Origin of the sequence: Comamonas sp. MYb21, assembly GCF_037479395.1 — a bacterium.
Taxonomy (GTDB): Bacteria; Pseudomonadota; Gammaproteobacteria; order Burkholderiales; family Burkholderiaceae_C; genus Comamonas.
Window position 1 is genome coordinate 1 of sequence record NZ_JBBGZC010000021.1, and the last position, 57038, is coordinate 57038.

The window sequence follows — 57038 nt, forward strand, 5'->3', positions numbered from 1 at the left end:
TTGGTGTATTTGCAGCCCTGTTTGGGCTCAGCCCATTTGTATTGCATGGCGCTGATCCAGCAGCGTTTGAAGCTGCTATTTCTGAGGCCTGGGGGCCGATCTACACTCAGTGGAAGAAAGATCAGTCAGCAACAGAGGGCGGCAAGGCAGCCTCTTTGTTTACAGATGAGTGGATGAACCAGCGTGCACAACTACTGGAACGTAAAAACTATTTTGGAACAACCAATGCCTCATATGACAGCTCATCTGCCGATGCGTATGGAGCTGATAAAGCGACGCTTTACGACGGAGAAGACATTGTCTGGGAAGACCGCAGTTCCGCACTGAAGATCCGGCGAGGAGGAACAACAGAGTCCACCAAATATGTCACTTTTAACAATGATAACGGTGGGCAGCTCAACGGCGGGCGACGCGAAGATTATCTCTTTGGAGGTGCGGGAGTCGACACCTTGGTAGGCTTGGGTGGCAATGATTATCTCCAAGGCAACGCAGGTGATGATGTACTCGACGGTGGCACGGGCAACGACATGCTGCAGGGTGGTCTTGGAGATGATGCCTATATTTTTAATGGCGATTGGGGAGTAGATGAAGTCATTGACAGCGATGGTGTTGGTAGCATCGTTGTGGATGGCCATACACTGGTTGGCGGTCGGTTTGTCTCGGCTGGAGCATGGATTAGCGAAGATGGAAAATGGCGCTATGCCCTCAACGAGAGAGGTGATCTGATCATCTCCAATGCTGAAAAGTCAGGTCGCATAGTCATTAGAAACTACGCAGATAGTCAGAGCAAAAGTACCTCTCTGATGAAAAATGCACCCGCAGATGTGCTGGGATTGACTCTGCCCGATAGTGGGCAGCCCTGGGTAAATACTGCTGGCATGTATGCATTACAAGGCGATCAGTTTGGAGGAACTGATTCCTCCTGGCGTATACAGCCCGATGGCAGTATCCCAGGTGCCCAAGCTGATCCTGACGCCAACAACTTGTTTGATGGCTCCAGCATTTATCCTGATGTTGTGGTGCGCCCCGTAGGTGGAAATTTAGGGGCAGACGGGGTCTGGCAGCCTGTATACGCCAATACTCAGGCCGTTGGCTATTGGGGCAGGGGGGGTAATGATTTCATATCGGGTGAACAATATGAGGATTATCTTGATGGCGGAGACGGTGACGATGCCATCTGGGGGGGCGCTGGCAGTGACATTATCTATGGTGGAAAAGGCAATGACATCATCGTCACGAATATGGCGGCGACCATGCCAGGAGGCTTTGGCGAGCTTCCTCGCGGTGCAGATGAAATAAAAGGTCCTGACAACGTAGTCACACAGACGAGTGGTTCCAACATTACCCGCTGGTTTGTGGTGAGAAGTACTGATGGTAGCCGTGTACGCGTGGAGCGTGCACACGTCAAAAATCCTGATGGAGGAGAGTTCTACGCTCCAGAGAGCGCTAGCGATCAAGATTTTGTGGACGCCGGAGAAGGCGATGACTACGTGTGGGGAGGGCGCGGAGCGGATTACCTGATTGGAGGCGCAGGTGATGATCACCTAGCTGGCCTTGCCGGTAGTGATGTGATCCTGGGCGGAGATGGCAAAGATGTGATCTACGGCGACGAGTGGGTGCGTATGCGGCTTCAGGCCGTCTCAAGCAGCACTAACGGTGATTTATATGCAAGCTTGCCATACGACGATACGCTCAAGAGCCCGGCATTGCATGGAGATGATGTCATCGATGGCGGTGCCGGAGACGACGAAGTCTGGGGAGATGGTGGCAATGACTCCATTTGGGGTGGTGGTGGCAATGATCTCCTTCTGGGTGATGCCCTCATTGCCCAACTGCCTTACGAAAATCACGGAAATGATCAGTTAGATGGTGGTGATGGCAACGATGTACTGATGGGCATGGGGAAGGACGACGCACTCCGGGGCGGCTCAGGCAATGACGAGTTGTGGGGGGACCATTCAAGTTTGGATGCGCAGTACCACGGCAGCGACCTGTTGGATGGTGGCGAAGGTGACGACAAATTGTTTGGGCAGGGTGGCAGCGATACGCTGCACGCAGGTTCAGGAAATGATTGGCTAGCTGGAGAGGATGAACTGGCAGTTGATGCAACCAGTGCGTTGACCGGTGACGACATTCTTTATGGTGGCGACGGCAACGACACCGTGATAGGTGGCAATGGCAATGATCAACTCTTTGGTGATGAAGGTGATGATTGGCTTTATGGTGGTGCGGGCAATGACGCCCTTGATGGTGGTAGCGGTCTGAACTCCCTGGAGGGAGGTGCAGGCAACGACACCTACACGTCTGCAAGCGCAACGGGCACTGATGTGATCGTGGACAGCGAGGGAGATGAAACCTACCAGATCGATTTCCGAGCATTGAGCGCAGGGGCGTCAGTGGACATTGACGACCAAGATGGCATTGGACGCATAGTGATTGATGGAGTCGTTATACAGGGAGACAACATCAAGGCAGTGGCCGAAACGGCTTGGGAGGCTGCTGGTTGCCTTCTGACGCGCAGCGGGGGTGATCTTTTAATTCGCGCCAAAGGTGGTAGTGGTAGAGCTCTGGTTTATGACTACTTCAATAAGTCGTCAATGCTTGGGTTGACATTGCCGGCATATGTTCCGCCGGTAGATCCGGGTGGGCCGACTAATCCGGGTGGGAATAGTCCTCCAGTAGTGGAAATTCTACTGGGATCTCAAAATCTGATAGAGGGCCTTGAGTTTTCGTTATTATTGCCAGCGAATACGTTTAGTGATCCAGATGGCGACTCACTGGTTTTGAATGCGAGTTTGCCAGATGGCTCGGCACTGCCGGCTTGGCTGACCTTTGATCCTGCTACTGGAAAATTCACAGGCACGCCACCTTTGGGTAGCTCGGCGAGCCTGAATGTCGTATTAAAAGCAACTGATAGCGCTGGAGCTAGCGTCTCTCAAGATTTTTCAATAATTATTGAAAAACCTGCAGGGCAAAACATCACTGGGACAAATAATGACGATGTACTTGACGGCTCATCTGGAGACGATGCTTTTCATGGGTTGGCTGGAAATGATGTTTTGAACGGTGGTGGTGGTAATGATATTTTTGATGGTGGGGATGGGAATGATATCCTGAATGGGGGCGATGGTGATAATATTTTCAATGGTGGTTCTGGAAATGATATTATCAATCCACACGCGAGCATAGGTAATTCGAAATTTGTATTTGGTATAGGGGATGGCAATGATGTTGTTAATGCTAACCTTTACAATTTCAAAACAAATAATATTATAGAATTTAAAGACGGAATCAGCCCGGCTGACGTGGATGTGTCAATGTCTGGGGTTTATGGAGAGTCCTATAATAGTTTGATTTTCTCAGTCAAGGGTAATGACTCAATAGCTTTTAAGGGCGCGTTTTATTCTTACGAAAAGGATATAGGGAATCCTCGAAATCAATTTAAATTCTCAGATGGAACTATTTGGGATTTGCACACCGTTTTATTGATGGCGGCAAGAAAAAAATCGACCGACGGATATGATGAAATTCTTGGGACATTAGGTGATGATGTGCTAAGTGGAGGAGGTGGGTATGATGTTATAAGAGGATATGATGGCAATGATTTTTTATATGGCGATGAGGATTCTGATGATTTATGGGGTGGGTATGGGAATGATGTTTTACATGGTGGTGCCGATAATGACTATCTCTATGGACAAGATGGAGATGATAAGATGTATGGAGGCGATGGCGACGACAGACTAAGAGATATTCAAGGTAGTAATATCTTTGATGGCGGTGCAGGCAATGATCGACTTGAAGGTGGGGGTAGATCGAAAGATGTATTTTTATTTGGAAGAGGGGATGGAGTAGATACTGTTATTGATGGTGCTGTCAGGCTTAGTGAAGTTAAATTCAAAGCGGGAATAAATCCCGATGATATAGAGGTGACGCGGGGTAGAACTGATCTTAAACTGTCGATTCGAGGTTCGGATGATCAAATAAATTTGTTGCATTTTTTCAATGATATCGATCCAAGTGATATTGCCAGTCCTGTAAAGCAAATAGTTTTTGAAAATGGAACAATCTGGGGTTTGAGCGAAATAGAGGTGTTGGCCGGCGTCTACACAAATCAAGCCCCGGTTATTGAAAAAATAAAATCTATGAATTTGCTGAATGGAGATTCTCTCTACTGGAGCCCAAGTCAGGAGAATGTCTATGATGATGGAGGAGTGACTTCTTTCACTGTGGAAATGGAAGATGGCAGTCCACTACCATCTTGGATGAGTTTGGATGTTGATGGAACATTAAGCGGAAATGTGGTTGCAAACACGAATCAAACGATGCGCTTAAAAATAACAGCGACAGACAAAGAAGGTTTGTCGACATCTGAGATTTTAGTGATCAATTTGAGTAAAGCGGGAATTACCAAGCGTGGGACTGCGGCAGCAGATACCATAACTGGGCAAGGATTTGCAGATAAGCTTTATGGTCGAGCTGGAAATGATCAACTTTTCGGTATGGCAGGTCCTGATCAGCTTTATGGTGAAGACGGGAATGACACTCTGACAGGCGGAGTCGGTAATGATCAGCTGTATGGAGGGAATGGCAGTGATAAATATATCTTTTTCAGCGGAGACGGAGAAGATCTGATCGTTGAAGAAAGTTCGGGCTCCAGTACAACCGATATCGTTCAACTCAAAGATATTGCTTCGACCGACGCGTACCTCTTGGGCCGTGTCGGAGACGATCTTCACATCACAATAGGTTCAGATGTAATTATGATTCGTGATCAATTTGCACTAGAAGCTTCGGTCATTGAGGAATTTCACTTCAAAGATAATGTAGTGCTTCTTGCTACAGATATCCAATCTCAATTGGATTCAGGCATCAAAAATGGAGTTGTACAAAACTTGATGAGCGAAAGTGAGAAGTTTGTCGACACAGCTGCACCTATTCCTATGCCGAAACCAAATCCTTTAATAACCTCGTTTGAAGTTGATGGCGCTATTCCAATGCCAAAGCTGAATCCAACAATAATTTCTCAGGATGAACTTGTGATGCCAGCCCCAGGCCCATTGATGACCTATGTTGACAAAAATGGCGAGCACACACGTGTCAAGCCTTTGCTGATAGGTGCGACAGAAGAGCTGATAAATCTAATGTCACAATCGACCGATGACAGAATCAGCTTGTTAGATAGCATATCACTGGCATCATTGCTGTCTCAGCGGTTGCCTAATGCCAGTAGTGAAAATAGTTCTATCGATGGCCTAGTGCAAGCAATTTCTGCATTTAATGCAGATGCGGGGGCGATTTCTTCGGCGCCTAGCTCATTCGCACAAACCATCGATTCACTTAACAGACAATCGCTCTCTCTTGCAATGAACGCAGCGTAGTAGAAGTACTAAGCACATGGATTAATCGTACTAATCACACCCCTAAATTTGGATATCCATCCATTTTTAGGGGTGTTTTTTTAATGACCTGAATTTTTTCTTTTAAGGGTTCGGTGGTTCCATGTTAACTTTTCCCCGTCAGTCGGTAGTAGATCAAGTGCTCGCAACCTACGGCAAAAAATCCCACGGAGGATGCTATCCTTACATCATGCCGAGTTGTGACGGGCATTACTGTTTCAAAGCCAGGTGAAAGCATTTAAATCGCGTCTCTTATGTAGCGGCCCAATGACTCAACAGAGCGGTGCCTCGTGACCTGACGAATCGCAAAGATCGACATGCCCCGCTGCGCCGCATCGGTGCAAAACCCTGCTCTCAGAGAGTGTCCGCTGAACTCAGTAGCAGCCTTTTCACCCCATGCCTGCACCGCCAAGCGCTTCACTATCAATGCGACTGATTGCGAACTCAGCCCTGCGGTGCCCACATTGCCGTAGCGGCCCACAGCCCTAAATATAGGGCCGCTGCTTAAACCAACATGATCAATCCATGCCTGCACTGCGTGGATGGGGCACAAAGCCACTCTCTTGCCCCAAGGGATTTGGATGCTTTGACCACGGCCGTAGGGATCGGTTTTGGAGCGCCGGATGTGCACAGTCATTCCTTGCTGATCCACCTTCAAGTCGCTTATCTGCAATGCAACGAGTTCAGAGCGGCGCAGGGCTGCCGAGAATCCAAGGAGCAACAATGCAGCATCACGCAGCGTCCTGGTTGCCGAGCCGGCCTGGTTGTCATTTTTTCCAAAAGTGGATGGCTGCCTTGCAGCCTTCACCAGTTGCGATAGATCCTTGGCGGTAATCGCTCGCACTTGGCGTTGGGGCCCGCCGTAGATTCTTCGCATGCCGCGCATCGCCTGTTGCACAATCATGCTCTTGACCGGGCTGGCAACGCCTCGGCTCCTGTGCCAGCGGTCAAGTGCTGCCATGCGCCTGGTCAACGTTGCAAAGGCATGCACTGGACTCCATTGGGCGATGTACAGCGCTACCTGTGTTGGCGTTGCGGGCAGCCTGCCTTGGTGCATACAGTAGTGCCGTATGTCTGAAGCGTAGGCACGTTGTGTGGCTTCTGCCAGGCTGGCACTGCGCAGCACTTTGAGATGTTGGCGGCGAGTTGTCATGCTCTTCATGTGTGCCGCCATTTCATTTGTGCTGCCTTTTTGTCAGAGTGCAGCGTGTGAGAAAGATGCAGCACTTGGGCCACTTCACGTTGATGAGTGGATGACGTCATGTCAGTATTCCTCGGGCAATAGCAGGCAAGTGCTGGAGCGCGATGGTTGGCGTTTGGCCTGCCCATCTTCCGTGATATCGCTCATCGCTTCCGTGATAATCCATATCCTGCCACTTTGAAACGCAAAGCTCGTCAAAATGCGGCTTCCATCTGCCACAGCTTGGATGTTGGCTGCACGGTCCTCCGCCTCCATATGCGCCCAGTCTCCGCTTACATGGCGGCGCAGCAAGCCGCCCACTGTTATGCCTGATGCGGCTAGGTCCTCGAGCATGGCCAAAGCTCCTTGTGTTGCGACAACCTGACCCATGGCAAACAGCGGCGTGCGGTGGTTGCTGGAGTGCTGGGGTTGGGGTGACTTGTGTGTGTTCGTACCGTTGGAGGTGAAAGGTTTGCGGTTCATAGTTCAGCTTCAAATAGAGACATAGAGAGCCCACAAAGCAAGAGCGCCAATGCGATTAATGCATTGGCGCTCTTGGGCCCCAAAGGATTGGGGTAGGGCGGGGCGTTGGGTTAAAACGAGTGGCTTATCGAATAATCTTTAAAAGTGGCTGCTCCAGATAGAAGGCAATGGGTTGAAGGTGACGGGCACTGGGTTAGCTAGGCGTCAGAGCTTTTGAGCGACAAGGCTCAGCAAAAGCCATAAAAGAAGATATATGACCCATGCGGCAACTCCTGCAGCCCAGCTCACACCACCTTGGGTTCTGAGCGAGCTCACCCAGTGGCTGGATGGAAGGGCTGCCTTTACCTGGTCAACTTGTTTGTAGGCTTGCCGCTCATAGAGCAGGTTGCCCACCTGGCCCGCCGCAAACGCTAACCCCAGGCCAAAGGCGTTGGAGTAGCGCTCGGAATACCCAAACACCATTGATGCCACGAGCTCCAGTAGAAGCAGTCCGATCCATAGGGCTGAGAGCGCATACATCTTGCGATAGGAAAGCCATCCCAGCGAGAGAAAGAAGGCAGCCCAATTCCAGCTTTGCTTGGTCGGCCTGCTTGCTGCCTTGTCCCACAGGCTTTGGTATTTCTCATAGTTCTTGTTCACGTACGCGCGAAGCAGGGCGCGCCGGATAGTGTCGTCTCGTCCAGGCGAGGTTGTTTGTTGCTGTTGAGTCATTGTGTGAGGATGAATAGGTGATGGAGTCGCGCAAACAACGGGTTGATTGCATTGGGTGACTGGCGATGGCGTGGGATTGGGATTTATTGGGCAGCTTTTCTCTTGGCGAATTCAGCGGCGATCCCGTCTTTGTCGAGGGGCGTGAACCGCAGCGCGATGTCGCAGTGAGAAACCGGCACGCCCGGCAAACTAAGCAGCGTGCCCCTGGCGCTCAATTGGTTGCCCGTCATTGCCCCGCGCAGCGTCCCTTTCCAGCGGTCTTGCGCTGTGTTTGCGCCTTCTACGCGTACCTCAATGGATGGTCCAAGGCGCATTGCCAGTTTTTCGTAACCACCGCCTGCAGTGGTGCGCTCGATCTCTAAACTAGTGCCCCCAAGCAAGCTCTCAGTCAGCGGGTGCTCGAAGGACTCATGGGCATTGGCAACAGCCTCAGGTAACGACATTGCCTCAGCACTACGCTGGCACTGGTAGGTGCCATCCCATGTTCCTGCCCAAGCCAGTTGCGGGGCAATCATCACGTGACCGTATGAGACGAGCTCGACCATCGGGCCCAGCGATGCGGATTGCACCTGGACCTGTCCAGTCGAATCGCTAAGGCGCACTTGGTAGTTGACCTGCGTTTTTACCCAACCATCAGGGGCCACCTCCACTCCTGGAATTTGTACGCTAAAGAGGGACCCTGCTATCAAACGTGAGGCAGCGCCCGATGCTAGGTCAAGCTGCAGCGTTGCGCTGCAACTTCTCAGCTGAGTGTCTTTGCTCACACCTGCATCGAAGACATTGGAGAGTGCCGTATTGATGCTGCTATAAAAGTACGACGAAGCGGGCGTTACCTGCCCAGCCTCGTCCTTTAAAGGCCGGCCACTCAAAGATGCCTGTGCATTGCTCACGACGATAGACTTCAGAACGTCCTGCACTTCAGCGGATTCGCAAGAAGGGGGCTGCTTGGGCTGGCAGGCCGCAAGGCACAGTGCGGCGAGAGTGGTGAGTGCGACCGCTGCTGTACGCCGGGCGGATGTGAGGCCCTGTTCGGGCAGACTTTTGGGGAATGGTTTGCGTTTCATAAGAATCCAATAGGTGAGTAAATCACACCCGCTCGCACCATCACACCGATGTTCTCGGCTGGTGGGCACTGCGGGTGGTTGTGGGGAGGGTTACGGGTAGCACAGATCGGCAAAGTCGCAGATGTGCTTGAGCAGTCCGGTAAAAGGCGTAGACAGCGCCCATAAATCACCGGGCACGAGCAGCATTGATGCCTACTGTTCCTGTCAACGCGAAGCGGCTGCGCGGTTTTGCTGTGCCCGAATGCGTGCGGCTTGTGCGGCAATGTCCGCATTCACGGCGTTGTTCTTTGTCTGCTCTTTAGCCGTCTGTTCGGCGTGTAGTTGTGCTTGCCTTTGACGCTCTTGCTCTGCGAGGGCCTGTTGCTCGCTTTGCCACTGCGCAAGTCGGCTCTTTTGCAGACGCTTGGCGCCACGCATAGAGGCCTCACCAATGTCGTGTACCCAAGCCTGTAGAAGGTCTGCACATTGCGCGACTCGATTGCTGCAGAACTGCAGTGTGTAGGAGTCGAGCAAGTTACGCATCTGATGAGCAAACATTGGTGCCTGCCGGTAGTCCGTGATTTCTGCGCCGAACTGTGGAGGATGGTTGCTCACCCGGCCCCAGGTGGCGCTGTTGATGTCTTGCACCACCATCAGCAAGTTGGTCGAGAAGATATGCGCTTGTGAACTGTTCCCGAAGTTAGGCATTCCGTTGCCGGCATGCAGCCCAGCCCAAGCGCTGGCCATGAACTGTTCGCCGACTTGAGTGCTTGGATTGACGCCCGTGTAAGCACCGCCTTCTACTGCGGTGACCAAGTCCCGCATCGTTTGTTCTTTCGCTGGCACTCGCAGGAATGGAACAAACCTCAGACTCTGCTGGTCGACAGTGCCTCCGCGCTGCACTTCGTAGCGCTGTGGTTGAGGTAGTTGCTGTGCATGGATTGGTTTTAGCGAGACAAATAGCACGAAAAGTCCAGCTGGAACTAGTGCATGCGGTGCGCGAATTGCATGTATAGCGCGTGTGCGTCGCATTGCCCATCTGCCGTGTCGTTGCCCATTTGACAGGCCGTCTATTTTTCTTTCCTTCATGTATTGCTCTCCTATTTTTTAAGTAGTCGTTTGCCGTCGTCTGAGCCGCTTTGGTGTGGCTGCAGACCCAGAGGGTCTTTGAAGACTCCACCGCGCTCCAACGGATGAAGGCTTTGGCTCTTCTAGGCACTCCCTGTTACAGCTCGAAGCTGCCATGGCCGGATTGCTTTTGGCTGGATCACATGGCACGTTCAGTTGCATGCCGCCATGCACCGATCAGAGTGATTTGGAAATAAACACTATGAGTTTGGTATCGGGGTGAATTTTGCCATGCCAAACTTATAGTTTGTGTACTTAAAGTGGTGTATCTCAAACACTCGTGGCATGTCGCGAGTGATAGTGAACCGTCCCCAGGCTTTAGATCTTGAACACAAGCAAGAGCTGCTGCTATTGCAGAAGTCTTTTGGCGAGCGCTTACGTGCCGTACGCCATGACAAGCAGATGACCCTGGAGCAAGTTGCCGAGGGCAGCGGGTTGCATGCCAACTATGTGGGCTCTGTTGAACGGGGTGAGCGTAATATCTCGCTGTACAACATTTGGCGTATTGCGCATAGCCTTAGGGTGGATGTTTACGCGCTGATGCTTGAGCTTCCCAAACGCTCGGCAGGCTAGTTTTACCTAGCTTTTTCGCTCTGACCAGTTTTAGCGTTCATCAGGTGAAGCTCCATGTACCACATCGGCTCGAAGTGCACAGAGGTGATGCCGGTGATGATTTGCTGCTCGGGCGTAATCCAGTAAGCAGGGTCGATCACATAGCCAGCGCCTAGATCAAGAGTTGACGAGCTTTCTGCAAGATTAGCTGGCTTGGTCACTGGCAATGCGTTAACGCTGGATTTGGCAAGGGCTTGCGGTTTGCTGGTTGTGTGGCCCTGCGACTTAGGATGTTTAAGCCAAAGTACAGTTCTCCCAAGGTCTATGGCTTGGCAGTAGTCCACATAGACAATTGCGATGGACGGCAGTTGATTAAACGTGTCAAATTCCTTGTAGTTCTTGGCAACCCAGCCGCCACTTTTTAGCGCCAAGACTACGAGCATTTCATCGGGAACGTAGGCGGGGCCATGGCGGGGATACCCCACGCTGTAGGCAAGTTCGGTGACTTCAGCAAGACTTTTGCTTGAGAGCATGGCAAGGCAGGCTAGAGGGTCATCACCCCGCTCTTGCTGCTGTATGCGAGCTACGGGGGGTGAAAGTCCGACTGCTCGCGTGGCGTTGGGATGACATGCGCTGGCTGCGCTTCCTGCATGGCTTTCTCCTGCCGTGCTCGCACTTGCTTTGCGCAAGGATGAACTTTCTGCTTTGGGGGGCAACTCGCTTACCAAGGTCTTACTGTTCTCTGTCATTGTGGTCTTTCCAACGGGCGAAAAAGCAGCCGCAGTCTCAGCCTCTGGCCGATCGTTGCAACTGGTCGATTAACATGGCTTAACTGGCCATGCGGCAGCGCAGCTGTGAGGCAAGGTCTGCATCACTGCTGCAATGTGTGGGAATCTAGGGGTTTGGGGCGCTTTGGCTCTGGAGCCAAAAGACATCGATCCAGAGCTAAGGCTGCTGCTTACGAAACGGATGCAATGAGCCTAGCGGTTTGATGTCGCGCTGAGCCGGATGACAACTAGCTCCGGCTGATTTAGCGCAATTGTGGCTCTCGTGCACGCTGTCTAATAAGTGAGTCTGAGGGCGCTCTATGTGGCTTCCCTGAGTTTGCCATTTTGTTTATTAAATACTGAATACGATTCAGGCAAAACCAAACTTATAGTGTTATTTTAACACTCGAAATTTTGAAATTTGCGCGGCTCGCCACCTGAGTTACTTTGTACAGTATGAGCAGTGGTCTGCATATGCTGCTGCATGAGCTCATCGTTCACTAGGCGGCTAGAAGCGCAGTTGCTTACATACGACGTTGAACAGTGGCTCAATACACTAAACCTGCTGATGTCGGTGTGCAGGCGAAAAATTTTGAAGCGAAGCGCAGCAATTAGCCGAACGCCGAAGTCTCTCACTGAATCTCAAACAGACCCGCTACTTCGCAAATTTGATTGTGGGTGATACTATGGGTAGAAATAAAAAAAGCCACCCCTAGGGTGGCTTTTTACTTTAAAATCAATGATTTATTTTCAAATTCTGGCGGAGAAGGCGGGATTCGAACCCGCGGTGGGCTATTAACCCACACACGCTTTCCAGGCGTGCGACTTAAACCACTCATCCACCTCTCCGCATGTTTTGTACGTTTTACATCCTGTGGTGGCCAGGAAATAAAAAGCCAAGCGTGGACAGCTTGGCTGACAATTTCACCTGTTGACTGGCGGAGAGGGCGGGATTCGAACCCGCGGTGGGCTATTAACCCACACACGCTTTCCAGGCGTGCGACTTAAACCACTCATCCACCTCTCCAGTCGGTGAAGCGTGTATTCTAGCCTGAAATTTGGCGCCTTCCAGCAAAGCGGGGGCTTGTTTGGCAAAAATGCAGCGCGGCCCCAGCGGGCACGTGCTGCATTTACGTTTGCCAAGCGGTTACTGGCCCTTGCCGGTCTGGATCATGCGCATGGCCGAGGTGATCAGGCTGGAGACCTCGGTCATGTTGCTCGGGACGACCAAGGTGGTGGTCGCGTCGCTGGCCAGCTTGCCGTAGGCATGCACGGCCTGCTCGGCCACCTTCAGCTGCACGGCTTGCTCGCCGCCGGGCTGGCGGATGGCGGTGGCAATGCGCTCCAGCGCCTGGGCAGTGGCATCAGCCACCGCAGTGATCGATGCGGCCTCGCCTTGCGCCTTGTTGATCGCCGCTTGCTTCTCACCTTCGGAGCGGGCGATGAAGGCCTCGCGCTCACCGGTGGCGATATTGATCTGCTCCTGGCGGCGGCCTTCGGAGGCGGCGATCAGCGCGCGCTTTTCACGCTCGGCGGTGATCTGGGCTTGCATGGAGCGCAGGATTTCTGCCGGTGGCGTCAGATCCTTGATCTCGTAGCGCAGCACCTTCACGCCCCAGTTGAGCGCTGCCTCGTCGATCGCCGAGACGATCTGGGCGTTGATCATGTCGCGCTCTTCAAAGGTCTTGTCCAGCTCCAGCTTACCGATCACGCTGCGCAGCGAGGTCTGGGCCAACTGGGTGACGGCCATGATGTAGTTCGATGAGCCGTAGCTGGCGCGCATAGGGTCGGTCACCTGGAAGTACAGAATGCCGTCCACCTGCAGCTGGGTGTTGTCGCGCGTAATGCAGACCTGACTGGGGACATCCAGCGGAATTTCCTTCAGGCTGTGCTTGTAGGCGACTTTGTCGACAAAGGGAATGATGAAGCGCGGGCCGGGGGCCAGGGTGCCGGCGTAACGGCCCAGGCGCTCTTTGACCCAGGCGTGCTGCTGGGGCACAATCTTGACGGACATCGCAATGAAGATGATGGCGATGACAAATATGATGATGGCGACTTCCATGGGCTCTCCTCATGGACGCACTGCTTGGTGCAACGCGCCCGTTTTTTCAGTGACTGGCTGGGGGCGGGCCCCTGGCTCAAAGGTCCTGGCCATTACACCATGCGGGTGTGACGGGCCAGGCGGGGGTGTGGGGCATGGATTTGGCTGCGCTTGTTATGTTTGCCATGCCCCGGTGATTGGCGCCTGGTTGACGGGAACCAGTGGTTAGTGCGCGGCGGGCTCGGTGGGTTCCACCAGCAGGCGGTTGCCCTCCAGCCGCACCACACGATAGGCGCCGGGCAGCGCAGGGTGTTGGCCCAGCAATGCAGCCGTCCAGGGCGCGCCGCGGTAGCGCACCTGGGCTGTGCGGTCGGTCTCCCAATGCTCGATCTGGACCTGCTCGCCAATGTCCAGGTGCATGTCCTGCTCGCGCTCACCAGAGAGCAGCGAGCCACGGCGCTTTTGGCGCAGGTAGCAGGCCAGCACGGTGGCCGCGCCCACGATAGCCGCGACCAGGATCTGCACCACTTCGTTGGCACCCAGGTGCGCAGCGATGGCAGCCGCGGCCATGCCAATGGCAACCATCAGCAAATACAGCGTGCCGGTGAGCAGCTCGGCGACGACGGCCAGGCCGGTCAGCAGCCACCACACGGTTGACATCTCCATAGCTCCCTCCTTGTTCGATTAGGTTTGTTACCCGATTGTGCGATATGCCGACCAATTTTGCGGCAATTGATGCAGGATACATAAAAAGGGGCGTGCAAATTCCGTACACTTCGCGCCTGTTTCGATTGTTTTAGTGAGGCCCGCCCCTGCGGGAACGCCCATGAAGTTTCGCTTTCCCATCGTCATCATTGACGAGGACTTTCGCTCGGAAAACACTTCCGGCCTGAGCATCCGCGATCTGGCACATGCCATCGAGGAGGAGGGCTTTGAGGTGCTGGGCGTGACCAGCTATGGTGATCTGAGCCAGTTTGCACAGCAGCAAAGCCGCGCCAGTGCCTTCATCCTGTCGATCGACGACGAGGAGTTCCAGCTGGGCGGCGGTGATGACCAGATCGTGCACAACCTGCGTGACTTCATCACCGAAGTGCGCCGCAAGAACCCGGATGTGCCGATCTATATCTATGGCGAGACCAAGACCAGCCGCCACCTGCCCAACGACATCCTGCGCGAGCTGCACGGCTTCATCCACATGTTCGAGGACACGCCCGAGTTTGTGGCCAAGCACATCCTGCGCGAAGCCAAGAACTACCTCGAAGGCATTCAGCCGCCATTCTTCAAGGCGCTGCTGGACTATGCCGAAGACGGCTCCTACAGCTGGCACTGCCCCGGTCACGGCGGCGGTGTGGCCTTCTTGAAGAGCCCGATTGGCCAGATGTACCACCAGTTCTATGGTGAGAACATGCTGCGCGCCGACGTCTGCAACGCCGTCGAAGAGCTGGGCCAGCTGCTGGACCACAACGGCGCGATTGGCGAGAGCGAACGCAATGCGGCGCGCATCTTCAATGCCGACCACTGCTTTTTTGTGACCAACGGTACCTCGACCTCGAACAAGATGGTTTGGCACCACACGGTGGCGCCGGGCGATGTGGTGGTGGTGGACCGCAACTGCCACAAGTCCATCCTGCACTCCATCATCATGACGGGTGCGATTCCGGTGTTCTTGAAGCCCACGCGCAACCACTTCGGCATCATCGGCCCGATCCATGAGAGCGAGTTCTCGCCCAAGACCATCGAGGCCAAGATCGCTGCCAACCCGCTGCTCAAGGGCGTCGATCCAAAGGCCGTCAAGCCTCGTGTGCTGACGCTGACGCAATCGACCTACGACGGCGTGCTCTACAACACCGAGACCATCAAGCAAAAGCTTGATGGCTACGTGGACAACCTGCACTTTGACGAAGCCTGGTTGCCGCATGCGGCCTTCCACCCCTTCTATGGCAGCTACCACGCCATGGGCAAGAAGCGCGCGCGCCCGAAACACTCGGTGGTCTATGCCACCCAGTCCATCCACAAGCTGCTGGCCGGTATCAGCCAGGCATCGCACGTGCTGGTGCAGGACAGCCAGACGCAAAAGCTGGACTTCAACCTGTTCAACGAGGCGTACCTGATGCACACCTCGACCAGCCCGCAGTACAGCATCATCGCCAGCTGCGACGTGGCCGCTGCAATGATGGAGCCGCCCGGTGGCACCGCGCTGGTGGAAGAGTCGATCCTGGAAGCGCTGGACTTCCGCCGTGCGATGCGCAAGGTTGATGATGAGTTTGGTGAGGACGACTGGTGGTTCCAGGTCTGGGGCCCAGAAGCCCTGGCCGACGAAGGCGTGGGCTCGGCCCAGGACTGGATCATTCGTGGCCCGGACGCATCGCGCAAGACCAAGGGCAAGAACGGCAAGGAGTTCGACAACTGGCACGGCTTTGGCGATCTGGCCGATGGCTTCAACATGCTGGACCCGATCAAGTCCACCATCGTGACGCCGGGCCTGGACCTGGACGGTGACTTTGACGAGACCGGCATCCCCGCGTCCATCGTCACCAAGTACCTGGCCGAGCACGGTGTGGTGGTCGAGAAGACGGGCCTGTACTCGTTCTTCATCATGTTCACCATCGGCATCACCAAGGGCCGCTGGAACACCATGCTGACCGCGCTGCAGCAGTTCAAGGACGACTACGAGAAGAACCAGCCGATGTGGCGCATCCTTCCCGAGTTCTGCCAACAGCACAAGCGCTATGAGCGCATGGGCCTCAAGGACCTGTGCCAGCATGTGCACCAGCTCTACGCCAAGTACGACATCGCCCGCCTGACCACGGAGATGTACCTGTCGGACCTGACGCCTGCGATGAAGCCATCGGACGCGTTTGCGCACATCGCGCGCCGCAAGACCGAGCGTGTCGAGATCGACCATCTGGAAGGCCGCGTTACTGTGGGTCTGGTCACGCCATACCCACCCGGCATTCCGCTGTTGATTCCTGGCGAAGTCTTCAACAAGAAGATCGTGGACTACCTCATGTTCGCGCGTGAGTTCTCCAAGCTCTGCCCAGGCTTCGAGACCGATATCCATGGTCTGGTGGAGCTGGTGGACGAAGAAAGCGGCGAAGTGCGCTACTACGCCGATTGCGTGGCGCTGGACGCCAGCGACCAGGCCGTGCAAACCCAGGTGGTCTCTGCGCCGGTGGCATCGTCGAAGAAGCGCAGCCCCATGCTGGAAGGCAAGGCGCCCGCCTCGTCGGCCAAAAAGCGCAGCACCGCTGCGATGAAGAAATCGCTCAAGGCGGAAAAGCCCATGGGTGATGCCAGCGAAGGTGTTGTGTCGCCCGTGGCCAAGACCCCGCAGGCAGCGCCCAAGCCACGCCGCGTGGCCAAGCCGCGTTCGCCCAAGGTCTGACCAGGCAGGTGAGTAGCGGCGGGGGATGTTGAGTCCCCTGCGTCACTCCCGCATCACCACGAAAGCAGCGCATACGCGCTGCTTTTTATGCCCGTTTATCGCTCATGGCTCATGGCGTGCTTGCCACTTCGGCAGTTGGGGAGGGCGGCATGCCTTCTTCCCGCACGCGCCAGAAGGTGGCAAAGCGCGGTATACCGCTGTCGTGCAGGCCACGGTAGCGGTAGGTCACCCAGCTGCCAATGGCAGGTGGATCGCGGCGCTGCGCATCGCTCAATCCACTGCCGAGCTTGAAGTCAATGCCATCGACCGTGCGGACCAGCAAGGCACCGGTCATGCCTTCGTATTTGCCGCGCCCGGGTGCATAGCCCATCACCTGGGCCTCGGCATCCTCATGGGGTTTGAGCTTGAGCACATCGCCGCTGCGGCCACTGCGGTAGATGGCGCTGGCCCTGTGCAGCATCAGCCCTTCACCCCCTTCGCGCACAATGCGCCGCATCTGTGCCATCAGCCGGGCCTCGTCGGTCTCTTGCCACTGCGGTGTGGCCTGTACCCAGGGCTGCTGCACGGCAGCCACAAACTGCGCAATGGCTGGCAGGCGCTCATTAAAACTGCCGGGTGCTGCGGGTGCGTCAAACACCATAAAGCGCAGGCCCTGCCAGTCTGCATCCGCAGGCACGGCTTTGCTGGTGATGGATTGGGCGCGGGCAAACTGGCCGCGCCCGGCCCATAGCTCGCCTTCCATCGGCGTGGCGGGCCAGCCGGCGGTGTACCAGGCGGGTGCGTTGATGGCGGTGCCTTGGCGTGTCCACAGCGCTTGGCCATCCCAGTAGCCGCGCACGCCGTCGTATTTCTCGCTCACCCAGTACTGCTGCAGATCCAGGCCGCCAGGGTATTTTTGCGCAAGCCACAGCGCGGGTGGCTTGTTGGCCTGTGCCAGCACAGCCCCGCAGCAAAGCAGGGCGGCCAGCCACAGCTGGCGCCACCAGGGATGGATAGGGACACGCATGCAGCCTCCTCGGGCAGCGGCCGGGATGGCTGCCTATCCGCATGCTAGCGGCGATAGTCCACAGCTGCCAACCGCCGCTGTGGTTTGGCGTGGTAAGCAGATGTTGGGGTTGCGCGGGGATGCCTTGGTGGCCTTGCTTGACTAGTGTGGCCGCGATTGCAGGCGCGCGTACAGGCCGCCCAAGTCGATCAGCTGCTGGTGCGTGCCTTGCTCGACCACCTGGCCGCGCTCCATCACCACCACGCGGTCGGCGTGCTCGATGGTGGACAGACGGTGGGCGATGACCAAGGTGGTGCGGCCCTGCATCAGGCGCGAGAGGGCTTCTTGCACCAGGCGCTCGGATTCGGTATCGAGCGCCGAGGTCGCTTCATCGAGGATCAGGATCGGCGCGTCTTTGTACAGCGCCCGGGCAATCGCCAGGCGCTGGCGCTGGCCGCCAGACAGCTGGTTGGCATTGTGGCCGACGATGCTGTGGATGCCTTGGGGCTGGCGCTCGACAAAGTCCTGCAGGTTGGCGGCAGCCAGGCATTCGAGCAGGCGCTTTTCATCGATATCCTGGCCCAGCGCCACGTTGGCAGCGATGGTGTCGTTGAACATCACCACATCCTGGCTCACCATCGCAAACTGGCTGCGCAGGCTGTGCAGGTCCCAATCGGCCAGGGCCACACCATCGATGCTGATCTGGCCGTCGCTGGGTTCGATGAATCGCGGCAGCAGGTTGACCAGCGTGGTTTTGCCAGCGCCCGAGGGGCCCACCAGCGCCACCACTTCACCGGGGTGGATGGTCAGGCTCAGGTGGCGCAGTGCCGGGGCCTTGTCTTCGCCAAAGGCCACGCTGACATCCTGCAGCGCGATGGCGCCACGTGCTTGTGCGGTCTTGTAGCCGCCGCCTTGCTCGGCGGGGATCTCTTCGAGCAGGCCCAGGCCGCGCTCCAGCGCGGCAACGCCCCGGGTGAGCGGATTGGCCACATCGGCCAGGCGTCGGATCGGGGCAATCAGCATCAGCATCGCCGAGATAAAGGCCACAAAGCCGCCAACGGTCACATCCTTGGCATTGATGCCGGTGGTGCGGCTTTGCCACAGAGCGATGCAGATCACCGCCGACAGTGCAACAGCGGCCAGCAGCTGGGTGAGCGGCGTCATCGCCGCCGATGCGATGGTGGCCTTGATGGCCAGCTGGCGCAGCTTGCGGCTCAGAATCTGGAAGCGGCCCGACTGGCTGGCCTGGGCAGCGTGGATGCGCACCATGCGGTGCGCGAGCACGTTTTCTTCGACCACATAGGCCAGCTCATCGGTGGCTTGCTGGCTGGCCTTGGTGATGTGGTAGAGGCGCTTGGAGAGCTTTTTCATGATCCACGACACGCTGGGCAGCAGCACGGCGACGATGAGAGTCAGCTGCCAGTTGAGGTAGAGCAAATACATCAACAGCGCAATGACGGTGAAGCCATCGCGCGAGAGCATCAGCAAGGCCTGCACGATGAGGGTGGAGCCGTTTTGCACCTCATACACCACGGTGTTGGACAGCGCACTGGCCGACTGCTTGGTAAAGAGCCCCAGGTGCGCATCGAGCACCCGGCCAAAGAGGTTCTCGCGCAGGCGCATCATGCCGTCATTGGCGATGCGTGCCAGCGCATACTGGTTGATGAACTGCGCCAGGCCGCGGATGAAAAAGACGCCGACGATGGTCACCGGCACGGCCCACAGCGGCAAGGTGCCGCCGGTAAAGCCCTGGTCCAGCAAGGGTTTGAGCAGCGCCGGGATGGCGGGCTCGGTACCGGCTACAACGATGGTCGCGAGAATGGCGAGCACCCAGGTCCAGCGTTGGTAGCCAAAGTAGGGCGCCAGGCGCGACAGGCGTGCGCGCAGTGGCATCTGCGCAACGCTGCCAGCGGGTTTGGAGCCCTCGGTGCTGGCAGATGCCTCAGATGCACGTGCAGAAGATGGTTTTTCAGTTGTGGACATGTAGAGGTGATTCTAAAATGCACGGCTGTCGACGTTGGACGATAATAAAGAATTTGTGGGGTGTGTAACATCCTGCAGCCTTCAAGGCTTGTCATGCATAGCGCATTTATGATGGTCGGTAATGACTAAAACACGCTTCCCATCTCTCATCTCGGAGGCGGCCAAGCCGCTATTCCATCGTCGTCACGTACTGGGTGTTGCGCTCGCAGCCCCTGCAGTCCCCGCCCTGGCGCAGTTCCGGGTTGAGATCAGTGGCGTTGGTATCAAGCAAATCCCCATTGCCTTGCCCAAGTTTCGGGGCGAAGATGCGTCGCCGCAAAAGATCTCTGCCATCGTGCAGGCCGATCTGATCCGCAGCGGTCTCTTCAAGCCCGTCGATGCATCGGGCGAGCAGCTGGACGAGAGCTCGCGCCCCGATGTGGCCAAGTGGTCGGCCGCCGGTGCCGAGTACCTGTCGGTGGGCAGTGTGAGCCGTGGCGCGAATGGCTTTGATGTGCGCTTTCGCTTGTGGGATGCCGTCAAGGGCGCCGACATGGGCGGTCAAAGCTACAGCGTGCCGCAGGCCGATCTGCGCTTGGTCGCGCACAAGATCTCGGACTACATCTACGAAAAGGTCACGGGCGAAAAGGGCGTGTTCTCGACCCGTATCGCTTACGTGACCAAGGCCGGCCCCCGCTACACCTTGTGGGTGGCCGATTCGGACGGCGAGAATGCGCAGTCGGCACTGGCCAGCCCCGAGCCCATCATCTCGCCCACCTGGTCGCCTGCCGGCACGCAACTGGCCTATGTGTCCTTCGAGTCGCGCAAGCCCGTGGTCTATGTGCACGAGGTCTCGTCCGGCCGCCGCCGCCTGATCGCCAATTTCCGGGGCTCCAACAGTGCGCCGGCCTGGTCGCCCGATGGCAGCACCTTGGCGGTGACCTTGAGCCGTGATGGCGGCTCGCAGCTCTACACCATCCCTTCGAGTGGTGGTGAGCCTCGCCGTCTGATGCAAAGCAGTGGCATCGACACCGAGCCCACGTATTCCAAGGATGGCCGCTATATCTACTTCGTCAGCGATCGTGGCGGTGCGCCGCAGATCTACCGCGTGGGCGCCCAAGGCGGCAGCGCAGAACGTGTGACGTTCAGCGGGTCCTACAACATTTCACCTTCCATCAGTCCTGATGGCAAGACACTTGCTTACATCACCCGCGCCGGTGGTGGATATAAATTGCAGGTGATGGATCTGGCTTCCAGCACCGTGTCGTCGGTGACCGACACCACGAGCGATGAAAGCCCCAGTTTTGCTCCGAACAGCCGACTCATCGTCTATGCAACCCGCGAAGGCGGTCGTGAAGCCCTCATGACCACGACGCTGGACGGCAAGATCAAGGCACGACTGGCAGGGCAGAGCGGAGACATACGGGAGCCCGATTGGGGCCCATACCAGCCCTAAGATTGGTTTTTGGCGAGTCAATTATTTTTATACGAGAAATTCGTTTCGGAGAGTTTTACATGTTGTCATTGAAGAAAGCTTCGCTGGCCCTGGTGGCCGCTGCCGTGTTGGCTGGTTGCAGCTCTGCGCCTCCGCTGGATAACGCACCTGTGGAAGACAAGGGTGCTGCTACCGCCGGTCAAGGCGCTGGTGCCGGTGGTGCTGGCCAAAGCACCGTCGGTGGTGTGGACCTGAACAACAGCGCAGCCAACGGCCAAGGCCCTGTCGGTGTTGCACGCATTGTGTACTTTGACTTCGACAGCTACTCGGTCAAGCCCGATGCGCAATCGATGCTGGATGCACACGCACGCTTCCTGAAGGCCAACCCATCGCGCAAGGTCATGCTCGAAGGCAACACCGACAACCGCGGTGGCCGTGAGTACAACCTGGCCCTGGGCCAAAAGCGTGCTGAAGCCGTGCGCCGTTCGCTGAACGTGCTGGGCGTGAGCGACAGCCAACTCGAAGCCGTGTCTTTCGGCAAGGAAAAGCTGGCTGCTGAAGGTAACTCGGAAGACGCGCACGCCCAAAACCGCCGCGTTGAACTGAACTACCGTTAATAGGGCTCCATGAACCTCACTCGCAGTACTCCCCGTTGGATTGCACTGGCCGCCTTGATGGCCTGTGCAAGCACCTCCCAAGCCGCTTTGTTTGAAGATGGCGACGCGCGTCGCGCCATCATTGAACTGCGCCAGCGTGTCGATCAGCTGACGCAAGGCAACAACCAAAATGGTGAGGACACCTCGCAAGTGCGTCGCAGCCTGCTGGATTTTCAATCGCAGATTGAATCCATGCGTGGCGAGATGAACAAGTTGCGCGGTGAAAACGAGACGCTGCGACGTGAGGTTGCCGATCTGAAGCGCGGTCAGACTGATTTGGCCAAGGGCGTCGAAGCCCGACTCCAGCAGTTTGAACCCGTTTCGGTCACCGTAGATGGGCAGGAGTTCAAAGCCGATCCTGCCGAAAAGCGTGATTTTGAAGCCGCGCTTGGCGTGTTTCGTACCGGCAAGTTTGCCGATGCCGCCGGCGTGTTCAGCAGCTTCATCCAGCGCTACCCCAAGAGTGGCTATGTGCCATCGGCACGTTTTTGGCTGGGTAATGCGTACTACGCCACCCGCGACTACAAGCCCGCCATCGATAATTTCAAGCTGATCCTGGCCCAAGCGCCCGAGCATATGCGCGCGCCTGATTCGGCACTGTCCATTGCCAATTGCCAGATCGAGCTCAAGGACACCAAGGCCGCCCGCAAGACCTTGGAAGACCTGATTGCTGCCTACCCGCAAAGCGATGCGGCAGCGGCCGCCAAAGAGCGCCTCTCCAAGCTGAAGTGATATGAGTGCACCGTCTCCATCGGCGCCCGATCGGCAGGACGCCGAGGCGGACGTTGACACACAAAGGCGCTTTGGCGGCCTGGACCGCCTGTTTGGCGTAGCGCCCGCCGCGCAAATGCGCGCAAGCGCTATTGCCGTTATCGGCATCGGGGGCGTGGGCTCCTGGACTGCCGAGGCTCTGGCCCGCAGTGGCGTTGCCCGCCTGCGCCTGATCGACTTGGACAATGTGGCCGAGTCCAACATCAATCGCCAGATCCATGCACTGACCGACACCATTGGCATGGCCAAGGTCGACGCGATGCGCGACCGCATCCGCCAGATCAATCCCCATTGTGAAGTCGAGGTGGTGGAAGACTTTCTCACTGCCGAGAACTGCGCCGCGTTGCTGGATGGCGTTGACGGCTTTGTCGACGCCTGTGACCAGGTGCGTGCCAAGGCCGCGATGGCCAACTGGGGGCGGCGCAACCAGCGGCCTTTTGTCTGCATCGGTGCTGCGGGTGGCAAACGCCTGGCCTGGAAAGTGGAGCAGGCTGACCTGTCGCAGACCACGCACGACCCCTTGCTGGCCCAGGTGCGCTACCGTATGCGCAAAGAACATGGTGCCCCCAAGGATGGCAAGAAGATGAATGTGGCCTGCATCTACAGCCAGGAGGCTGTTGCCGGCCCTGATCCCTCTTGCGCGGTCGATGGTGATGGCTCGCTGAACTGCCATGGCTATGGCTCATCGGTGGCAGTGACGGCGACCTTCGGCATGTGCGCCGCCAGCTGGATTCTGGAAAAATTGGCACTTTCCCCAAAATGACAAAAAACCTACGCTATAATCTAAGTCTGTTGTGAGCAAGACCAGTTCTTAAGAATTTGTCAAGCAAACGCGGCGGGTCTTTAGCTCAGTCGGTAGAGCAGCGGACTTTTAATCCGTTGGTCGCGAGTTCGAATCTCGCAGGACCCACCATATAAAATTTAAAGAAATCAAGCCCCTGTGCGAATAGCGCAGGGGCTTTTTTCTTGGCGGTTAATCCGTAATTCTCGGCAGTGCTGCGCAAGGCGTTTGCCGCGTTTGATCTGGCGTGTGACGCGGAAAAAAAAGCCACCGGCTGGGGTGGCTTGAATGCCCGCAGGGTAACGGGCGGGAGGGAGCTGTGCAAAGGGCTGATGTGGCAGCCAGCCCGATGACTTCAGCTGATCCTATGCAAGCGCTTGGGCAGGAGTTTGTCCCGGGTGTGAAGCACCATGTAACTTTTTGAAACTTCAGCAGTTTGCCCGAAGGAGCCCTGTCTCGCCTGTGCATGGGCAAGGCGCTGTGTTCAACATGGGAAAGTGCGCTAAGCGGAGCCGTGGGCGCTTGGGCGCAGTCAGGGGTCCGACTGGTACGAGCCCTTGTCCATGAGCATGCCACGCGGAGGGTGCGCGCTGCAGGCCATCGGCAGTATGGAGCGGCCATGATGGCGGTCCCGGGCTTTGCAATAGCCAAAGCCATGAATGCGATGGCAAGACAAGGGTGCGGGCTTGTAGATATTGGGTTGGCCGCAAAGCGCCGGTCTGCGCAAGGCCTCCAAGCGCTATCGCCCAAGCGCAGCCTTGGCTATTTGAGGTCGTGCCGCCTCAGGGCATTCTGGGTGCGTCTGAAAAAGGGCAGGGTTCTCGATGGCTGGTCCAGATCGGTCTGCACAACATAGGCCTGCCGGGGGGGTGCATAGCGCTTGCCAGGAAACAGGCTTTCCTCTATTTTTCTAAAGGTCCTGGGGCCCACGCTGGGCATTTGCAGAAGCTTTTCCGGGTAGCTCTGGGCTACCTGTTCAATGGTGGTAATGCCATTTCTTGCGAGCACTCGCCACAAATGAGGCGGAAGCAAGCCTTGCAAGGTAGTGGCCGCATGGAACGATGGGTGTGCAGTGCTGGTATTCATCTCTCGCCATCCAACAAAGTGGAACTGATACTCAGCAGCCGCCTGCACGCGGAGGTGAAGGGCTGCTGAGTTTGAAGCATAGAGAGAGTGCGTAACAATTGTTATCACTGAAAATAGTGATTTTGTTATTGCCGGCGCAGAAAGACGCAGCACGTCCGGGCTGGGATGGGCACTGCGGACGCAGTGTGGCTGTGAGCACGCTGGAGGCTTTGCGGCGCTTGCCCGCAACGACGGACCGTCCACCACCGGTGCTACCCAGCCTAAGGTACAGGCCGGCAACCCGCTCAGCAGGGCGGTGCCTAAGGCTCCGGCCTGGCAGATCGGGAGAGCTGGTCGGTCAGGGTCAGCAGCGATGGGATTCTGTGCGCGCCCGCCATGCTGGCGACCCAGGCACTGACTACCTGCGGGCTGACGCCGATCGCAGTCACAAACAAGGGACGCTGCGACTGGCCACGGCGCACTTGAACCACATCCGGGCAGGATGCAACCCCATGGAAGGCGGTCTTTGCGACGCCGATGACCGGAGCCGCGCCATCGAGGGCCTGGTAAAGGTGGGCACCCAGGCCGGCACGCTTTTCATCACCCAGCCACACATAGCCGTCGATGACGATGGCCTGGGGCAGTGAGGGTAGCGCTTGCAGAACCCTGAGCAAACAAGGAAGCTCGCGCTTGTAAAAGGCGCCAGGTTCATAGTCTTGTATGGCGTCGATGTGGGCGATGTAGTGGTGCAGCGCGGCTGGCGATGACCAGCTGCTCGCTGTGATGCAGGCCGCTTGCGCAGTTTGGCCCTGGTAGTGGACATCCAAGATGGCAATCATCGAACGAGCTCTTAGGTTGCGCTACGACTATAGCTGATTGCTCGCATGCTTTGGATTGGCTTGAGCGCTGCGGAGCAAGCCCATCCCTTATCCCAGCTCCAGGTCCAGGCGCTGTTGGCCGTGCTGGTACAAGCGGTGCGAGGGGCAATAGGGCGACGATTGGGCGCTTGATCACTGCGGAAGTTCTGCATACCCTGGCCGCAAAAAAAGGCCACCCGAAGGTGGCCAGAGGCGCTGTAAAAAGCCGTTCCTGATCGCTCAGGCATGTTCATGCAAATATAGAGAGGGAGGGAGGGAGGATGGTGCATGAATCCGGCAAAATCATTAGATATATTCTATAGATTGATATAAATCGATTTTGCAAGGGTATTCCCTTGGATTGCAAAAAAAAAAGAGCCTGCGTTCAGCAGGCTCTCAAGGAATGACTAGCTAATACTTCGTTCTGGCACCCTCCCTATATCCATAAAATCATAAGCTATACCTATTGCCAGCGGGCCTTTGCAAAATAAACAACTGTCACGGCAAGCGTGTCAGAGTGTGAACTTGCGGCAGCGCAATGGCCGGCCTCACAGACCTTAGACTGCTTTGTCCGCTGAGGCCAGCCATTCCCAGGCCCCTTGGCACATCCATGCCGGTGGAACTGGCTAGCGAGCCCTCGTGTACCCCTGGATGGGTAACAGCTCCTTGGCCTGGCTTGCGCCACCAGCAAACACGGTACTAGGCAAAAATCAACCCAGCAGCAAGCTGCCTGCGTCGAGGGCAGGCGGTCGCAAAAGATCGTCGTTGACCCCCATGGCCAGGCTTGCGCGCTCGATGGCCTGCCAGAGGTTGGGGGGCATTTGCAGAATTTCTTCGGGGGAGCTGGACTGGTCAATCCAGGCGCTGATCTCGCCATGTTGGTCGTGGGTGAGCAGGTCCAGGCTCAGCATTTCGTCGATGGTTTTCATAAGGCTCAAGCGGTGTGCATGGCGAGATAACCGGAGTCACTCGCCCGTCGGCAATCAAAAGGGAAATCCGGGCGGAGCGTAGAGAGGGCTAGGCCTGCTGCGAGTGCCATGGAGGTGCTGCTGACGCAGGCTGGTATCCATGTGCTTGCGTGTCCGGGCTGCGGTTGCGTTGCGCTTGGGTGACCATGGAATCCTCCTTGTGCTATGCCCCACTGTAACCGGTTCCGGCCTGCGTGCAGGCGCATTGGCTGCCATGCAACACAATCGGAGGCGGCGGCGGCCGGGAGCACTGTCGCCAGGCGCGATACAGACCCTGCGTTAGCGCAGGGCGATGCCCATGAACAGGAGGCATTTCGCCCGACAATAGCGGCTGTAGAAAGACAAGGAAAAGCTGTGAGCCCTTCCCAAGAACATGCTGCGTTGATGGCCAGCTACCAAAAGCTGGTGGCCGAGGTGAACCAGAAAACGGCCCTGGTGCGTGTCGCATCGCTCAAAGGGCCTCAAGCCATGCGTGCTGCGATGGCGACTGCCGCAAAGGCTGAACGCCGGCGCGATGTGCTGGCCTCCAAGCTGGCAGCGCTCGGGGTCGTAGTGGGTGACTGACGCCAAACTGGCGCGTGCAGCCAAAAATCTGCCCGTGCCGGCAATGAAGGCGGTGCTGCAGCAAAAGCGCATAGACGCTTGCCTTGGCGCAGCGATGCGCAAGAGCGGCATGAGCCCGGCGCAGCAGACCGGCACTTGCGGCCAGCGCGCAATGCCCGCAGCGCTCAGGCTGGCGTGCAAAACGCCCGGTTGGGGTAGAGAATATCCGTGAGCACATGGTGTCCACGGGTCTGCAGCAGGTAGGTGCCTGGCCCGCCGTCAGCAATGGCCTGCTCCAGCAGTTGCAGGAATTGCTGGCGATGGTGGGCGTCATCGGGCAGCCAGGCAGAGGCAGCCACGGCGTTGTCCGCGCCGCTGCCTTTGGAATTGATCAACCTAATCTCTTTCATGTTGAACAATTCTCCATACGTGATTGACATTGTGCAAGCAGTTTTTGCTTGAGTTAGCAATGGTTAAAGAATCTCCGAATGAAAACATTCACATGCTGTCAGGTTGTGGCAGTCCCATAAGTCTCTGTCTATTCAGCGTTTTTTGCGATTTCCTGGTGTTTGATCAGCTTTCTGGGGAGTGATGATGGTGGTGGCTTTTGATTGCGGATGTAACAATAAAACCTGTGGGCTGAACCCGCTATGCCGATCTTGGCTGGGCCTGAATGTGTTTGGGCAGCGCTGAATGCGCGCGCGGCAGGATTTTTCGCGCACAATGCTGCCTCTCGCAATGGCGTGCTTGTATTCTGGGCTTTGTGATGGCCGCTAGGCTGTTGGCAAGGGGAGGGGGCGAGCACGCGGCGGATGCCGGGGTGCGCAGGGTTCCATCTGATGGATGCAAAAAATGCATTTAAACGGAGAAGGGCTCAACTACTGCTTGCGGTGGCTTTAGAGGCATTTGCACACATTTGGTGCAAAGATGCCGATGGATGCCTCGCATAGGTGCAAAGGTCACTGTCTGCTAGCACATACGTGACATATTTGGCAATCCTTGGCATCCCTCTTGTGAGAGTTGGTTAGACCTATATGCTGTCTCCGCATCGCACTTGATAGTTGCTTTATTGGCAATGGTTGCGATCCATAGCTTGATTAAAAAAAGGATTCCGATATGAAGGTACCGTTTCGCCTCAACTCGATGGTGGTTGCATTTGGTTTGGCCGGCAGCATGCTGGCTGGCGCCGCCCAGGCTCAAAATATCAAGATTGGCGTGGTGATTCCGGCGACGGGTCCGCTGACCCAGTACGGCGACATGGTCAAGGAGGGTGTGGATACGGCGCTGGAGCAGATTAATGCCGCTGGCGGCATCAACGGCAACAAGCTCGAAGCGGTGATCGTTGACGACGCCTGCGAACCCAAGCAAGGCCCAGTGGCTGCCAACCGCGTGGTCAACGCCAAGATCCATTACGTGGTCGGCCCCGTGTGCTCGGGCGCTGCCATTGCTGCAGCTCCGATCTACAACAACGAAGGTGTGGTGGTCGTGACCCCATCGGCCACGTCGCCCGCACTGACCGAAGGCAAGAACTTCAGCTCGATCTTCCGCACCATTGGCCGTGATGACCAGCAAGGTCCTTTCGCTGCCAAGTTCATTGCCCAGAACGTCAAGCCCAAGAAGGTTGCCGTGCTGCACGACAAGCAATCCTACGGCCAGGGCATTGCCACGGCCGTGCGTGACACCCTGAAGGCCGACGGCGTGAACGTCGCGCTGTTCGAAGGTATCAATGCCGGTGACAGCGATTACTCGGCCGTGATCACCAAGCTGAAAAGCGCTGGCGTGGACTTTGTCTACTACGGTGGCTACCACCCAGAGATGGGCCTGCTGCTGCGCCAGTCGGCCGAGCAAGGCCTGAAGGTCCGCATCATGGGCCCTGAAGGCGTGGGCAATCCTGAAATCAACGCCATCGCCGGCCCTGCCGTGGAAGGCATGCTGGTGACCTTGCCTGCGGACTTCGCTTCCAACCCCAAGAATGCCGCCATCGTGAAGGCCTTCAAGGACAAGAAGCGCGATCCTTCCGGCTCGTTCCAGATGGGCTCGTACACCGCCGTGCAAGTCATTGCTGACTCGATCAAGGCCGTGGGCAATGATGGCGCCAAGGTGGCCAAGCACCTGCATACCGCAACCTTCGAAACCCCACTGGGCAAGCTCGCCTGGGATGCCAAGGGTGACCTGAAGTCCTACGACTTCCAGGTTTTCAGCTGGCACAAGGACGGCAGCAAGTCGCCTGCAACCAAGTAAGTGTTTGGCAAAAGCATGGCTCTAAAACATAGAGCCATGCTTTTTTATTTTGGCGGCCACAAGCGCCAATGGAATTGGGTTGGTACGGTATGAACGATTTTTTGCCCCAATTCATACAACAGTTGTTCAATGGTCTGTCACTGGGCGCGATCTACGCGCTGGTGGCCATTGGCTACACGATGGTGTATGGAATTATCGGAATGATTAATTTCGCCCACGGCGAGATTTATATGATTGCGGCCTATATCGGCCTGGTGACCTTGTCGGCCATCGGCACGCAAAGCGGGCTGCCGGTCTTTGTGGTGATTGGTGCCATGCTGCTGGTGGCCGTGGTGCTCACCGGGGTCTATGGCTATGTGGTCGAGCAGGTGGCCTACAAGCCCTTGCGCAGCAGCCCCCGCCTGGTGGCCCTGATCTCGGCCATCGGTATGTCGATCTTCTTGCAAAACTGGGTGGCCCTGGGCCAGGGTGCGCGCGATATGGCGGTGCCTTCGTTATTGCCTGGTGCCTTCAACTTTCACATGGGTGATTTCGAGGTCTTTGTGCCTTACACCCGCGTCTTGATCATTGTGGTCGCCGTGGTGCTGATGGCCGCGCTGACCTTCTACATCCGCCACTCGCGCATGGGCCGCGCCTCGCGCGCCTGCTCGCAAGACATGCAGATGGCCAATCTGTTGGGCATTGACACCAACAAGGTGGTGTCGTTCACCTTCATCCTGGGCGCGGTGCTGGCTGCCGTGGGCGGCGTGCTGATTGCGCTGGCGATTGGCAAGCTCAACCCCTATATCGGTTTTGTCGCGGGCATCAAGGCCTTTACTGCAGCCGTGCTGGGCGGTATCGGCAGCATTCCGGGTGCGATGCTGGGCGGCGTGCTGCTGGGCATTGCCGAGACCATGGCTGCCGCCTATATCTCGTCCGAGTACAAGGACATCGTCGCCTTTGGTCTGCTGGTGCTGATCCTGCTCTTCCGCCCCACGGGCCTGTTGGGCAAGCCTGAAGTGGAGAAAGTCTGATGGTGAAAGCGAACATCAAGAACGCCATCATCTCGGCCGTGCTGGCCGCTTTGGTGGTGGTCCCCATCTTTGGCCTGCACCTGGAGCGCAAGGGCGGCCAGAACTACATTGAGCCGCACTGGAACCTGGTGATCTGGGGCTTTGTCATCGTGCTGGTGCTGCAGCTGGTCAAGCCACTGCTGGGCAAGCATATGGCCCGGGTGCAGGCGCCGCGCCTGCCCGAGGTCAGCGTCCGCATGCGCATGACATTGATGTGGCTGGTGATTGTGGCGGCCATTGCCTGGCCGTTTTTCAGCGGCCGCAACGCGGTCGATATCGCCACCCTGGCGCTGATCTATGTGATGCTCGGCCTGGGCCTGAACATCGTGGTCGGCTTTGCCGGTCTGCTGGATCTGGGCTTTGTCGGCTTTTATGCCGTGGGCGCCTATACCTACGCCTTGCTGTTCCACTGGGCCGGCTGGTCGTTCTGGGAAGCGCTGCCGCTGTCCGGCGCAGCCGCTGCCTTGTTCGGCTTTTTGCTTGGCTTTCCGGTGCTGCGCCTGCGCGGCGATTACCTGGCGATCGTGACCTTGGGCTTTGGCGAAATCATCCGCCTGCTGCTGGTCAACCTGGTGGACTTCACCGGCGGGCCGGACGGCATCTCGAGCATTCCCAAGCCCACCTTCCTGGGCTTTGAGCTGACCCGCTCGGCCTCGCAAGAGGGTGCGCAGACCTTGCAGCAGTTCCTGGGCATCGAGTTCAACACCATGCACATGGTGGTCTTTCTGTACCTGCTGGCGCTGGGCCTGGCCCTGGTCACCCTGTGGATCAGCAACCGCCTGATCCGCATGCCGATTGGCCGCGCCTGGGAAGCGCTGCGTGAAGACGAAGTCGCTTGCCGCTCGCTGGGCATGAATCCCACCAAGATCAAGCTCTCGGCCTTCACCTTGGGCGCGATGTTTGCCGGTTTTGGCGGTGCATTCTTTGCCGCGCGCCAGGGCATTGTCAGCCCCGAGTCGTTCAGCTTCATCGAGTCGGCCCTGATCCTGGCCATCGTGGTGCTGGGCGGCATGGGCTCGCAGATCGGCGTCGTCGTGGCCGCGATCCTGATCACGGTGCTGCCCGAGCTGGCACGCGAGTTCTCGGAATACCGCATGCTGATTTTCGGCCTGGTGATGATCTTGATGATGGTCTGGCGTCCGCAGGGCTTGTTCCCGATGAAGCGCCACCATGAAGAGTTGAAGCAATGACCGTAAACACGGAAAACGCAAACAGGGAGAAGTGTTTATGAGTCAAAGCATATTGAAGGTCGAAGGCCTGTGCATGCGCTTTGGCGGCTTGCTCGCGGTCGACCAGGTCGCGCTCGATGTCAAGCCGCAAGAGGTATTCGCCATCATTGGCCCCAATGGCGCGGGCAAGACCACCGTGTTCAACTGCATCAGCGGTTTCTACAAGCCCACGGCCGGTACCGTGTCGCTGGGCGGGCAGTCGATTGCCGGCCTTGCCAGCCATGAGGTGGCCAACCACGGCGTGGTGCGTACCTTCCAGAACGTGCGCCTGTTCAAGGGCATGACGGTGCTGGAGAACCTGCTGGTGGCCCAGCACCAGCAGATCAAGCGCAATCTGCTGTCGGGCCTGTTCAAGACCAAGGCCTACCGCGCGGCCGAAGAGAACGCCAAGGAGCAAGCGGCCCACTGGCTGGATGTGATGGGCCTGCGTGCCTTTACCAACCGCGAGGCGGGCAACCTGGCCTATGGCCACCAGCGCCGGCTGGAGATTGCGCGCTGCATGATCACCAAGCCCAAGCTGCTGATGCTCGACGAGCCCGCAGCGGGCCTGAACCCCCAGGAAAAGGTGGAGCTGCAGCACCTCATCGACCGCTTGCGCCGCGAATACGGCGTGACCGTGCTGCTGATCGAGCACGACATGAGCCTGGTGATGGGGGTGTCCGAGCGCATCCTGGTGATGGAGTATGGCAAGCCGATTGCACTGGGTGTGCCGGAGGTCATTCGCAATGACGAACGCGTGATCAAGGCATACCTGGGAGAGTCCTGATGCAGCCGATGTTGGAAATCAAGAATATCAGCACGCATTACGGTGCGATTTGTGCAGTCAACGATGTGAGCCTGCATGTCAATGAGGGAGAGATCGTCTCGCTGATCGGCAGCAATGGCGCGGGCAAGACCACCTTGCTGATGAGCGTCTGCGGCAACCCCTGTGCCACCACGGGCTCGATCAAGTTCGAGGGCGAAGAGCTGGTGGGCCAGTCCTCGCACCTGATCATGCGCAAGGGCATTGCGATCTCGCCCGAAGGCCGCCGTGTGTTCAAGGACCTGACGGTCATGGAGAATCTGCAGATGGGCGCGTTCTTCTTGAACAAGCAGGAGATTGCGCACGGTATCGACTATGTCTACGGGCTCTTTCCCCGCCTCAAGGAACGTGCCGAGCAGCGCGCCGGCACCATGTCGGGCGGCGAGCAGCAAATGCTGGCCATTGGCCGGGCGCTGATGAGCAAGCCGCGCCTGCTGCTGCTCGATGAACCTACGCTGGGGCTGGCGCCGCTGATCATTGCGCAGATCTTCGAGATCATCAAGGCCGTGCGTGAGCAGGGCGTGACCGTCTTCCTGGTGGAGCAAAACGCCAACCAGGCGCTGCAGATCGCCGACCGTGGCTATGTGCTGGAGACCGGCAAGGTCACCTTGGAGGACTCTGGCGTCAACCTGCTGCGCAACCAGGACATCCGCAAGGCCTACCTGGGCGGCTGACCGGCTTGGCGGCAAAGCCTGCCGCTACCCAAAGCAAAACCGCTGCTGGCTGCATGGCCAGGAGCGGTTTTTTTTATGGGCCGAACGCTGCTTTAGCGCTGGTAGTAGGCTTGGATGATGCGGCAGGCCTCATGCACATCGTCGGTGATGTGGAACAGCTTGACGTTCTCGGGCGAGATGGTGCCGTACTCGATCATCACATCGAAGTTCAGCATGCGCGACCAGAAATCCACGCCAAACAGCACAATCGGCACGCCCTTGGCCTTGTGGGTCTGCACCAGGGTCAGCACCTCGAACAGCTCATCCATCGTGCCAAAGCCGCCGGGAAACACCACCAGGGCGCGCGCGCGCATCATCAGGTGCATCTTGCGCAGCGCAAAGTAGTGGAACTTGAAGCACAGCGCCGGCGTGATGTAGCGGTTGCCCGACTGCTCATGGGGCAAGGTGATGTTCATGCCGACATTGGGTGCGTGCTCTTCGGAGGCGCCGCGGTTGGCCGCTTCCATGATGCCGGGGCCGCCGCCGGTACAGATGTAGAGGCGGTCTTCGAGCTTCTGGGTTTCGCTGAACTTGGCCACCAGGCGCGCAAAGCGGCGCGCGGCATCGTAGTAGCGGCTGGTGGTGACGGCGCGCTGCGCCACGGCAATTGCCTGGGCATCGCCCTGGGCCTGGGCGGCAGCCAGCAGTACCTCGGCCTCTTCGGGCGCGACAAAGCGGGCGCTGCCAAACACCACCACGGTGTTGTTGATGCCCTGGGCGGTCAGCTCCAGATCGGGCTTGAGCATCTCGAGCTGAAAGCGGATCGAGCGGGTCTCGCGGCGGCTCAAAAACTCGGGGTCGGCAAAGGCCAGGCGGTAAGAGTCGCGCTTGGCAGCCTGCTCTGGCGGCATGTCGGCGCCGAACAGGTTCCAGTCATGCGCCATGACTTGTTCGTCGAGTTGGGTGTTGGCGTCCATGGTCTTCTCCAGCTTTCACAATGCCAGTGCCCGGCAGGCACCAGCGTTCACAAAAAACACAAGCAGCGCAAGCGGGGCCTGCGCTGCTACTGAATATAGAGCGATTTGGGCATGCGCTTGCGCCAATGCCTTAAAAAATACGCCTTGAGGATCCTCAGCGCCCGCCCCACAGCGCCTGGCCGGTCGCCAGGCCCAGGGCTGTCAAGGCCAGCGAGCCCAGCAGGTGCAGGCTGCATTGCAGCAGCGCCAGGCCGTAGCGCTGGGCCTGCAGCATCGATACCGTCTCGGCAGAGAAGCTGGAAAAGGTGGTGAGGGCGCCCAGAAAACCGGTGATCAGCACCAGGCGCCAGACCGGGTCAATGCCCGGTGCGTTTTGGAACAGGGCCACCAGCAGCCCGATGGCATAGCCGCCCACCAGGTTGGCTGCCAAGGTGCCCCAGGGCAGCAAGGCATGGGGCTGGTTGAGCCAGCGGCCCAGTTGCCAGCGTGCCAGCGCGCCCAGGCAGGCGCCAATCGATATGCCAAGTACATTCCACATGGCAGGCAGCTTAGCAGGGCGCAGCTGCACTGCGTGAAAATCGGTGCCAGGCCCGTGATGCTCACCAGCTCAGCGCGTTTGCACAATGTCCTGCCAGGCGGCATAGGCGGCCAGCACCGCAGCGCGTTGCACGGTATGCGCAAATACCAGCGCATCGCCCACCACCGTCTGGTCCGGGAACTCGGTGATCAGGCTCACGGGGGTCAGGCCATGGTTGTCGACCTGCATGGTGCAGGGCGTGCCGTGCCGCAGCTCAAATGGCTGGCGGCCGGAATGGCGTTGGTATAGCGCCAATTGGCGGCGGTTGTATTCTGGCAAACCTTCTACCTGCAGCAAGGCCTGCGCGACCCGCTCGGCGAGAGCCTCGGCCTGCGGCTGCCAGTCTTCCTGGTAGCGCAGAATCAGGAAAAAGCCCTTGGGAATGGTCCAGAGGTCAAAGCCCTGCGGTACATAGCCAGACAGGGGCCGCGTCCATTCATGGGCCGGGTAGCCATGCAGGCTCAGGTGCAGCTGCGCGCCACTGGCAGCAATCGCATCACGCCGCAGGGCGCCTTCGTACCAGGGGGCATGGTCGCGGTAGGCCAGGTCGTCGCCCAGCGCGGTGTAGCGCGCTGCATGGTGCATCTGCTCGGGGGCATAGCGGCAGTACCACTGGTGCAGGTCGTAGCCGTCGGGGTTTTCGACGGGGATATAGGCAAAGTGGCTGTCCGCCTGCTGCGCCAGTGCCAGCGCACCGCGCAGCGCGCCTGTCACGCCCGATATCTCGTTGGCATGCTGGCCGCCACTCAGCACCACCGGGTGCTCGCTGCCCTTTTTATAAGTGGCAGCAATGGGGCGGCCTTGCACGCTCTGGCCCTGGCAGGCGCTGCCATAGGCGGCAAACAGCGGCTGGACCAGCGCATCCATCTGGGCCAGGCTCGGCGCGCGCTGCAGCTGCGCTGCGGCCGCATCGGCCTGGGCCATGCTGTGGGGGCTGTAGCTGGCGGCTGGCAGGCCGTCGCCCACCTCGGGCAGGGGCTCGCTCAGCGCGAGCGCGCGAATCTGCAAGCCGACCGTTGTCAGCTCCAGCGGGTGCGATTGGGCTGCGATCCGGATGTCCGGCACGATCTGGCCCGGTTGCAGGCGGCGGTCACCGGCTGCGCGGCCTGACAGCTTTTGGAAATGCTCCAGCAGCGAGAAATACAGGTCCTCGTGCATGGCTTCGGGCGTGCTCATGGTCTCGTCCGTGCCGGCAATCGCTTGCTCAAAACCAGGCAGTTGCATGGCGATATGCAGGCGGCCAAAGAAGGGCTCGGTCTTGGGCCAGGCATGGTGCTCAATGGCCTGCATGGCTTGGGCATAGGCCGCTTCATAGTCGGTGAGTACAGCGGCATCATGCACGATGCGCCCCTGGGCATCATGCGCCTGCTGCCAGCCGCAGGGGGTGATGCCGCTGCTGCCGTGCGCCGATTCGAAAGCCCGGTTGGGCGCGAACACCTGCAGGCTTTGTGTGCGCCCATCCTGGTAGCGCAGCGCCAATGTGTAGCTGCAGTTGTGCTGGCCGGCCTCCATCTGCAGCTCGACACCGGGCGGCAGCATGGCGGCCAGCGGGTAGGCCTCCAGCATGAAACGGTTGGCGGCGGCATCTGCATGCAGCGGGTAGTGCAGCTGCAGGCTTTGCAGCCCGGTGGTGTCCAGCTCTTCCAGCACCGCATGTACCAGCGGCTTGTAGGCACTGCGGATGCGGGCGCGGATGCCCTGTTTGGCCAGTTGCTCTTCAGCTGCCCGGCGCGCATCAACGCCTTCAAAACACCAGAGCTGCCACGCCAGCTCGGGCTGCGGATGGGCCAGGCGTTCAGCCAGCCATTGGCTGAGCGTGCGGTTGAGGGTGTGGGAGAGTAAAAGCGTCATGGCGGGGCCTGGGGTGTGGATGCGGGTGGTCCACCAGCATAGAACAAGCGCGCTGTTCCTGCTGTCCCCTGGCGCTTATTCCCCAATGCGCCTCGCCCGCCGTGGTGGCTTAGCCATCTATCGCCATCGCGGGCTCAGGCGTCGTTGCCTTCCGGGTTGGCCGAGACGATGCGGCTCAGGCTGGGCGGCACATCCTTGCCCATGCGCCGGTCGCGGAACAGTGCCGCACGCATCAAGAAGATATTGGTGATGGGGACAGCCACCGACAGCAGCACGGCGATCAGCAAGGTGTGAAAGCTGGGCTTGTGCGACTGCAGGCTGAAGTAGAAGACGGAGCTCCAGACAATCAGCCAGCAGCCGGCGCAGGCGATGATCGACGGGGTGTGCACGCGTTCGTAGTAGCTGGGCAGGCGAAACAGGCTGAGCGCGCCGATCAGGGTGATCAAACAGCCAGCGAGCACCAGCACCGACACGAGAATCTGCACCCAGATGGGCAGGTCGATTTCCGTCATTCGATCACCTCCCCGCGCAGCAGGAACTTGGCCATGGCTGTGGAGCTGACAAAGCCAAACAGCGCGATGAGCAGGGCCGCTTCAAAGTAATTGACCGATGCATAGTGGATGCCCAGCACCAGCATGGCGAGCATGCCGATCAGGTACATGCAGTCCAGGGCCAGCACGCGGTCCTGTGCCTGCGGGCCCTTGAGCAACCGGATCATCGCAAACAGCATCGCCAGCAGCAGGATGAACAGGGCTGCCGGCATGGTCCAGGCAAGAATATTGTTCATTCAAAAATCTCCATGAGGGGCCGTTCATAGAAGGCCTTGATGTGGTCGATGACGCCCTGCGGGTCATCTGCCTCCAGCACATGCAGCAGCAGGATGGAGCGGTCACGCGATATCTCGGCCCAGGCGGTGCCCGGGGTGATACAGACGATCATCGCCAGTACCGCCAGACCATTGGGGTCGCGCAGTTGCAGGGGCACATGCACAAAGCCGGCGGGCTTTTTGCGGCTGCCCGGCATCAGCAACAGGCGCAGCACGGCGCCATTGGAGCGAATCGAGTCGGCCGCCACGCGCAGGCCCAGGCGAATGATGGTCCAGGGCTTTTTGATGCTGACCGAGCGGGGGCGCAGGCCTTGGGTCAGCACTGGGATCAGCAAGCCGAACAGCACGCCCAGGATGATCTGCCCGGGGCTGATGCTGCGGTTGAGCAGCAGCCACACCAGGCACAGCAGCACGGACAGCAGGGGGGCAGGGAAAAGGCGCTTCATCGCTCGCTACCTCCTGCAGGGGCTGCATCTGGCGCCGCTGTAAAGCCTGATTCAGGCAGCACGGTCGGGATCTCGGGCGCAACCACGGGCTTGGCCGTGGGGGAGGGCTTGGGGCTGGTCTCCAGCACCGCGCGGATGTAGTTGCCGGGCGAGTGGAGGTTGTCGGCCGCGCGCTGGGTAAAGCGCATCACGCTGGCGCCATGGGTCACCATCAAAATGCAGCAGCCCAGCAAAATGGCCAGGGGCAGGCCTTCGATCACCTTGAGCTCGGGCGTGTTGCGGCTGATGCTGGACCAGAACTCGCGAATGCCGATGCGCACCAGGGCCGTCAAGGCCATCAGGCCCGTGGCGATCAGGATGGCCATGAACAGCCAGCCCAGCCAGCCGATCTGTGTGCCCGCCGACGAGCCCAGACCCAGCGGATTGAGCAGCGCCGAGAGCATCGCGAACTTGCCGATAAAGCCCGACAGCGGTGGCAGGCCGGAGATCACCAAGGTGCAGACCATGAACGACAGGCCCAGGAAGGCCATCGCCGCCGGAATGGCCCGGCCAATCAGCACTTCCTCGTCCTCGTCCAGGTTCAGGCCCTCGCGCGGCAACAGCTCTGCCGTCAAAAACGGCGCCTCCTCATCCTCAAAGCGCACACTGGCGCCGTCGGTCGTGCGCCAACGCTCGATCAGGTCGGTGACCAGGAACAGTGCGGCCACGGCCAAGGTGGAGCTGGGCATGTAGTACAGCAGGGCGCTGGTCATCAGGTTCTGGCCAAAGCCGGCAGCGGCGAGCAAGGTGCCGGCCGACAGAATGGCCGCATAGCCCGCCACATAGCCCAGGCGCTGCGTGCCCAGGATGGAGACGGCCGCGTACAGCATGGTGGCCAGCCCGCCCAGGATCAGCCAGGCGCTGCCGAAATGGGCCGAAGGCCCGGCCTCGCTGCTGAACATCAGGGTCCACAGGCGCACAATAGTGTAGATGCCCACCTTGGTCATCAGCGCAAAAATAGCGCCAACAGGGGCGGTGGCCGAGCCATAGGCGGGCACCAGCCAGAAGTTCAGCGGCCAGACCGCCGCCTTGATCAGAAAGGCGGTCGCCAGAATGCCAGCAGCGGTATGCAGCAAGCCCCGGTCTGCGCTGCTGACGCTGGGGATGATGCGCGCCAGATCGGCCATGTTCAAGGTGCCGGTGATGCCGTAGAGCATCGACACGCCAATCAGGAACAGCGACGAGGCCGCCAGGTTGATGGCGATGTAGTGCAGGCCATGCTGCACCCGTGATTTGCCCGAGCCGTGCAGCAGCAAACCGTACGATGCCGCCAGCATGATCTCGAAGAACACAAAGAGGTTGAACAGGTCACCGGTCAGGAAGGCGCCGGCCAGGCCCATCATCTGGAACTGGAACAGCGGGTGAAAATGCACGCCCACCCGGTGCCAGCGCGCGCCGGAATACACCACGGCGCAGAGCGCGACCACACTGGTGGTCAGCAGCATCAGGGCCGAGAGCCGGTCGAGCACCAGCACAATGCCAAACGGCGCGGCCCAGTTGCCCGAGAGGTAGACGCTCATCGAGGTGGCCATGCCATCCTGGTTGCTCCATTTGACCAGGGCCATCGCAATGACCAGGCCGATCAGGCAGGAGCTGATGTTCATCAGCAGTTTGGTGCGTTGGTACTTCTCGCCCAAGGTCAGCATCAGCGCTGCGGTCAGCATGGGCAGCAAAATCGGTGCCAGCAACAGGTGCGGCATCAGGCGCTCAGTCAGCATCATCAGCGACATCAAGGCGCCTCCTGCACATCGTTGGACAGGGAGCCGTCCACGTGGTCAGTGCCCGTCATGCCGCGCGAGGCGAGCAGCACCACCAAAAAGAGCGCGGTCATCGCAAAGCCGATGACGATGGCCGTCAGCACCAGGGCCTGCGGCATGGGGTCGGCGTAATGCATCAAATCGGTGGGCACACCGGGCTGCAGTATCGGTTCGCGGTCGATCGCCAGGCCCACGCGGCCCATGCTGAAGATAAACAAATTGACCGCATACGACAGCAAGAGCAGACCCATGATGATCTGAAACGTCCGTGGGCGCAGCAACAGCCAGACGCCGGAGCCGGTCAATACGCCAATGGCAATGGCCAGTACGATTTCCATTTGGTATTGTCCTTAGGGTTGAGAAGCGGAGTCGCTGCGCTCGCCTTGCTGGCGCTCGTGGAAGCGGAATCCCCGGACGGATTGGTGGGCAATGCTGGTGAGCATCAGCATGGTCGAGCCCACGACCAGCGAGAACACCCCAATATCAAAGAACAGCGCGCTGGCGACATGGATCTCGCCTACCACGGGCAAGGTCAGGTGTGCGGTGTGGCTGGTGAGGAAGGGGTAGCCAAAGTACCAGCTGCCCACACCCGTGCCCAGCGCAAACAGCAGGCCGGCGGCGATCCAGCGGCGCGGGTAGATCGGCAGATGCGATTCGACCCAGTGCGTGCCGGAGATGATGTACTGCAGCAGCAGGCCAATGGCCAGGGTCAGGCCGGCCACAAAGCCGCCACCGGGCTCGTTGTGGCCGCGCATGAACAGGTACATGGCCACAATGGCGGCAAATGGCAGCAGCAGGCGCACCAGCACCGCCGGCACCATCAGGTAGCCCACAGCGGTATCGGTCGCGCTGCGCGGGTTGAGCAGGTCGGTCTGCAAGTCAGCTGGCAAAAAGCGCTGCTGCTCGGGCACATCCATGGCCTCTGGTGCGGGGCGGAAGCGGCGCAGCAGCGCATAGACGGTGAGCGCCACAATGCCGAGCACAACAATCTCGCCAAAGGTATCAAAGCCCCGGAAATCGACCAGCATGACGTTGACCACGTTGGTGCCGCCGCCCTCGGGCAGGGCACGCTCCAGGAAGAAGGTCGAGGTGCTCTCCGGGAAAGGCCGGCTCATCATCGCAAATGACAGCCAGGCCATGCCACCACCAGCGAGCAGCGCAATGGCCAGGTCACGCCAGCGGCGCAATGTGACCAGTGCACCATGCTGGGAGACTTTCTTGAGCTTCTTGTCGCGCTTGGGCAGCCAGCGCAGGCCCAGCAGCAGCAGCACCGTGGTAACCACCTCGACCACCAGCTGGGTCAAGGCCAGATCGGGTGCGGAGAACCACAGGAAGGTCATGCAGGTGGCGAGACCCGCGCCGCCCAGGGTGACCAGGGCCGCCAGACGGTGGTACTTGACCAGGAAGGCCGCTGCCAGCGAGCAGCTGATACCGATCAGCCACAAAATGCCAAAGGCGGGCGACAGCGGCTGCAGGCCCCGGTTGCCCAGTTGCAGGCCGTGGATCAGCAAGGGCAGGGTGGCGGTCAGCAAGGCGGCCAGCACCAGCCACAGCGCCTGCCACTGCCAGCGGCGCGTGCCCAGCCAGCGGCGCAGATGGCGCGCGCCGTTGGTGATGATCGCCATCACCGCCTGGAACACCCATTGGCCATTGACGCGGCCAACCAGCGGCGCATCATCGAGGTATTGCTTGGATCGCAACAGGCGCAGCAGCAAATACAGCAGGATGCCCGCCAGCATCGCGATGATGCTCATCACCAGCGGTGCATTGATGCCATGCCACAGCGCCAGACTGAACTCCGGCAAATTGCCGCCCACCACCGGCGAGGCGGCGGCATCCAGGTAGCTGCCCACCGCCCAGGCCGGGAAGATGCCCACCAGCAGGCAGATCAGCACCAAGAGCTCGACCGGCACGCGCATCCAGTGCGGCGGCTCATGGGGCTCATGGGGCAGATCGGTAGCGGGCGGGCCAAAAAATACATCGACCGTGAAGCGCAGCGAATAGGCCACGCTGAAGATGCCGGCCAAGGTGGCGGCCACTGGCAAGGCGGTGGTCAGAAACGGTGTGGTGTTGATGTACACCGTTTCGGCAAAGAACATCTCTTTGGACAAAAAGCCGTTGAGTAGCGGCACACCGGCCATCGCCGCGCTGGCCACCATCGCCAAGGTGCCGGTGATCGGCATCATCTTTTGCAGGCCGGAGAGGCGGCGGATATCGCGGGTGCCGGATTCGTGGTCCACAATGCCGGCGGCCATGAACAGCGAGGCCTTGAAGGTCGCATGGTTCATGATGTGGAACACGGCAGCGACAGCGGCCAGCGGGCTGTTGAGGCCCAGCAGCAAGGTGATCAGGCCCAGGTGCGATAAGGTGGAGTACGCCAACAGCGCCTTCATGTCGTGCTGGAACATGGCGATATAGCCACCCAGCAGCAAGGTGATGGCGCCGGCACCGCCAACGAGCCAGAACCATTCCTCGGTACCGCTCAGTGCAGGCCAGAGGCGGGCGAGCAAAAAGACCCCCGCCTTGACCATCGTGGCCGAGTGCAGGTAGGCCGAGACCGGGGTGGGGGCTGCCATCGCGCGCGGCAGCCAGAAATGGAAGGGGAACTGCGCGCTCTTGGTGAGCGCGCCGAGCAGGATCAGCACCAGGGTGACGCGGTAGAGCTCGTGGTTGCGGATCTGGTCGCCTGCGGCCAGCACATTGTCGAGCTCATAGCTGCCCACAATGTGGCCCAGCAGCAGCACACCGCCCAAGAGGCACAAGCCCCCGGTGCCGGTCACGGTGAGCGCCATGCGCGCGCCCATGCGGGCATCCTTGCGGTGGTGCCAGTAGCCGATCAGCAGGAAGGAGAACAGGCTGGTCAGCTCCCAGAAGAACACCAGCTGGATCAGGTTGCCCGAGAGCACCACGCCCATCATCGAGCCCATGAAGGCCAGGAAGAACGAGAAAAAGCGCGGAACCGGGTCGGCTTGCGACATGTAGTAGCGCGCATACAGCACGACCAGACTGCCAATGCCCAGCACCAGGATGGAGAACAGCCAGGCAAACCCGTCCATGCGGAAGTGCAGATCCAGACCCAGCTGGCCCAGCCAGGCAACGTTGTGGTGCACGACGCCGTTGTTCTGCGTTTCCGGGAAAAGCATGGCGACCTGAACCACACAGAACACCGCTATGGCCCCAGCCAGCGTGGACTCGGTGTTACGCGCGTTGGCAGGCAACAGCGCTGCAATTGCGCTGCCGATGAAGGGGAGGAGGATCAGGTATGAAAGTGCCATTTCTTTGTAAATTCTACAAGCTGGCCCGATCCCAGCTGCTACTAAAACCCGAGCAAGTTCAGGATATTGGTCATGGCTTATCGATAGTCAATACCCCATGTTAGTGACTGCAAATGCGCGAGCAAAGGTGTTTTCTTGATGCCTGTTTTGGGTATGCGCCCATGCATGCTTTGCATGAATAGCCCGGCGCTTGCCCATAGCACAACACTGCAGGCTTGCTGCAGTGTCGGGTGGCTGGTTCAGGGGGAGGCGATGGCGGCGCCGCAGGCCAAAAACACCGGTTGGGCGTGGCGGAAGCGCATATTGCGCCGCTGCTGGCGCATGGCTGCAGAGCGGTGCAGGCGGGGCTGGGCTGCGTGGGGTCCGGTGCCGTGGCATATCAGGGCTCCTGCGCCCCAGGGCAGGGCGTTTCCGCATCCTAGCAGAAGCAGCAGCGAAGTCCTATCGCTGTTTGGATAGGTTTAGAACAGGCGCTTACTGTTCTTCCACCCGGCGTGGCGGGTAGCTGTCCCAGGATTGGCAGCCGGGGCACTGCCAGAAGTGCTGGCGCGCCTCAAAGCCGCAGGCAGCGCAGCGGTAGCGGGTGAGAGGCTTGGCGGCATTGTCCAGTGCGCGCTGAATGGCCGGGTGGTGCTCTTCGTGGCTGAGCGATTCCTGCGCGAGCCAGCGGCCGGCTGCAACCAGCGAGGGCTCATGGCGCAGGTGCTCGATGTACCAGTCGCGCCCGACCGGGCCCTCGGCTTGTTCCACGCCGGCAAATTCGTCCAGCTGCACCAGGCTTTGCATCACATCCAGCGATGGCGCGCTTTGGTAGTTGGCCTCCAGCAGCGCACGCACCTGGGGCTTGCGCTCGTCGCTCTTGACCAGCTCCAGCATCAGCGGTGCGACCAGGGGTACCGATGAGGGCGACACCGAGGCCAGCTCCATCAGCGATCCCAGGGCCAGCGCGGGATGGCCGCTCTTGTGCTGCAGGTGGGCCAGCTCGATCCGGGGGCGCGGCGCATGCGGCGCCTCGGACTGGGCTTGTTGCAGCAAGTCCTGCGCGGCGTCGAGCTGGCCATGGGCGAGTTGGCCCAGCGCCTGCTCGCACAGGTAGTGGGCAATGCGCACGCTGTAGTCGCCCTGGTTATGGCTGTGCATCAGGCGCGCGATCTGCACGGCTTGGGGCCAGTCATGGGCGCGCTCATAGATCGCCAGGCGCGAGAGGCGTGCCTCGTTCTCGTAGGGGGTGTTCTCCAGCCGGGCCAGCGCATCTTCGGCGCGGTCCAGCAGGCCCGCTTTCATGAAATCCAGGGCCAGCGCATGCTGGGCGCGTTCGCGCTCGGGCTTGCTGATGTCGGCGCGCGAGAGCAGGTGCTCATGCACGCGCACCGCGCGGCTGTATTCGCCCCGGCGGCGGAACAAATTGCCCAGCGCAAAGTGCAGCTCGGCGGTATCGGGGTCGTTCTGCACGGCCTCGATAAAGGCATCGATGGCCTTGTCCTGCTGCTCGTTCAAGAGAAAGTTCAGCCCCTTGAAGTAGGCCTTGGGGGCGCTGCGGTTCTCGCGGCGGATCTGGCGCAGATCAAAGCGCGAGGCCAGCCAGCCCAGCACAAACGCTGCAGGGAAACCCAGCAGGATCCAGGAGATGTCAAATTCCATGAGGTGGCAGCGGGGTGGTCTCGTCCGCAGGGGCGTTGGTGGAAGGGGTGGGCTCGCCCGCAGCGGTTTGCGCCGCCGCTGCACGCTGCGCGGCTTTGCGGTGCTTCCACCAGCGCGGCACCATGCCGATGATGCCGACAATCACGCCCGCGCTGAAGGCGAGCAGCACCACCAGAACCAGCGGCGCCTGCCATTGGGTGCCAAAAAACAGGTGCACCACCACATCCCGCTGGTTATTGAGCGCAAATGCAAACAGGGTGAAGAAGATGACAGCTTTGAGCAGCCACAGCAGGTATTTCATGGCAGTGACAGGAATGGCTTGGGCGCCATTCTACGTGGATTCCCACGCCTGGCCTGGAAAAGCAAATGCCAGCACGAGGCTGGCATTGGTCAAAAGAAGGTGACGAGCCTGACCCCGGCACTGGATCCACAGTTAGGGCTGCTTGGTTCCCCACCTGACCCGGTTGGCCGCTTCCCCATGCGAGGAGGCCCGTCAGCTGTCGATTGTACCTAAAGAATGGGACCCCCTTGGCCAAGCTGGCCAAAAAGTCCTTGTTCGCCTATGCGGCCAGGGCGCAGCGCGCCAAAAGTATTGCAAGCTGCGCGCAGCCAGTGCCGCCCATGGCCGTGACTGACCGTAGAATGCGATGCTATGTCTTATCTTGTTCTCGCTCGCAAATACCGTCCGCGAAATTTCTCTGAAATGGTAGGCCAGGAGCATGTGGTGCAGGCGCTGTCCAATGCGCTGGTGCAGCAGCGCTTGCACCATGCCTATCTGTTCACGGGAACCCGGGGTGTGGGCAAGACGACGGTCTCGCGCATTCTGGCCAAGTCGCTCAACTGCACGGGCGCTGACGGCCATGGCGGCATCACCGCTGCGCCCTGCGGCGTTTGCCCGGCCTGTACCGAGATCGACAGCGGACGTTTCCCCGATTACACCGAGCTCGATGCCGCCTCCAACCGCGGCGTCGATGAAGTGCAGGGCCTCCTGGAGCAAGCGGTGTACAAGCCGGTGCAGGGGCGCTTCAAGGTCTTCATGATCGACGAAGTGCACATGCTCACCAATACCGCCTTCAATGCGATGTTGAAGACGCTGGAAGAGCCGCCCGAGTACCTGAAGTTTGTGCTGGCGACGACCGACCCGCAAAAGGTGCCGGTCACGGTGCTGTCGCGCTGCCTGCAGTTCAACCTGCGCCCGATGGCGCCAGAGACCATCCAGGAACACCTGGGCCGCGTGCTGGTGCAAGAGCAGATTGCGGCCGAGCCGCAAGCCTTGCGGCTGCTGTCGCGCTCGGCCCGTGGTTCGATGCGCGATGCGCTGTCGCTGACCGACCAGGCGATTGCCTTTGGTGGCGGCCAGCTGCAGGAAGCCAGCGTGCGCCAGATGCTGGGTGCCGTCGATTCCAGCCATGTGTTTCGCCTGATCGATGCGCTGGCGCGCGGTGATGGCGCCGAGGTGGTCGATACCGTCAACCAGCTGCGCCACCAGGGTCTCTCGGCCGCATCCACCCTGGAAGACATGGCCGTGCAGCTGCAGCGCATGGCCGTGTTCCAGGCCGTGCCGGACAAGGCCCAGGCCGCCGGCGCGCAAGACGATGCCGAGCAGCAGGAGCTGCTGCGCCTGGCCCAGCAGATGCCTGCGGACGAGACCCAGCTGCTCTACAGCATTGCGCTGCATGGCCGGGGCGAGCTGGGTTTGGCACCGGATGAATATGCGGCCTTGACCATGGCGCTGCTGCGGCTGCTGGCCTTCAAGCCTGCGGGCGCGGCTGAAAAAAAAACTCTGAATAGTGGGGCTGTGGCCCCGGTGGCTGCTGCGCCCAAGCCAGCAGCTGCGCCGATTGCTGCGCCTGCCGTGGCAGTTGCTCCGCCCGTGGTGGCGCCGGTTGTAGCATCTCCAGCGCCGCAGGTCGCCACTGTGGTGGATGCGCCCGTCGCCGTTGCGGCGCCTATTGCTGCTGCGCCATCGGCCGCCATTTCTGCGCCTGTTTCTGCACTGGTTTCAGCGCCCACTCCTGTGTTCGCGCCTGTGCCCACACCGGCACCTGTGGTCGTTTCAGTGGTCCAGCCAGCAGCTCCGGCTTCGGAGCCTATCGCCGCCACGCCGGCAGTGGACGCCGTCAAGCTGCCGGTGCGCAGCGCAGAAGATTTGATTCCCGCACGTGCCGCTGCCACGGTGGCGCCTGCCGCGGCCGAGCCGCCAACCCCCGCCCAGACCGAGAAGGAGCTGGTGGAAGAGGAGCAGCCGCAGTCCCATGACGACGATGCCCTGCCCGAGCCGGACAGCGATGCCGAGGACGAGACCGCAGCGCCGTACTTTGATGAGGTACCGATGGAGGCCTATGCGGATGACGAGCCAGCAGCGCTGGCCGATCTGCCCGATGCAGCGCCTGCTACTCAGCCGCCAGCTGCAGCGGCCCCTGACCGTGCCAGTCTGATCGCCTTGCCGGTGCAAACGCCGCAAGCCAGTGAGCTGGACCGGCCAAGCGCCAACTTTGGCGAGAACCTGGGCCGTGTGCCGCCCGAATTCGAGGACACCGAAGAGGGCCGATTCTGGAACGACACGGTCACCGGCCTGGTGCAGGCCGAAGCCATCACGGCGGTGGCGCGCCAGTTGGCGCTGCGCTCCCAGCTCATCAAGCGCGAGGCCGATGCCTGGTGGCTGCGGGTGGACCTGGAGTCGCTCGCCCAGCCCGGCACGATCGAGCGCCTGCGCACCGCGCTGGTGGCCGCCGGTCTGGTGGGCAAGATCGAGGTGTCGGTGGGCGCCGTGAGCGACTGCCCGGCGCGGCGCAAGGCCCATGCCGTGCAGGCCCGCCAGCGCGCGGCCGAGGACACCGTGCGCCAGGATCCCTATGTCCAGTCTTTGATACAGCAATTTGGCGCGAAAATAGTGCCCGGTAGCATTCAGCCTCTATGATGCGGCGTTCGCTGGCAGATGGGCCTCCCCGCCTGCCGCAGGTTTTTATACAAAAGGATTTTCCATGTTCAACAAAGGACAACTCGCTGGTTTGATGAAGCAAGCCCAGGCCATGCAGGACAACCTCAAGAAGGCCCAGGACGACCTGGCCAACATCGAGGTCGAAGGCGAGTCCGGTGCCGGTCTCGTCAAGGTGCTGATGACCTGCAAGCACGACGTCAAGCGCGTGACCATTGACCCCAGCCTGCTGTCCGAAGACAAGGACATGCTCGAAGACCTGGTGGCTGCCGCCTTCAACGCTGCCGTGCGCAAGGCCGAAGAGACCAGCAACGAGAAGATGGGCAAGATCACCGCTGGCATGCCAGGCCTGCCCGGCGGCATGAAGTTCCCGTTCTAAGCTAGTCACTTTGTCGCAAGCTTTTATCGCTACCAAGCCCTTGGCTGCTCTGCACGGCCAAGGGCTTGTCTGTCTGGTGCAGCTGCTGATGGGCCCTGGCCATGTCTGATACCGGCACCCTGGAGGCGCTGGTGCAAGCGCTGCGCCGCCTGCCGGGCGTAGGGGTGAAGTCGGCATCGCGCATGGCGTTTCACCTGCTGCAAAACGACCGCGAGGGCGCCGAGCTGCTCTCGCGTGCCTTGCACGAGGCCAGCAGCCGGGTGCAGCACTGTGAGCGCTGCCACACCTTTACCGAAAACAGCATCTGCGACACCTGCCTGGACGAAGGGCGGGATGCCGCGCGCCTGTGCGTGGTGGAGACCCCGGCCGACCAGGCGGCGCTGGAGCGCACCGGCGCGTACAAGGGCTATTACTACGTGCTGATGGGGCGCCTGTCGCCGCTCGACGGCATTGGCCCGCGCGACATCGGTGTGCAGCAATTGCTGCAGCGCGCGAGCGACGGCGTGGTGCAGGAGGTGATCCTGGCCACCAATTTCACTGCCGAAGGGGAGGCCACTGCCCATGTGATCAGCGAGGCCTTGCAGCGCAAGGGCATTGGCTTTACGCGCCTGGCCCGTGGCGTGCCCATCGGCAGCGAGCTCGAATATGTGGACCTGGGCACCATTGCCCACGCATTGGCCGATCGCCGCTAAGGCCTTGGTGACTGGCGCGGTCAGCGCCTTTTCCCAGTAATTCAGGGGTTTGCGCCGCCTTTGGCGCTGGGCCTCCCGCAGACTGGGAAACGGGGTTTTCCTGCACCGCCGGCAGGGCTAAATCCCGCTGTGGCGCCCGGCGCGCTGCTTGCGACCGATTACAATTCAATGCTGATCTTTATGGTTATTTATGCATTTCATGCATGAATTGACCCCGGTGCAGTCTGTGTTTTCCTGGATTTGCCCGCTTTTCTGTCTCGCACGCCTGCTTCTCTGGCCGCACCGTTGCAAAGATCATTCTCCGTTCTCGTTATTGCATCTAGCCGTGTTGCTGCCGGCTGTGCCTCGTGTTTTTTAGGATTTTTGCGTGCAATCTACTGCTGTATCCAAGCGAAATATTCTGGCCGCTGTCATTGGCAATGCGCTCGAATGGTATGACTTTCTGGTCTTTGCCTTCATGACGCCCATTGTGGCCAAGCTGTTCTTCCCCTCCAACCCCAACGATCCAAGCGATGACCTCAACCGCATCCTGATGACCACGGCCGTGTTTGGCGTGGGCTTCTTCATGCGCCCAGTCGGCGGCATTCTGCTGGGCCTGTACGGCGACCGCAAGGGCCGCAAGGCGGCGATGGTGATGGTCACCGGCATCATGGCCGTGGCCATTGCACTGATCACCTTTGCGCCGACCTATGAGGGCGTAGGTATCTGGGCGCCGATCTTCATCGTGCTGGCGCGCCTGCTGCAAGGTTTTGCCGCAGGGGGTGAGTTTGGCACCTCGACCGCCTTGCTGATCGAGCTGGCGCCCAAGGGCAAGCGGGGCTTCTATGGCTCCTGGCAGATGACGGGCCAGATGGCGGCGCTGCTGATCGGTGCAGCCGTGGGTACCTTGATCACCGACTTCTTTACCCAGGAGCAGCTGATGTCCTGGGCCTGGCGCATTCCATTCGCCGTGGGCCTGTTGATCGTGCCGGTGGCCATCTATATCCGCCGCCATGTGGAAGAGCCAGAAACCTTTGTGAAGATGCAGGCCGCGCAAAAGGCCGGCACGGTCAAGCAAGTCGGTGTGCTGGAGATGCTGCGCACCCATGCACGTGAAACCCTGGTCGGCATGGGCCTGGTGGTAACGGCCACGGTGTCGATCTACATCACCTTCACCTACCTGGTGACCTATTCGACTGTCACCTTGAAGCTGCCGCTGCACGATACTTTCATGGTGCAGATGGCCGGCGCTGCGCTGATGGTGGTGCTGATGCCCTTCATGGGTGCCTGGTCGGACCGTGTGGGCCGCCGTCCCTTGATGATTGGCTCGCTGCTGGGTTATCTGCTGGTGCTGTACCCGCTGTACGCCTGGCTGACCGATGGCCCGACCATTGCCAAGCTGATGACCGTGCAGGTCGTTGTGTGCCTGTTTGTATCGGTGTTCTTTGGCGTCTTCAGCACGGTGATGGCTGAGCTCTTCCCCGCCAATGTGCGTTCAGTCGGCATGTCCATGGCCTACAACATCGCCGTGATGGTGTTTGGCGGCTTTGCCCAGTTCATCGTGACCTGGCTGATCAAGACCACGGGCTCGACCATGTCGCCTGCCTTCTATGTGATGTTTGGCGTGACCCTGGGTTTGATTGCGGCGTTCTTTATCCGTGAGCGCGCACACGACGACAACCTGGACGGCGAGATGGTCTGATCACCCGGCCCAGCACCCGCTGCGGTGTGGGCAACAGTGCCAAAAAAAAGCCCGGTGCTGCATCAGCATCGGGCTTTTTATCTGGGGGCTATGTAGCCTAGGCCAGCACGGGCAGCAAGGCCTGCCACTCCTGGGCCAGCAGGCACGCCGATGGGGCCAGCGCCCCGGGCAGCAGCTGGTTGGCGGTTTGTGCAACGCCCATGCCCAAAATATGGCCGAGCAGCAAGGCACCGGCCACCAGTTGCAGGTTGCCGGCGGGCACTTGCGGCCAGAGCGCCTGGGCCTTGGCTGCCAGCTCTGCGCTCAGGCGTGGGTAGAGCTTTTCGCAGTGCTGGATCTGGGGCAGCTGCGGAATCTTGGCCGCCACGGCCTGCAGCATGGTCTCCCAGGCCTTGAGGTGCTCGGCCGGGTAGGCCTGGACCAGCTCGGGCAAGGACAGGTAGGGCGCGCGCGCCTCCAGGTTTTGCGACTGCGCCATGCGCAGCAGATTGAACAGCAGGGCGGGGCGGTGCTGCAGCAGCTCGACCAGGGTGGCGGTATCGGCCTTGTTGTTCAGCGCCTGAGCCAGTGCTGCGACATCGGCGGTGCTGGGCAGCACGACCCGGGCGGGAATGGGCTCGGGGCGGCTGACCGCATAGCCTTGGAGCAGATGGGCCTTGTTCTCCTGCGCCAATTGCAGCTGTGCAGCGGACTCGATCTTGTCGGCGATCAAGGTGGCCCCAGAGATGCGGCGCGCCCACTGCAGCATCAGTACCGCGCGCTCGGCAGACAGCACCGAGAAATCGATCTTCAGGTAGTTGACCAGGTCGTGCCAGGGCGCGTAGGCCGAATCGAGCACCGAATGGTTGAACGCGAGCGCAAAGCCCTTGGCACGCAAGGCTTCCAGCGCAGGGCGGCGTGCCAGTGCCTCTGACGATGCGGCATGGCCCAGCGACGGGATCTCCAGCACCACCTGGCTTGCAGGCAGCAGATTCAGATGGCTGCCGCGCAGGCTCTCGAACGTGGTGTTCAGAAACAGCAGGCCGTCGCCCAGCAAGGGGGCGGGCTCGATGTGCGAGAGCACGGCATGCGTCAGCGCCAGGTCCGATTCCAGCGTATGGGACGACGCGGTGCGTGAGCGGTTGAATATCTCGTGGCCGATGACGGCACCGTCGGCATCCTTGATCGGCTGCCAGGCAATGGGGGGTGCGGGTGACGTGAACACCATGGCAGCTGCCATGGAGGGGGGTGTTGAAGGAGGCGCGCTCGTGTGTTGCATGTACGGCTGAACCATTGCATGCATCAGTGGTGCCTCACCAGCAACTGGCGCAAGCAATGTCTGCATTTCGTTATCTCGGGATCGACGTGCATTGTCCTTCATATCAGGCATTTCACGCGTCTGTGGAGAGAGTGAACCTGCTGGTTTTGTAGCAAACTGCACACGCTTTTGGCGTATAAAAAGCGTCTGTTTGTTACAGTTGCCCCTGCAGCCAGTCCAACTCGCTCTGGCTGAACCCGGCTTCGCGGCGGGCAGACAGGTTGATCGGCGGGCGGGGGCGAGGTGCCTCGTAGTGGCTCACAAGCCAGCTGTAGTGCCGTTCCGGGTCCAGATCGCGCTGCGCGCAAAGAAACCGGTACCAGTGGTTGCCGATCGCCACGTGACCCACTTCTTCGCGCAGGATGATGTCCAGGATCGCGACTGCCTCCAGGGCGTCTGGCGCAGCCGTTTGTTGCAATTTTGACTGGATCTGGGGAGTTGCATCCAAACCACGGGCCTCCAGGGTGCGGGGCACCAAGGCCATGCGCGCAACGATGTCATCGGCGGTTTTCTCGCACATGGTCCACAGGCCCTGGTGCGCCGGGTAGTCGCCATAGTCATGGCCCCATTTGCGCAAATGGGCGCGCAGCAGCCGGAAATGCTTGGCTTCCTCGCTCGCCACCTGCAGCCAGTCCTGGTAGAAGGCCTCGGGCATGCCGCCATAGCGCCAGATCGCATCGAGCGCCAGGTTGACGGCGTTGAACTCGATATGGGCGATGGCGTGCAGCAAGATGGCGCGGCCCTCGGCCGTGGCGGGCGAGCGCCGGCCCATGGCGGTGTGGACCTTGAGCTCAGGTCTGGCCGGGTGGCCGGGCAGGCTGGTGCCCTCGGGAACAGCCAACTGCGCCTGGGGTGCTATTGAAATAGTGGCTCTTTGCGCATACATGGCAAGGGTGAGCGCGGATTTTTCCTCGGCATCGGCCACACACAGGGCCTGCAAGGCACATTGACGTAATTCCATCCCTACAATTATGAGGCTGGCGCCCCCATGGCGGCGTGCAAGGCAGGCATGGCCCGCGCTGCTGCGAGCACCAAGGGGGTGTTTGACCCAGAACCATAACCCGATGGAGACATGATGGCGAAATATGAACTCGATGGTGTGCAGCCGCAGGTTGCCGCCTCGGCATGGATTGCAGACAGCGCGCAGGTGATCGGCCGCGTGGAGATGGCCGCAGACAGCAGTGTGTGGTTTGGTGCCATCCTGCGGGGAGACAATGACCCGATCCGCATTGGCGAGGGCAGCAATATCCAGGACGGCAGCGTGCTGCACACCGACAAGGGCAAGCCCCTGGACATCGGCAAGCACGTCACCATTGGCCATAACGTCATCTTGCATGGCTGCACGATTGGCGATGCGTCGCTGATCGGCATGGGCGCCATTGTGCTCAACGGTGCCAAAATCGGCCGCCATTGCCTGGTGGGTGCTGGCGCGGTGGTGACCGAGAACAAGGAGTTTCCTGAAGGCAGCTTGATTGTGGGCAGCCCCGCCAAGGTGGTGCGCCAGTTGAGCCAGGAGCAGATCGAGGGGCTGCGGCGCAGTGCAGAGGGCTATATGGCCAATGCGCGGCGTTTCAAATCGGGTCTGCGAAAATTGCCGGATTGAGGCGCTGTGGCCCCGGGTGTGAAGCCCGGGCGCAGCAGGCCTGCATGTATTGAATTGGAAGAATTACAGTGTCTGAACTGCATAAATTTTTGTTTGATGGGCTGCCCGTGCGGGGAGCCATTGTTCGACTGACCGATGCCTGGCAAGAGATCTTGCAGCGCCGCGCAGTCAATACCAGTACCGGCCCGTACCCGCTACCGGTGCAGGAGATGCTCGGCGAGATGACCGCCGCTGGCGTGCTGATGCAGTCCAACATCAAATTCAACGGCGCGCTGGTGTTCCAGATCTCGGGCGATGGCCCGGTGAAGCTGGCCGTCACCGAGGTGCTGACCAACCTGAGCGTGCGCTCCACCGTCACGATGATTGGTGATCTGCCCGCCGATGCGACCTTGACCGATATGGTCAATGTGCATGGCAAGGGCCGCTGCGCGATCACCCTGGACCCCAAGGACAAGCAACCCGGCCAGCAGCCCTACCAGGGCGTGGTGCCGCTGGTCGATGTGGATGGCCAGCCGCTCGAGAGCATGGCCGCCATCTTGCAGCAGTACATGCGCCAGTCCGAGCAGCTCGACACCGTGCTGGTGCTGGCAGCCAACGACAAGGTGGCCGCTGGCCTCATCGTGCAGCGCATGCCGATCAAGGGCGAGGCCAATCTGGCAGCGGGTGCGCAGAATACCGAAGAGATCGACCAGATCGGCCTCAACGAAGAGTACAACCGCATCGCCCACCTGGCGGCCAGCCTGACCCGCGATGAGCTGCTGAACCTCGACGTCGAGACCATCCTGCACCGCCTGTTCTGGGAAGAAAAGCTGCTGCGCTTTGTCCCTGAAGACGGCGAAGGCGGCCCGCACTTTGCCTGCACCTGCAGCCGCGAGCGCGTGGGCAATATGCTGCGCAGCCTGGGCCAGGAAGAGTCCGACAGCATTCTGGAAGAGCAGGGCATGATCGAGGTGGGCTGCGAATTCTGTGGCCAGCAGTACCGCTTTGATGCGGTCGATGTGGCGCATCTGTTTACCGAGCGCGGCAATGACCCGCCGGCCTCCAACCTGATGCAGTGATGCCGGGCGCCGCTGGCCGCGCGCTTAGCTGGCTGGCGGTGTGATCAGGCCCTGAAACAGGCGCAGCTCGCAATCGGGGTCGCTGCATTTTTCGCAGTTCCAGCGCGCACGCGCGCCTGGGTTGCTCTGCCGCAATGCCGTGCGCAAAGCCTGCAGGCCCGGCGCCAGGGGGAACCAGTTGCACAGTGCCGCAAGTGCTTCCTGCTCCCGCCGGTGCCCCTGGCTGAACAACAATTGAAACGCCTGCCCCTGGGCCACCAGGTGCAGGCGTGCTTGCATCAGCAGGGTCTGCGCCGGATCGGTTTGGCTGGCGCTGTCACGCATTGGTGGCGCCAGCAGCAGCACGGCGTCATGCCGCGCCAGGACAGCGGCTGGCATATCTGACGTTGGCGAGGCGGTGAGTTGCGCAAAGCTGCAGGCCTGCAGCACCCATGCCGGGGGCGATGCCGTATCGCCCTGTGCCAGATAATGCGCCAGTTGCTGCGCGAGTTGTGCTGCATCCTCACAAGCTGCCGAGGCCAGATAGACCGTCGGTGGCAAGCCCTGGGGGCTGGGCATCATGGCAGAGGAGGGCGTCGCAGGCATGGCGGCGATGATACGGCCAAAGCCGGGGGCGGGCGACAAAAAAGCGCCTCCGAAGAGGCGCTTGCTGGGGCTGGGGGCTGCACTGCTTTATTTGCGCGTGTACTGCACAAACACTTCATTGGGCTTGACCATGCCCAGCTCATTGCGGGCCTTGCCTTCGACCATGTCCATGCCCTGCTTGAGGTCGTTGACCTCGGTCTCCAGGCGCACGTTCTCGCGTGTGGCCGCTTCGTTCTCTGTTTTCTGCGTGGCGATTTGCTGCTTCATGTCCTTGACGTAGGGCACGCTGCCGCGCCCACTCCAGAGCTGGGCATGGATGCTGACCAAAATGGCCAGCAGCACAAAGGGAACAATGCGAGAGATCATGGCAAACAGGGCTCGAAAGGGCTGGCGGGGCAGGGCCTGAGGCCATGCCCCGCAGCAGGCTTAGCGCAGATTGTAGAAGGCGGCGCGGCCGGGGTACACGGCCACTTCGCCCAGGTCTTCTTCAATGCGCAGCAGCTGGTTGTACTTGGCCATGCGGTCCGAGCGGCTCAGCGACCCGGTCTTGATCTGGCCCGCATTCAAGCCCACGGCGATGTCGGCGATGGTGCTGTCTTCGGTCTCGCCCGAGCGGTGCGAGATCACGGCGGTGTAGCCGGCGCGCTTGGCCATCTCGATGGCGGCAAAGGTTTCGCTCAAGGTGCCGATCTGGTTGATCTTGATCAGGATCGAGTTGGCGATGCCCTTGTCGATGCCTTCCTTGAGGATCTTGGTGTTGGTCACGAACAGGTCGTCACCCACCAGCTGCACCTTCTTGCCTAGGCGCTCGGTCAGCACCTTCCAGCCATCCCAGTCGCCTTCGTGCATGCCGTCTTCGATGGAGATGATGGGGTACTTGTCGCACCATGCGGCCAGCATGTCGGTCCATTGCTCGGCCGTCAGGCTGATGCCGCCTTCGCCTTCGAGCACGTACTTGCCGTCCTTGTAGAACTCGGAGGCAGCGCAGTCCAGCGCCAGAGCGATCTGCTCGCCGGCGGTGTAGCCGGCCTGGTCGATGGCTTCGAGGATCAGCTGGATAGCGGCTTCATGGTTCTCGACCGATGGCGCAAATCCGCCTTCGTCGCCCACGGCGGTCGGCATGCCACGGCTGTCGATGATCTTCTTCAGAGCGTGGAACACCTCAGCACCCCAGCGCAGCGCTTCGCGGAAGCTCGGCGCGCCCACGGGCACGATCATGAACTCTTGCAGGTCCAGCGAGTTGTTGGCGTGGGCGCCGCCGTTGATGACGTTCATCATCGGCACGGGCAGCTGCACACCGCCCATGCCGCCAAAGTAGCGGTACAGCGGCAGACCGGCTTCTTCGGCAGCGGCGCGGGCCACGGCCATCGACACGGCCAGCATGGCATTGGCGCCCAGGCGGCTCTTGTTGTCGGTGTTGTCCAGGTCGATCAGGGTCTTGTCCAGGAAGGCCTGCTCGGCGGCATCCAGGCCCAGAATGGCTTCGGAGATTTCGGTATTGATGTGCTCGACGGCCTTGAGCACGCCCTTGCCCAGGTAGCGGCTCTTGTCGCCGTCGCGCAGCTCGATGGCTTCACGCGAGCCGGTGGAGGCGCCCGAGGGGACGGCCGCGCGGCCCATCACACCCGATTCCAGCAATACATCACATTCCACGGTGGGGTTGCCACGCGAATCCAGAATTTCGCGGCCAACGATATCAACAATTGCACTCACTTTAGAGCCTTTCAGAGATTGAGAAAAGGGTTGGTGCGCTGCAAACGGGTGGACTGCAACTGCACGGAATCAAGGGGTTTGGCAGGGCGATGCAGCGCTTAAACGCCTTCGACCAGCACCATGCGCATGATGGCAGCGCCGGCACGTGCCTCGCGCGCCTTGCTGTATTCGGGGGAGTCGTAAAAACGGCGGGCTTGCTCGCTGTCCTTGAACTTCAGGATCACGGTGCGGCCAGGGTTCCAGTCGCCCTCGATCACCTCGACCTTGCCGCCGCGCACACAGACCTCGGCGCCATAGGTTTGCATGGCGATGGTGCTGTACTTGCGGTACTCCTCGTACTGCTCGGGGTTGGTGACGGTGACCGATGCAATGATGTATGCGCTTGGCATTTAAGCTCCAAAATTGTTTTCCAGGAAACCGTTCTTCTTGGTGATGCTGTCCAGCGCCACCATGGTTTCGAGCAAGGCCTTCATGTGCTTGAGCGGCACGGCATTGGGGCCATCGCTCAGGGCGTTGCAGGGGTCGGGATGGGTTTCCATGAACACGCCAGCGACGCCCACGGCAATCGCTGCACGGGCCAGCACGGGCACCATCTCGCGCATGCCGCCGCTGGAGGTGCCATTGCCGCCGGGCAGCTGCACGCTGTGCGTGGCGTCAAACACCACGGGCGCATTGGTTTCGCGCATGATGGCGAGCGAGCGCATGTCACTCACCAGGTTGTTGTAGCCAAAGCTGGCACCGCGCTCGCAGGCCATGAAGCTGTCTTCGGGCAGGCCCACTTCCTTGGCGGCAGCGCGGGCCTTGTCGATGACATTCTTCATGTCATGGGGCGCCAGAAACTGGCCCTTCTTGATATTGACCGGCTTGCCCGATTGGGCGACCGCACGGATGAAGTCGGTCTGGCGGCACAGGAACGCAGGGGTCTGCAGCACATCGACGATGCTGGCCACGTAGGGCACTTCGGCTTCGGTGTGCACATCGGTGAGGATGGGCACATTCAGCTCTTTTTTCACC

51 protein-coding genes, 3 tRNA genes and 1 other RNA gene (1 of these 55 running past the window's edge) are annotated in these 57038 nt (G+C 59.9%); 20 read left to right on the top strand and 35 right to left on the bottom strand.

What is annotated here, in order from left to right:
- The first annotated feature begins 41 nt into the window (after positions 1-41).
- Positions 42-5381 (top strand): putative Ig domain-containing protein, encoded by a 5340-nt coding sequence (locus WH367_RS23435; protein ID WP_339537903.1) that lies wholly within the window; start codon positions 42-44, stop codon positions 5379-5381.
- 256 nt (positions 5382-5637) lie between these two features.
- On the opposite strand, the gene WH367_RS23440 is transcribed toward WH367_RS23435, so the two are convergent.
- The 5 genes from WH367_RS23440 to WH367_RS23460 form a co-directional block, all read right to left on the bottom strand.
- Complete coding sequence (locus tag WH367_RS23440; protein ID WP_339537904.1) at positions 5638-6561, bottom strand: site-specific integrase; 924 nt, start codon at positions 6559-6561, stop codon at positions 5638-5640.
- Between the two features lie 102 nt (positions 6562-6663).
- Positions 6664-7062: a hypothetical protein gene (locus WH367_RS23445; RefSeq protein WP_339537906.1), complete on the bottom strand. Its 399-nt coding sequence runs from the start codon at positions 7060-7062 to the stop codon at positions 6664-6666.
- 204 nt (positions 7063-7266) lie between these two features.
- Positions 7267-7701 (bottom strand): DUF2628 domain-containing protein, encoded by a 435-nt coding sequence (locus WH367_RS23450; protein ID WP_339537907.1) that lies wholly within the window; start codon positions 7699-7701, stop codon positions 7267-7269.
- Between the two features lie 155 nt (positions 7702-7856).
- Entirely contained in the window at positions 7857-8837 is a 981-nt protein-coding gene (locus WH367_RS23455; protein WP_339537908.1) for a hypothetical protein, read from the bottom strand.
- 204 nt (positions 8838-9041) lie between these two features.
- Positions 9042-9905, bottom strand: coding sequence for a hypothetical protein (locus WH367_RS23460; RefSeq protein ID WP_339537909.1), 864 nt, complete (start codon positions 9903-9905; stop codon positions 9042-9044).
- Positions 9906-10244: 339 nt separating this feature from the next.
- Here WH367_RS23460 and WH367_RS23465 point away from each other — a divergent pair, with 339 nt between their 5' ends.
- Positions 10245-10517: a helix-turn-helix domain-containing protein gene (locus WH367_RS23465; RefSeq protein ID WP_339537910.1), complete on the top strand. Its 273-nt coding sequence runs from the start codon at positions 10245-10247 to the stop codon at positions 10515-10517.
- 2 nt (positions 10518-10519) lie between these two features.
- On the opposite strand, the gene WH367_RS23470 is transcribed toward WH367_RS23465, so the two are convergent.
- The 5 genes from WH367_RS23470 to WH367_RS23490 form a co-directional block, all read right to left on the bottom strand.
- Positions 10520-11245: a hypothetical protein gene (locus WH367_RS23470; protein ID WP_339537911.1), complete on the bottom strand. Its 726-nt coding sequence runs from the start codon at positions 11243-11245 to the stop codon at positions 10520-10522.
- Positions 11246-12021: 776 nt separating this feature from the next.
- Positions 12022-12112, bottom strand: a tRNA-Ser gene (locus WH367_RS23475).
- A gap of 87 nt (positions 12113-12199) precedes the next feature.
- Positions 12200-12290 (bottom strand) — tRNA-Ser (locus tag WH367_RS23480).
- Positions 12291-12410: 120 nt separating this feature from the next.
- On the bottom strand, positions 12411-13325 hold the full coding sequence (locus WH367_RS23485; RefSeq protein WP_021028801.1) for an SPFH domain-containing protein: 915 nt from the start codon (positions 13323-13325) through the stop codon (positions 12411-12413).
- A gap of 204 nt (positions 13326-13529) precedes the next feature.
- Positions 13530-13970, bottom strand: coding sequence for an NfeD family protein (locus WH367_RS23490; protein ID WP_339537912.1), 441 nt, complete (start codon positions 13968-13970; stop codon positions 13530-13532).
- A gap of 160 nt (positions 13971-14130) precedes the next feature.
- Here WH367_RS23490 and WH367_RS23495 point away from each other — a divergent pair, with 160 nt between their 5' ends.
- A complete protein-coding gene (locus tag WH367_RS23495; RefSeq protein ID WP_339537913.1) occupies positions 14131-16689 on the top strand; it encodes an arginine/lysine/ornithine decarboxylase in 2559 nt (852 codons plus the stop codon).
- A 109-nt stretch (positions 16690-16798) separates the two neighbouring features.
- On the opposite strand, the gene WH367_RS23500 is transcribed toward WH367_RS23495, so the two are convergent.
- The gene (locus WH367_RS23500; protein WP_339537914.1) at positions 16799-17695 is read right to left on the bottom strand and encodes a DNA ligase; all 897 of its coding nucleotides are present in this window, start codon (positions 17693-17695) and stop codon (positions 16799-16801) included.
- A 141-nt stretch (positions 17696-17836) separates the two neighbouring features.
- Positions 17837-19567, bottom strand: coding sequence for a lipid A export permease/ATP-binding protein MsbA (msbA, locus tag WH367_RS23505; RefSeq protein ID WP_339537932.1), 1731 nt, complete (start codon positions 19565-19567; stop codon positions 17837-17839).
- 211 nt (positions 19568-19778) lie between these two features.
- Between msbA and tolB the strand changes: the two genes are divergently transcribed.
- The 5 genes from tolB to WH367_RS23530 all read left to right on the top strand — a co-directional run bounded on the left by tolB (position 19779) and on the right by WH367_RS23530 (position 23411).
- Entirely contained in the window at positions 19779-21092 is a 1314-nt protein-coding gene (tolB, locus tag WH367_RS23510; protein WP_339537915.1) for a Tol-Pal system beta propeller repeat protein TolB, read from the top strand.
- 59 nt (positions 21093-21151) lie between these two features.
- The gene (pal, locus tag WH367_RS23515) at positions 21152-21688 is read left to right on the top strand and encodes a peptidoglycan-associated lipoprotein Pal (protein WP_312989465.1); all 537 of its coding nucleotides are present in this window, start codon (positions 21152-21154) and stop codon (positions 21686-21688) included.
- Positions 21689-21697: 9 nt separating this feature from the next.
- A complete protein-coding gene (ybgF, locus tag WH367_RS23520; RefSeq protein WP_027011353.1) occupies positions 21698-22459 on the top strand; it encodes a tol-pal system protein YbgF in 762 nt (253 codons plus the stop codon).
- Position 22460: 1 nt separating this feature from the next.
- Positions 22461-23261 (top strand): tRNA threonylcarbamoyladenosine dehydratase, encoded by an 801-nt coding sequence (locus WH367_RS23525; protein ID WP_339537916.1) that lies wholly within the window; start codon positions 22461-22463, stop codon positions 23259-23261.
- Positions 23262-23335: 74 nt separating this feature from the next.
- Positions 23336-23411 (top strand) — tRNA-Lys (locus WH367_RS23530).
- 630 nt (positions 23412-24041) lie between these two features.
- On the opposite strand, the gene WH367_RS23535 is transcribed toward WH367_RS23530, so the two are convergent.
- From WH367_RS23535 to WH367_RS23545, 3 genes are all read right to left on the bottom strand, one after another.
- The gene (locus WH367_RS23535) at positions 24042-24365 is read right to left on the bottom strand and encodes a helix-hairpin-helix domain-containing protein (protein ID WP_339537917.1); all 324 of its coding nucleotides are present in this window, start codon (positions 24363-24365) and stop codon (positions 24042-24044) included.
- A 299-nt stretch (positions 24366-24664) separates the two neighbouring features.
- Positions 24665-25183, bottom strand: a complete 519-nt coding sequence (locus WH367_RS23540; RefSeq protein ID WP_339537918.1) for an endonuclease V — start codon at positions 25181-25183, stop codon at positions 24665-24667.
- Positions 25184-25911: 728 nt separating this feature from the next.
- Positions 25912-26130 carry a hypothetical protein gene (locus WH367_RS23545; protein ID WP_021028274.1) on the bottom strand — a complete coding sequence of 73 codons (219 nt, stop codon included), beginning with the start codon at positions 26128-26130 and terminating at the stop codon, positions 25912-25914.
- A gap of 393 nt (positions 26131-26523) precedes the next feature.
- Between WH367_RS23545 and WH367_RS23550 the strand changes: the two genes are divergently transcribed.
- On the top strand, positions 26524-26733 hold the full coding sequence (locus tag WH367_RS23550) for a hypothetical protein (protein ID WP_021028273.1): 210 nt from the start codon (positions 26524-26526) through the stop codon (positions 26731-26733).
- Positions 26734-26897: 164 nt separating this feature from the next.
- Here the strand turns inward: WH367_RS23550 and WH367_RS23555 are convergent, their stop codons facing one another.
- Positions 26898-27107, bottom strand: a complete 210-nt coding sequence (locus WH367_RS23555) for a hypothetical protein (RefSeq protein WP_339517939.1) — start codon at positions 27105-27107, stop codon at positions 26898-26900.
- Positions 27108-27828: 721 nt separating this feature from the next.
- Between WH367_RS23555 and WH367_RS23560 the strand changes: the two genes are divergently transcribed.
- The 5 genes from WH367_RS23560 to WH367_RS23580 all read left to right on the top strand — a co-directional run bounded on the left by WH367_RS23560 (position 27829) and on the right by WH367_RS23580 (position 32710).
- Positions 27829-28953, top strand: a complete 1125-nt coding sequence (locus tag WH367_RS23560; protein WP_021028271.1) for a branched-chain amino acid ABC transporter substrate-binding protein — start codon at positions 27829-27831, stop codon at positions 28951-28953.
- 89 nt (positions 28954-29042) lie between these two features.
- Positions 29043-29966: a high-affinity branched-chain amino acid ABC transporter permease LivH gene (gene livH / locus WH367_RS23565; protein WP_027011204.1), complete on the top strand. Its 924-nt coding sequence runs from the start codon at positions 29043-29045 to the stop codon at positions 29964-29966.
- The gene (locus WH367_RS23570; RefSeq protein WP_339537919.1) at positions 29966-31195 is read left to right on the top strand and encodes a high-affinity branched-chain amino acid ABC transporter permease LivM; all 1230 of its coding nucleotides are present in this window, start codon (positions 29966-29968) and stop codon (positions 31193-31195) included. The genes livH and WH367_RS23570 overlap by 1 nt, the downstream gene beginning before the upstream one ends.
- Before the next feature lie 37 nt (positions 31196-31232).
- Positions 31233-32000: a high-affinity branched-chain amino acid ABC transporter ATP-binding protein LivG gene (gene livG / locus WH367_RS23575; protein WP_133857353.1), complete on the top strand. Its 768-nt coding sequence runs from the start codon at positions 31233-31235 to the stop codon at positions 31998-32000.
- Between the two features lie 8 nt (positions 32001-32008).
- Entirely contained in the window at positions 32009-32710 is a 702-nt protein-coding gene (locus tag WH367_RS23580) for an ABC transporter ATP-binding protein (RefSeq protein ID WP_116927423.1), read from the top strand.
- Between the two features lie 92 nt (positions 32711-32802).
- On the opposite strand, the gene WH367_RS23585 is transcribed toward WH367_RS23580, so the two are convergent.
- The 12 genes from WH367_RS23585 to ffs all read right to left on the bottom strand — a co-directional run bounded on the left by WH367_RS23585 (position 32803) and on the right by ffs (position 44573).
- Positions 32803-33666 carry an LOG family protein gene (locus WH367_RS23585; protein WP_021028266.1) on the bottom strand — a complete coding sequence of 288 codons (864 nt, stop codon included), beginning with the start codon at positions 33664-33666 and terminating at the stop codon, positions 32803-32805.
- A 154-nt stretch (positions 33667-33820) separates the two neighbouring features.
- Positions 33821-34204 (bottom strand): fluoride efflux transporter CrcB, encoded by a 384-nt coding sequence (crcB, locus tag WH367_RS23590; RefSeq protein WP_260719484.1) that lies wholly within the window; start codon positions 34202-34204, stop codon positions 33821-33823.
- 69 nt (positions 34205-34273) lie between these two features.
- Positions 34274-36094, bottom strand: a complete 1821-nt coding sequence (locus tag WH367_RS23595) for a peptidase M14 (RefSeq protein ID WP_339537920.1) — start codon at positions 36092-36094, stop codon at positions 34274-34276.
- A gap of 134 nt (positions 36095-36228) precedes the next feature.
- Positions 36229-36606 carry a monovalent cation/H(+) antiporter subunit G gene (gene mnhG / locus WH367_RS23600; RefSeq protein WP_021028263.1) on the bottom strand — a complete coding sequence of 126 codons (378 nt, stop codon included), beginning with the start codon at positions 36604-36606 and terminating at the stop codon, positions 36229-36231.
- Positions 36603-36881, bottom strand: a complete 279-nt coding sequence (locus WH367_RS23605; protein WP_021028262.1) for a K+/H+ antiporter subunit F — start codon at positions 36879-36881, stop codon at positions 36603-36605. Before WH367_RS23605 ends, mnhG begins: the two co-directional genes overlap by 4 nt.
- Complete coding sequence (locus WH367_RS23610; RefSeq protein ID WP_021028261.1) at positions 36878-37366, bottom strand: Na+/H+ antiporter subunit E; 489 nt, start codon at positions 37364-37366, stop codon at positions 36878-36880. The genes WH367_RS23605 and WH367_RS23610 overlap by 4 nt, the downstream gene beginning before the upstream one ends.
- The gene (locus tag WH367_RS23615; RefSeq protein WP_021028260.1) at positions 37363-39135 is read right to left on the bottom strand and encodes a monovalent cation/H+ antiporter subunit D; all 1773 of its coding nucleotides are present in this window, start codon (positions 39133-39135) and stop codon (positions 37363-37365) included. Before WH367_RS23615 ends, WH367_RS23610 begins: the two co-directional genes overlap by 4 nt.
- Positions 39135-39500 carry a Na+/H+ antiporter subunit C gene (locus WH367_RS23620; RefSeq protein ID WP_021028259.1) on the bottom strand — a complete coding sequence of 122 codons (366 nt, stop codon included), beginning with the start codon at positions 39498-39500 and terminating at the stop codon, positions 39135-39137. The genes WH367_RS23615 and WH367_RS23620 overlap by 1 nt, the downstream gene beginning before the upstream one ends.
- Before the next feature lie 12 nt (positions 39501-39512).
- Complete coding sequence (locus tag WH367_RS23625) at positions 39513-42437, bottom strand: monovalent cation/H+ antiporter subunit A (protein ID WP_339537921.1); 2925 nt, start codon at positions 42435-42437, stop codon at positions 39513-39515.
- A gap of 474 nt (positions 42438-42911) precedes the next feature.
- Positions 42912-44078, bottom strand: coding sequence for a lipopolysaccharide assembly protein LapB (lapB, locus tag WH367_RS23630; RefSeq protein ID WP_312988354.1), 1167 nt, complete (start codon positions 44076-44078; stop codon positions 42912-42914).
- Entirely contained in the window at positions 44068-44379 is a 312-nt protein-coding gene (locus WH367_RS23635) for a LapA family protein (protein ID WP_312988353.1), read from the bottom strand. The genes lapB and WH367_RS23635 overlap by 11 nt, the downstream gene beginning before the upstream one ends.
- Positions 44380-44477: 98 nt before the next feature.
- Positions 44478-44573: signal recognition particle sRNA small type (gene ffs, locus WH367_RS23640), an RNA gene on the bottom strand.
- A gap of 157 nt (positions 44574-44730) precedes the next feature.
- Between ffs and dnaX the strand changes: the two genes are divergently transcribed.
- From dnaX to WH367_RS23660, 4 genes are all read left to right on the top strand, one after another.
- Complete coding sequence (gene dnaX / locus WH367_RS23645; protein ID WP_339537922.1) at positions 44731-46998, top strand: DNA polymerase III subunit gamma/tau; 2268 nt, start codon at positions 44731-44733, stop codon at positions 46996-46998.
- Between the two features lie 64 nt (positions 46999-47062).
- Entirely contained in the window at positions 47063-47395 is a 333-nt protein-coding gene (locus WH367_RS23650; protein WP_021028254.1) for a YbaB/EbfC family nucleoid-associated protein, read from the top strand.
- 101 nt (positions 47396-47496) lie between these two features.
- Complete coding sequence (gene recR, locus WH367_RS23655) at positions 47497-48087, top strand: recombination mediator RecR (RefSeq protein WP_021028253.1); 591 nt, start codon at positions 47497-47499, stop codon at positions 48085-48087.
- Between the two features lie 367 nt (positions 48088-48454).
- On the top strand, positions 48455-49768 hold the full coding sequence (locus WH367_RS23660) for an MFS transporter (protein WP_021028252.1): 1314 nt from the start codon (positions 48455-48457) through the stop codon (positions 49766-49768).
- A gap of 97 nt (positions 49769-49865) precedes the next feature.
- Here WH367_RS23660 and WH367_RS23665 read toward each other — a convergent pair whose 3' ends face one another.
- Together WH367_RS23665 and WH367_RS23670 are read right to left on the bottom strand one after the other, a co-directional pair.
- Positions 49866-50987 (bottom strand): EAL domain-containing protein, encoded by a 1122-nt coding sequence (locus WH367_RS23665; RefSeq protein ID WP_339537923.1) that lies wholly within the window; start codon positions 50985-50987, stop codon positions 49866-49868.
- A gap of 232 nt (positions 50988-51219) precedes the next feature.
- Positions 51220-52026 (bottom strand): ferritin-like domain-containing protein, encoded by an 807-nt coding sequence (locus WH367_RS23670; RefSeq protein WP_339537924.1) that lies wholly within the window; start codon positions 52024-52026, stop codon positions 51220-51222.
- Between the two features lie 114 nt (positions 52027-52140).
- Between WH367_RS23670 and WH367_RS23675 the strand changes: the two genes are divergently transcribed.
- Both WH367_RS23675 and hslO read left to right on the top strand, forming a co-directional pair.
- Positions 52141-52668, top strand: a complete 528-nt coding sequence (locus WH367_RS23675) for a gamma carbonic anhydrase family protein (protein ID WP_339517958.1) — start codon at positions 52141-52143, stop codon at positions 52666-52668.
- 68 nt (positions 52669-52736) lie between these two features.
- On the top strand, positions 52737-53726 hold the full coding sequence (gene hslO / locus WH367_RS23680) for an Hsp33 family molecular chaperone HslO (protein ID WP_339537925.1): 990 nt from the start codon (positions 52737-52739) through the stop codon (positions 53724-53726).
- Between the two features lie 24 nt (positions 53727-53750).
- Here the strand turns inward: hslO and WH367_RS23685 are convergent, their stop codons facing one another.
- The 5 genes from WH367_RS23685 to kdsA all read right to left on the bottom strand — a co-directional run.
- A complete protein-coding gene (locus WH367_RS23685; protein WP_339537926.1) occupies positions 53751-54350 on the bottom strand; it encodes a hypothetical protein in 600 nt (199 codons plus the stop codon).
- A 48-nt stretch (positions 54351-54398) separates the two neighbouring features.
- Entirely contained in the window at positions 54399-54677 is a 279-nt protein-coding gene (locus tag WH367_RS23690; RefSeq protein ID WP_021028246.1) for an FtsB family cell division protein, read from the bottom strand.
- A gap of 60 nt (positions 54678-54737) precedes the next feature.
- Positions 54738-56024: a phosphopyruvate hydratase gene (gene eno, locus WH367_RS23695; RefSeq protein ID WP_021028245.1), complete on the bottom strand. Its 1287-nt coding sequence runs from the start codon at positions 56022-56024 to the stop codon at positions 54738-54740.
- A gap of 98 nt (positions 56025-56122) precedes the next feature.
- Positions 56123-56413, bottom strand: coding sequence for a DUF1330 domain-containing protein (locus tag WH367_RS23700; protein WP_021028244.1), 291 nt, complete (start codon positions 56411-56413; stop codon positions 56123-56125).
- On the bottom strand, positions 56414-57038 hold the 3' portion of the coding sequence (gene kdsA, locus WH367_RS23705) for a 3-deoxy-8-phosphooctulonate synthase (protein ID WP_021028243.1). The gene runs 233 nt beyond the window's last position; the window shows 625 of its 858 coding nt (coding positions 234-858); its start codon lies off the right edge, out of view; the stop codon is at positions 56414-56416.

Coding starts and splice junctions, on each gene's coding strand:
- WH367_RS23470 (WP_339537911.1), bottom strand. CDS start 11,245: ATGACAGAGAACAGTAAGACCTTGGTAAGCGAGTTGCCCCCCAAAGCA.
- WH367_RS23650 (WP_021028254.1), top strand. CDS start 47,063: ATGTTCAACAAAGGACAACTCGCTGGTTTGATGAAGCAAGCCCAGGCC.
- WH367_RS23625 (WP_339537921.1), bottom strand. CDS start 42,437: ATGGCACTTTCATACCTGATCCTCCTCCCCTTCATCGGCAGCGCAATT.
- WH367_RS23665 (WP_339537923.1), bottom strand. CDS start 50,987: ATGGCAGCTGCCATGGTGTTCACGTCACCCGCACCCCCCATTGCCTGG.
- livG (WP_133857353.1), top strand. CDS start 31,233: ATGAGTCAAAGCATATTGAAGGTCGAAGGCCTGTGCATGCGCTTTGGC.
- WH367_RS23700 (WP_021028244.1), bottom strand. CDS start 56,413: ATGCCAAGCGCATACATCATTGCATCGGTCACCGTCACCAACCCCGAG.
- WH367_RS23500 (WP_339537914.1), bottom strand. CDS start 17,695: ATGCGTGTCCCTATCCATCCCTGGTGGCGCCAGCTGTGGCTGGCCGCC.
- WH367_RS23610 (WP_021028261.1), bottom strand. CDS start 37,366: ATGAAGCGCCTTTTCCCTGCCCCCCTGCTGTCCGTGCTGCTGTGCCTG.
- WH367_RS23580 (WP_116927423.1), top strand. CDS start 32,009: ATGTTGGAAATCAAGAATATCAGCACGCATTACGGTGCGATTTGTGCA.
- WH367_RS23670 (WP_339537924.1), bottom strand. CDS start 52,026: ATGGAATTACGTCAATGTGCCTTGCAGGCCCTGTGTGTGGCCGATGCC.
- WH367_RS23570 (WP_339537919.1), top strand. CDS start 29,966: ATGGTGAAAGCGAACATCAAGAACGCCATCATCTCGGCCGTGCTGGCC.
- WH367_RS23635 (WP_312988353.1), bottom strand. CDS start 44,379: ATGAAATACCTGCTGTGGCTGCTCAAAGCTGTCATCTTCTTCACCCTG.
- WH367_RS23495 (WP_339537913.1), top strand. CDS start 14,131: ATGAAGTTTCGCTTTCCCATCGTCATCATTGACGAGGACTTTCGCTCG.
- WH367_RS23540 (WP_339537918.1), bottom strand. CDS start 25,183: ATGATTGCCATCTTGGATGTCCACTACCAGGGCCAAACTGCGCAAGCG.
- ybgF (WP_027011353.1), top strand. CDS start 21,698: ATGAACCTCACTCGCAGTACTCCCCGTTGGATTGCACTGGCCGCCTTG.
- dnaX (WP_339537922.1), top strand. CDS start 44,731: ATGTCTTATCTTGTTCTCGCTCGCAAATACCGTCCGCGAAATTTCTCT.
- WH367_RS23615 (WP_021028260.1), bottom strand. CDS start 39,135: ATGTCGCTGATGATGCTGACTGAGCGCCTGATGCCGCACCTGTTGCTG.
- WH367_RS23535 (WP_339537917.1), bottom strand. CDS start 24,365: ATGAATACCAGCACTGCACACCCATCGTTCCATGCGGCCACTACCTTG.
- pal (WP_312989465.1), top strand. CDS start 21,152: ATGTTGTCATTGAAGAAAGCTTCGCTGGCCCTGGTGGCCGCTGCCGTG.
- WH367_RS23460 (WP_339537909.1), bottom strand. CDS start 9,905: ATGAAGGAAAGAAAAATAGACGGCCTGTCAAATGGGCAACGACACGGC.
- WH367_RS23445 (WP_339537906.1), bottom strand. CDS start 7,062: ATGAACCGCAAACCTTTCACCTCCAACGGTACGAACACACACAAGTCA.
- recR (WP_021028253.1), top strand. CDS start 47,497: ATGTCTGATACCGGCACCCTGGAGGCGCTGGTGCAAGCGCTGCGCCGC.
- lapB (WP_312988354.1), bottom strand. CDS start 44,078: ATGGAATTTGACATCTCCTGGATCCTGCTGGGTTTCCCTGCAGCGTTT.
- WH367_RS23545 (WP_021028274.1), bottom strand. CDS start 26,130: ATGAAAACCATCGACGAAATGCTGAGCCTGGACCTGCTCACCCACGAC.
- msbA (WP_339537932.1), bottom strand. CDS start 19,567: ATGCCACTGCGCGCACGCCTGTCGCGCCTGGCGCCCTACTTTGGCTAC.
- WH367_RS23525 (WP_339537916.1), top strand. CDS start 22,461: ATGAGTGCACCGTCTCCATCGGCGCCCGATCGGCAGGACGCCGAGGCG.
- WH367_RS23485 (WP_021028801.1), bottom strand. CDS start 13,325: ATGGAAGTCGCCATCATCATATTTGTCATCGCCATCATCTTCATTGCG.
- WH367_RS23560 (WP_021028271.1), top strand. CDS start 27,829: ATGAAGGTACCGTTTCGCCTCAACTCGATGGTGGTTGCATTTGGTTTG.
- WH367_RS23490 (WP_339537912.1), bottom strand. CDS start 13,970: ATGGAGATGTCAACCGTGTGGTGGCTGCTGACCGGCCTGGCCGTCGTC.
- livH (WP_027011204.1), top strand. CDS start 29,043: ATGAACGATTTTTTGCCCCAATTCATACAACAGTTGTTCAATGGTCTG.
- WH367_RS23585 (WP_021028266.1), bottom strand. CDS start 33,666: ATGGACGCCAACACCCAACTCGACGAACAAGTCATGGCGCATGACTGG.
- WH367_RS23690 (WP_021028246.1), bottom strand. CDS start 54,677: ATGATCTCTCGCATTGTTCCCTTTGTGCTGCTGGCCATTTTGGTCAGC.
- WH367_RS23595 (WP_339537920.1), bottom strand. CDS start 36,094: ATGACGCTTTTACTCTCCCACACCCTCAACCGCACGCTCAGCCAATGG.
- WH367_RS23620 (WP_021028259.1), bottom strand. CDS start 39,500: ATGGAAATCGTACTGGCCATTGCCATTGGCGTATTGACCGGCTCCGGC.
- crcB (WP_260719484.1), bottom strand. CDS start 34,204: ATGTGGAATGTACTTGGCATATCGATTGGCGCCTGCCTGGGCGCGCTG.
- WH367_RS23675 (WP_339517958.1), top strand. CDS start 52,141: ATGGCGAAATATGAACTCGATGGTGTGCAGCCGCAGGTTGCCGCCTCG.
- tolB (WP_339537915.1), top strand. CDS start 19,779: ATGACTAAAACACGCTTCCCATCTCTCATCTCGGAGGCGGCCAAGCCG.
- WH367_RS23440 (WP_339537904.1), bottom strand. CDS start 6,561: ATGAAGAGCATGACAACTCGCCGCCAACATCTCAAAGTGCTGCGCAGT.
- WH367_RS23605 (WP_021028262.1), bottom strand. CDS start 36,881: ATGAACAATATTCTTGCCTGGACCATGCCGGCAGCCCTGTTCATCCTG.
- mnhG (WP_021028263.1), bottom strand. CDS start 36,606: ATGACGGAAATCGACCTGCCCATCTGGGTGCAGATTCTCGTGTCGGTG.
- WH367_RS23455 (WP_339537908.1), bottom strand. CDS start 8,837: ATGAAACGCAAACCATTCCCCAAAAGTCTGCCCGAACAGGGCCTCACA.